The sequence below is a fragment of the Chitinophaga barathri genome (assembly GCF_003807585.1).
Classification (GTDB): Bacteria; Bacteroidota; Bacteroidia; order Chitinophagales; family Chitinophagaceae; genus Chitinophaga; species Chitinophaga barathri.
Genome location: NZ_RMBX01000010.1, coordinates 1 through 57,671 on the forward strand (window position 1 = coordinate 1; position 57,671 = coordinate 57,671).

General features: G+C 49.1%; 52 protein-coding genes and 1 tRNA gene (1 of these 53 running past the window's edge). 25 read left to right on the forward strand and 28 right to left on the reverse strand.

Annotated features, from left to right (window positions below):
• Window positions 1–418: 418 nt before the first annotated feature.
• Window positions 419–961: a YceI family protein gene (locus tag EG028_RS17760; protein WP_120515688.1), complete on the reverse strand. Its 543-nt coding sequence runs from the start codon at window positions 959–961 to the stop codon at window positions 419–421.
• A 233-nt stretch (window positions 962–1,194) separates the two neighbouring features.
• On the opposite strand from EG028_RS17760, the gene EG028_RS17765 reads away from it, so the two are divergent.
• Genes EG028_RS17765 through EG028_RS17775 form a run of 3 tightly spaced genes read left to right on the forward strand, consistent with a single transcriptional unit; the run spans window position 1,195 to window position 2,903 of the window.
• Window positions 1,195–2,325, forward strand: coding sequence for a fatty acid desaturase family protein (locus EG028_RS17765; protein ID WP_120515689.1), 1,131 nt, complete (start codon window positions 1,195–1,197; stop codon window positions 2,323–2,325).
• A gap of 30 nt (window positions 2,326–2,355) precedes the next feature.
• The gene (locus tag EG028_RS17770; protein ID WP_120515690.1) at window positions 2,356–2,610 is read left to right on the forward strand and encodes an RNA recognition motif domain-containing protein; all 255 of its coding nucleotides are present in this window, start codon (window positions 2,356–2,358) and stop codon (window positions 2,608–2,610) included.
• Window positions 2,611–2,630: 20 nt separating this feature from the next.
• Window positions 2,631–2,903: a hypothetical protein gene (locus EG028_RS17775; RefSeq protein ID WP_120515691.1), complete on the forward strand. Its 273-nt coding sequence runs from the start codon at window positions 2,631–2,633 to the stop codon at window positions 2,901–2,903.
• A gap of 98 nt (window positions 2,904–3,001) precedes the next feature.
• Here the strand turns inward: EG028_RS17775 and EG028_RS17780 are convergent, their stop codons facing one another.
• Window positions 3,002–3,505: an SRPBCC family protein gene (locus EG028_RS17780; RefSeq protein ID WP_120515692.1), complete on the reverse strand. Its 504-nt coding sequence runs from the start codon at window positions 3,503–3,505 to the stop codon at window positions 3,002–3,004.
• Window positions 3,502–3,837 (reverse strand): ArsR/SmtB family transcription factor, encoded by a 336-nt coding sequence (locus tag EG028_RS17785; RefSeq protein WP_120515693.1) that lies wholly within the window; start codon window positions 3,835–3,837, stop codon window positions 3,502–3,504. The genes EG028_RS17780 and EG028_RS17785 overlap by 4 nt, the downstream gene beginning before the upstream one ends.
• 309 nt (window positions 3,838–4,146) lie before the next feature.
• On the opposite strand from EG028_RS17785, the gene EG028_RS17790 reads away from it, so the two are divergent.
• From EG028_RS17790 to EG028_RS17805, 4 genes are all read left to right on the forward strand, one after another.
• A complete protein-coding gene (locus EG028_RS17790) occupies window positions 4,147–5,925 on the forward strand; it encodes an eCIS core domain-containing protein (protein WP_162946334.1) in 1,779 nt (592 codons plus the stop codon).
• Between the two features lie 15 nt (window positions 5,926–5,940).
• Entirely contained in the window at window positions 5,941–6,534 is a 594-nt protein-coding gene (locus EG028_RS17795; RefSeq protein WP_120515695.1) for a YkgJ family cysteine cluster protein, read from the forward strand.
• 40 nt (window positions 6,535–6,574) lie between these two features.
• A complete protein-coding gene (locus EG028_RS17800; RefSeq protein WP_120515696.1) occupies window positions 6,575–7,051 on the forward strand; it encodes a protein-tyrosine phosphatase family protein in 477 nt (158 codons plus the stop codon).
• 75 nt (window positions 7,052–7,126) lie between these two features.
• Complete coding sequence (locus tag EG028_RS17805; protein ID WP_206614414.1) at window positions 7,127–7,498, forward strand: glyoxalase superfamily protein; 372 nt, start codon at window positions 7,127–7,129, stop codon at window positions 7,496–7,498.
• A 6-nt stretch (window positions 7,499–7,504) separates the two neighbouring features.
• Here the strand turns inward: EG028_RS17805 and EG028_RS17810 are convergent, their stop codons facing one another.
• From EG028_RS17810 to EG028_RS17820, 3 genes are all read right to left on the reverse strand, one after another.
• Window positions 7,505–8,365, reverse strand: a complete 861-nt coding sequence (locus EG028_RS17810; protein WP_120515698.1) for a DMT family transporter — start codon at window positions 8,363–8,365, stop codon at window positions 7,505–7,507.
• Window positions 8,366–8,475: 110 nt separating this feature from the next.
• On the reverse strand, window positions 8,476–8,871 hold the full coding sequence (locus EG028_RS17815; RefSeq protein ID WP_120515699.1) for a hypothetical protein: 396 nt from the start codon (window positions 8,869–8,871) through the stop codon (window positions 8,476–8,478).
• A gap of 72 nt (window positions 8,872–8,943) precedes the next feature.
• Window positions 8,944–9,696: an SDR family NAD(P)-dependent oxidoreductase gene (locus EG028_RS17820; protein WP_120515700.1), complete on the reverse strand. Its 753-nt coding sequence runs from the start codon at window positions 9,694–9,696 to the stop codon at window positions 8,944–8,946.
• Between the two features lie 96 nt (window positions 9,697–9,792).
• Between EG028_RS17820 and EG028_RS28010 the strand changes: the two genes are divergently transcribed.
• Both EG028_RS28010 and EG028_RS17830 read left to right on the forward strand, forming a co-directional pair.
• Window positions 9,793–10,158: a winged helix-turn-helix transcriptional regulator gene (locus EG028_RS28010; protein ID WP_120515701.1), complete on the forward strand. Its 366-nt coding sequence runs from the start codon at window positions 9,793–9,795 to the stop codon at window positions 10,156–10,158.
• A gap of 73 nt (window positions 10,159–10,231) precedes the next feature.
• Window positions 10,232–10,304: transfer RNA gene (locus EG028_RS17830), tRNA-Lys, on the forward strand.
• Window positions 10,305–10,821: 517 nt separating this feature from the next.
• Here EG028_RS17830 and EG028_RS17835 read toward each other — a convergent pair.
• The 9 genes from EG028_RS17835 to EG028_RS17875 form a co-directional block, all read right to left on the reverse strand.
• Window positions 10,822–13,962, reverse strand: coding sequence for an RHS repeat domain-containing protein (locus tag EG028_RS17835; protein ID WP_120515702.1), 3,141 nt, complete (start codon window positions 13,960–13,962; stop codon window positions 10,822–10,824).
• Between the two features lie 92 nt (window positions 13,963–14,054).
• Window positions 14,055–14,633 (reverse strand): hypothetical protein, encoded by a 579-nt coding sequence (locus EG028_RS17840; RefSeq protein ID WP_120515703.1) that lies wholly within the window; start codon window positions 14,631–14,633, stop codon window positions 14,055–14,057.
• Between the two features lie 112 nt (window positions 14,634–14,745).
• A complete protein-coding gene (locus EG028_RS17845) occupies window positions 14,746–15,390 on the reverse strand; it encodes a hypothetical protein (RefSeq protein ID WP_120515704.1) in 645 nt (214 codons plus the stop codon).
• A complete protein-coding gene (locus EG028_RS17850) occupies window positions 15,368–16,357 on the reverse strand; it encodes an RHS repeat-associated core domain-containing protein (RefSeq protein WP_120515705.1) in 990 nt (329 codons plus the stop codon). The genes EG028_RS17845 and EG028_RS17850 overlap by 23 nt, the downstream gene beginning before the upstream one ends.
• A gap of 16 nt (window positions 16,358–16,373) precedes the next feature.
• Complete coding sequence (locus tag EG028_RS17855; RefSeq protein ID WP_120515706.1) at window positions 16,374–16,970, reverse strand: hypothetical protein; 597 nt, start codon at window positions 16,968–16,970, stop codon at window positions 16,374–16,376.
• The gene (locus EG028_RS17860) at window positions 16,936–21,384 is read right to left on the reverse strand and encodes a DUF6443 domain-containing protein (protein WP_206614398.1); all 4,449 of its coding nucleotides are present in this window, start codon (window positions 21,382–21,384) and stop codon (window positions 16,936–16,938) included. The genes EG028_RS17855 and EG028_RS17860 overlap by 35 nt, the downstream gene beginning before the upstream one ends.
• 433 nt (window positions 21,385–21,817) lie before the next feature.
• Window positions 21,818–22,213 (reverse strand): nuclear transport factor 2 family protein, encoded by a 396-nt coding sequence (locus tag EG028_RS17865; RefSeq protein WP_120515707.1) that lies wholly within the window; start codon window positions 22,211–22,213, stop codon window positions 21,818–21,820.
• Window positions 22,214–22,265: 52 nt separating this feature from the next.
• A complete protein-coding gene (locus EG028_RS17870; protein WP_120515708.1) occupies window positions 22,266–23,039 on the reverse strand; it encodes a DoxX family protein in 774 nt (257 codons plus the stop codon).
• Between the two features lie 120 nt (window positions 23,040–23,159).
• Complete coding sequence (locus EG028_RS17875; RefSeq protein WP_120515709.1) at window positions 23,160–24,254, reverse strand: alpha/beta hydrolase family protein; 1,095 nt, start codon at window positions 24,252–24,254, stop codon at window positions 23,160–23,162.
• Window positions 24,255–24,475: 221 nt separating this feature from the next.
• Between EG028_RS17875 and EG028_RS17880 the strand changes: the two genes are divergently transcribed.
• Complete coding sequence (locus tag EG028_RS17880) at window positions 24,476–25,729, forward strand: hypothetical protein (RefSeq protein WP_120515710.1); 1,254 nt, start codon at window positions 24,476–24,478, stop codon at window positions 25,727–25,729.
• A gap of 107 nt (window positions 25,730–25,836) precedes the next feature.
• On the opposite strand, the gene EG028_RS17885 is transcribed toward EG028_RS17880, so the two are convergent.
• The 7 genes from EG028_RS17885 to EG028_RS17915 form a co-directional block, all read right to left on the reverse strand.
• Entirely contained in the window at window positions 25,837–28,209 is a 2,373-nt protein-coding gene (locus EG028_RS17885; RefSeq protein ID WP_120516005.1) for an arylsulfatase, read from the reverse strand.
• Between the two features lie 338 nt (window positions 28,210–28,547).
• Window positions 28,548–29,477: a hypothetical protein gene (locus tag EG028_RS17890; RefSeq protein WP_123864708.1), complete on the reverse strand. Its 930-nt coding sequence runs from the start codon at window positions 29,475–29,477 to the stop codon at window positions 28,548–28,550.
• A gap of 27 nt (window positions 29,478–29,504) precedes the next feature.
• On the reverse strand, window positions 29,505–29,702 hold the full coding sequence (locus tag EG028_RS17895) for a hypothetical protein (protein ID WP_120515712.1): 198 nt from the start codon (window positions 29,700–29,702) through the stop codon (window positions 29,505–29,507).
• 170 nt (window positions 29,703–29,872) lie between these two features.
• Window positions 29,873–30,460 carry a Crp/Fnr family transcriptional regulator gene (locus EG028_RS17900; RefSeq protein ID WP_120515713.1) on the reverse strand — a complete coding sequence of 196 codons (588 nt, stop codon included), beginning with the start codon at window positions 30,458–30,460 and terminating at the stop codon, window positions 29,873–29,875.
• Window positions 30,461–30,607: 147 nt separating this feature from the next.
• The gene (locus EG028_RS17905) at window positions 30,608–30,817 is read right to left on the reverse strand and encodes a hypothetical protein (protein WP_120515714.1); all 210 of its coding nucleotides are present in this window, start codon (window positions 30,815–30,817) and stop codon (window positions 30,608–30,610) included.
• Window positions 30,818–30,861: 44 nt separating this feature from the next.
• A complete protein-coding gene (locus EG028_RS17910; RefSeq protein ID WP_123864709.1) occupies window positions 30,862–31,599 on the reverse strand; it encodes a hypothetical protein in 738 nt (245 codons plus the stop codon).
• A gap of 456 nt (window positions 31,600–32,055) precedes the next feature.
• Window positions 32,056–33,135, reverse strand: a complete 1,080-nt coding sequence (locus EG028_RS17915) for an acyltransferase family protein (protein WP_120516006.1) — start codon at window positions 33,133–33,135, stop codon at window positions 32,056–32,058.
• A 181-nt stretch (window positions 33,136–33,316) separates the two neighbouring features.
• Here EG028_RS17915 and EG028_RS17920 point away from each other — a divergent pair, with 181 nt between their 5' ends.
• Window positions 33,317–35,020, forward strand: a complete 1,704-nt coding sequence (locus tag EG028_RS17920) for an alpha-L-fucosidase (RefSeq protein ID WP_120515716.1) — start codon at window positions 33,317–33,319, stop codon at window positions 35,018–35,020.
• Window positions 35,021–35,060: 40 nt separating this feature from the next.
• Here the strand turns inward: EG028_RS17920 and EG028_RS17925 are convergent, their stop codons facing one another.
• The 3 genes from EG028_RS17925 to EG028_RS17935 are packed head-to-tail and all read right to left on the reverse strand — an operon-like array spanning window position 35,061 to window position 38,442.
• Window positions 35,061–35,702 (reverse strand): cytochrome c family protein, encoded by a 642-nt coding sequence (locus EG028_RS17925; protein WP_206614399.1) that lies wholly within the window; start codon window positions 35,700–35,702, stop codon window positions 35,061–35,063.
• Window positions 35,703–35,738: 36 nt separating this feature from the next.
• Entirely contained in the window at window positions 35,739–36,206 is a 468-nt protein-coding gene (locus tag EG028_RS17930) for a (2Fe-2S)-binding protein (RefSeq protein ID WP_120515717.1), read from the reverse strand.
• A gap of 22 nt (window positions 36,207–36,228) precedes the next feature.
• Window positions 36,229–38,442 carry a xanthine dehydrogenase family protein molybdopterin-binding subunit gene (locus EG028_RS17935; RefSeq protein ID WP_241559074.1) on the reverse strand — a complete coding sequence of 738 codons (2,214 nt, stop codon included), beginning with the start codon at window positions 38,440–38,442 and terminating at the stop codon, window positions 36,229–36,231.
• Between the two features lie 312 nt (window positions 38,443–38,754).
• Between EG028_RS17935 and EG028_RS17940 the strand changes: the two genes are divergently transcribed.
• The 4 genes from EG028_RS17940 to moaCB are packed head-to-tail and all read left to right on the forward strand — an operon-like array spanning window position 38,755 to window position 43,601.
• Window positions 38,755–39,879 carry an XdhC family protein gene (locus EG028_RS17940; RefSeq protein ID WP_120516008.1) on the forward strand — a complete coding sequence of 375 codons (1,125 nt, stop codon included), beginning with the start codon at window positions 38,755–38,757 and terminating at the stop codon, window positions 39,877–39,879.
• 8 nt (window positions 39,880–39,887) lie between these two features.
• On the forward strand, window positions 39,888–40,868 hold the full coding sequence (moaA, locus tag EG028_RS17945; protein ID WP_120515718.1) for a GTP 3',8-cyclase MoaA: 981 nt from the start codon (window positions 39,888–39,890) through the stop codon (window positions 40,866–40,868).
• The gene (locus EG028_RS17950; RefSeq protein WP_120515719.1) at window positions 40,868–42,643 is read left to right on the forward strand and encodes an NTP transferase domain-containing protein; all 1,776 of its coding nucleotides are present in this window, start codon (window positions 40,868–40,870) and stop codon (window positions 42,641–42,643) included. The genes moaA and EG028_RS17950 overlap by 1 nt, the downstream gene beginning before the upstream one ends.
• 49 nt (window positions 42,644–42,692) lie before the next feature.
• Complete coding sequence (moaCB, locus tag EG028_RS17955; RefSeq protein WP_120515720.1) at window positions 42,693–43,601, forward strand: bifunctional molybdenum cofactor biosynthesis protein MoaC/MoaB; 909 nt, start codon at window positions 42,693–42,695, stop codon at window positions 43,599–43,601.
• Window positions 43,602–43,606: 5 nt separating this feature from the next.
• On the opposite strand, the gene EG028_RS17960 is transcribed toward moaCB, so the two are convergent.
• A complete protein-coding gene (locus EG028_RS17960; RefSeq protein WP_120515721.1) occupies window positions 43,607–44,740 on the reverse strand; it encodes a cysteine desulfurase family protein in 1,134 nt (377 codons plus the stop codon).
• A gap of 449 nt (window positions 44,741–45,189) precedes the next feature.
• Between EG028_RS17960 and EG028_RS17965 the strand changes: the two genes are divergently transcribed.
• The 4 genes from EG028_RS17965 to EG028_RS17980 all read left to right on the forward strand — a co-directional run bounded on the left by EG028_RS17965 (window position 45,190) and on the right by EG028_RS17980 (window position 48,595).
• A complete protein-coding gene (locus EG028_RS17965; RefSeq protein WP_120516009.1) occupies window positions 45,190–45,846 on the forward strand; it encodes a carboxymuconolactone decarboxylase family protein in 657 nt (218 codons plus the stop codon).
• Between the two features lie 124 nt (window positions 45,847–45,970).
• Window positions 45,971–47,032: an alpha/beta hydrolase gene (locus EG028_RS17970; RefSeq protein WP_206614400.1), complete on the forward strand. Its 1,062-nt coding sequence runs from the start codon at window positions 45,971–45,973 to the stop codon at window positions 47,030–47,032.
• Between the two features lie 26 nt (window positions 47,033–47,058).
• Window positions 47,059–48,120: an alpha/beta hydrolase gene (locus tag EG028_RS17975; RefSeq protein WP_120515723.1), complete on the forward strand. Its 1,062-nt coding sequence runs from the start codon at window positions 47,059–47,061 to the stop codon at window positions 48,118–48,120.
• Window positions 48,121–48,127: 7 nt separating this feature from the next.
• Window positions 48,128–48,595: a cupin domain-containing protein gene (locus EG028_RS17980; protein ID WP_206614401.1), complete on the forward strand. Its 468-nt coding sequence runs from the start codon at window positions 48,128–48,130 to the stop codon at window positions 48,593–48,595.
• 153 nt (window positions 48,596–48,748) lie between these two features.
• Here the strand turns inward: EG028_RS17980 and EG028_RS17985 are convergent, their stop codons facing one another.
• Entirely contained in the window at window positions 48,749–50,410 is a 1,662-nt protein-coding gene (locus EG028_RS17985) for an RICIN domain-containing protein (protein ID WP_120515724.1), read from the reverse strand.
• A 363-nt stretch (window positions 50,411–50,773) separates the two neighbouring features.
• Between EG028_RS17985 and EG028_RS17990 the strand changes: the two genes are divergently transcribed.
• Window positions 50,774–51,271 carry a GNAT family N-acetyltransferase gene (locus tag EG028_RS17990; RefSeq protein ID WP_120515725.1) on the forward strand — a complete coding sequence of 166 codons (498 nt, stop codon included), beginning with the start codon at window positions 50,774–50,776 and terminating at the stop codon, window positions 51,269–51,271.
• A gap of 76 nt (window positions 51,272–51,347) precedes the next feature.
• Here the strand turns inward: EG028_RS17990 and EG028_RS17995 are convergent, their stop codons facing one another.
• Window positions 51,348–52,211 carry a DUF4886 domain-containing protein gene (locus EG028_RS17995; RefSeq protein WP_120515726.1) on the reverse strand — a complete coding sequence of 288 codons (864 nt, stop codon included), beginning with the start codon at window positions 52,209–52,211 and terminating at the stop codon, window positions 51,348–51,350.
• 343 nt (window positions 52,212–52,554) lie between these two features.
• Here EG028_RS17995 and EG028_RS18000 point away from each other — a divergent pair, with 343 nt between their 5' ends.
• The 5 genes from EG028_RS18000 to EG028_RS18020 form a co-directional block, all read left to right on the forward strand.
• Entirely contained in the window at window positions 52,555–53,331 is a 777-nt protein-coding gene (locus EG028_RS18000) for a hypothetical protein (protein ID WP_120515727.1), read from the forward strand.
• A gap of 23 nt (window positions 53,332–53,354) precedes the next feature.
• A complete protein-coding gene (locus tag EG028_RS18005) occupies window positions 53,355–53,987 on the forward strand; it encodes a hypothetical protein (protein WP_123864710.1) in 633 nt (210 codons plus the stop codon).
• Window positions 53,969–54,781: a sensor histidine kinase gene (locus EG028_RS18010; RefSeq protein ID WP_120515729.1), complete on the forward strand. Its 813-nt coding sequence runs from the start codon at window positions 53,969–53,971 to the stop codon at window positions 54,779–54,781. Before EG028_RS18005 ends, EG028_RS18010 begins: the two co-directional genes overlap by 19 nt.
• Window positions 54,771–55,403 (forward strand): response regulator transcription factor, encoded by a 633-nt coding sequence (locus EG028_RS18015; protein WP_120515730.1) that lies wholly within the window; start codon window positions 54,771–54,773, stop codon window positions 55,401–55,403. The genes EG028_RS18010 and EG028_RS18015 overlap by 11 nt, the downstream gene beginning before the upstream one ends.
• Window positions 55,404–55,494: 91 nt before the next feature.
• Window positions 55,495–57,671, forward strand: partial view of a C25 family cysteine peptidase gene (locus EG028_RS18020; protein ID WP_162946336.1) — the 5' portion only. The gene runs 955 nt beyond the window's last position; only the first 2,177 of its 3,132 coding nucleotides appear in the window; its start codon is at window positions 55,495–55,497; its stop codon lies beyond the right edge, outside the window.

Below are 57,671 nucleotides of genomic sequence, written 5' to 3' on the forward strand. Positions count from 1 at the left end.
TCCACAAAAATGCACATCTTTTTCACAGTATCCGCACTCCCCCGGGCCCCCCTCCTTAAATGCTTATAGTAGTAATAGTAGTAGCAATCTTTTTCAAAGAACTATTTTGAACTAAAGGAGGAGCAGCAGCGCTAAAGTGGTGGGGCAACGAAGCAATCTCCTGCATCGGATGGATGTACGCCAATATCTGGAGATTGCTTCGTCGCGGCTCCTGCACAAATCCCCGCTGCTCCTCGCAATGACGACATTTTCACAACGACACCCCAAACAAGGCTAGTTCTGTGGTAGATTTTCCCCCATTACTAAAGCCCTTGCACTAAAGTGCATAGTTTTAACTATGGCTGGGACCAATAAACACAAAAGCCTCCAAAAGGGAGGCTCTTATGTCTCTTTTTTATCCGTATTAATTATCAAACCTTCATTGTTGTTGCGCATTCTGCGCTTTTATCAGCTGTATTTCCATATTGAGCTTTACTTCGTCGCTGAGTACAATGCCGCCCGTTTCGGTGGTGGCGTTCCAGCGGAGGCCGTAATCTGTGCGGTGAAGGCGGCCTTTCAGGGCAAAACCTGCTTTTTCCTGTCCCCAGGGATCGGTGGAGGTGCCGTTGTGCGTCACTTCCAGCTCAATCGGGTGTGTCTGGCCCTTGATGGTCAGATCGCCCAGCAGTTTAAACTGTTCGCCGGCTATCTTTTTTATTTTGGTGGATACAAAGCTGATCTTCGGGAAATGAGTGGCGTCGAAAAAATCGCCGTTGCGGAGATGTTCGTCCCGCTGCGGGTTTTTGGTGTCAATGCTGTCCGCGGACGCTTCAAAAGTAATGGTGGCATCGTGAAAATCTTCGCTGGTGGTGAGGATGCTCCCGGAAAACCGGGTAAAATAGCCGCTCACGTTAGTGATCATCAGGTGTTTTACTTTAAAGCCGATCTCGCTGTGTGATTCATCAATTTTCCAGTTTGTCATAGCATGTCGTTTTTTGATGACATAAAATTAAGTAGCGGGAGAATTACAGGGGTTGGATAGAATGCCGGAAAAGGTGGACGTTTTTACTTTATCAGCCAAGGAAATGTTAAAATCCGGCTTACCCCAAACTTAAAGGCTATATTACACCGTACTACATGAATACCGCGTGGCCTGTTTATTGCGGTAAAAACACTGTTTACACATTTACACTGATTATTTTAACCGATAGATATATGAAAGCAAAGAAATTGGATATAGTCCGTTTTGCCTCCAAAGGGAAGGACGGTTTTTACGATACTGTCAAAGCCAGGGCCCGCGCCTACTTCGACCTTCACAATATCTCACCGTATGCCAACGGGCAGATGTGGGTGAAGACCGCCGTGATGCTGTCACTCTATTTTGTGCCTTATGCGTTCATCCTTGGTGACGTAGCGGGCGGCAACGTATGGATCTTTATGAGCTTCTGGTTCCTGATGGGCCTGGGCGTAAGCGGCATCGGTACTGCTGTAATGCACGATGCCAACCATGGCACCTATTCCCCGAACAAAACGACCAACAAACTTATCAGCCATAGCCTGGAAGTGATCGGCGGGTATACCGTGAACTGGAAGATCCAGCACAATATCCTCCACCACACATACACCAATGTGTCCGGCCTGGATGAGGATATAGACACCATGGGACTGATCAGGCTCTCGCCGAACCAGCCGATAAAGAAGTTTCACCGTTACCAGCACGTTTATGCCTGGTTCTTTTATATGATCATGACCCTGTACTGGATGACTGCCAAGGACTTTTTCCAGGTGGCGCGGTATAGAAAGTTCGACCTCCTGGTAAAACAGCAGTTGTCGCTCACCCGGGCCATGTGGCAGATCTCGCTGTTTAAGGCGGTGTATTACGGTTATATCCTGGTGCTGCCCCTCGTATTTGCGGACATTCCCTGGTATTTTGTGGTAGGCGGCTTCCTGGTGATGCATTTCACGGCGGGCCTGCTGCTGTCCTGCATTTTCCAGCCGGCGCATATCATGGAGACTTCCGATTTTAAACCGCCGGTAGAAGAAGAAAACAAAAGGCAGATGGAAAACTCCTGGGCGGTGCATGAAATCGGGAATACCACCAATTTTGCCCCGAAAAACCGCATCCTGTCATGGTTTGCGGGTGGGCTGAACTACCAGATAGAACATCACCTTTTCTCCAATATCTGCCATGTACATTATCGCAAACTGGCGCCTATCGTGAAAAAAACAGCGAGGGAATTCGGTTTGCCGTACAACGAGCAACGCACTTTCCTGAAAGCACTGTGGGCGCATGGCATCATGCTGAAGAAGCTGGGCAGAATGCAGCCTGTTCCGGTAAAGGCGTAAAGTATATTCATTCATTCAAATTTTAGTCAAATGAACATTTATGTATCAAACCTGAGCGTTATTGTTAATGCGCAGGATCTCACCAAACATTTTTCGCAATATGGCGCCGTGGCGTCCGCCAATGTTATTACCGACAAGTTCACCAACCAGAGCAGGGGTTTTGCGTTTGTAGACATGCCTGATGACAATGAAGCCCGCAAGGCGATCGCTGAGCTGAACGGCACGCAGCTGGACGGCAGGAGCATCGTGGTGAACGAAGCCAGGCCTAAAAAAGAGCGTTACTAACCTCCATTTAAAAAAGGTATATGACCGTCAGAGAAGTCTACGAATTGCTGTGCAGCAGGATCTATTATGAACTGGCAAGCTCCTCAACATTCCGCTTTTCAGGAAACACGATGTTTATAGACCGCAGGGCCGGTGTGCCTTTTTCGCTGCGGGAAGAACAGGGTGTTATTTACCTGGATACCGTTCCACAGCAGGGAGAAGACCAGCTCCGGATCGAAACCAATCACCCGGATGGCAGCCCTTTCCACTTCTTTGGGAAAAACAGCGGCCGGGAGATACTGGTGCTTGATTAATGCCAGGTACACATCAACATACATTTACGGTCAAAGCCATAAGAACGGGCGCTGGGTTATCCGGCGCCCGTTTCGTTTGAAGGATTTATACAGTGGCTTTACGGGGTTGTTTTTGCACGCGCCAGGTATACCGACAGTTTATCGAACGTTTTGCCGAAACCTTCTTCCATGCTGCCCGCGATAGACTGGAACCCGGCGGTTTCTTCCGGGCTGGCATCTACCGGCCGCCCGGTGAGGGTGATGGTGGTTTTGCCTTTGTTTTCGGCAAATACGAGCCTGTAAAATATCTCCAGCGGCAGCTGCACATCAAACGGCGCTTTGACCACCTGTGCGTTTTTGTCCGCAAAAGCATTCGTGAATTCCAGGAGGTCGTGCGGCCGGATCTTTTTGAACAGGAACCTGCCGTATGCCACAGACCCGCTGAAATCCATCTGGAAATGGAAAATACCGCCGGGCCTGAAATCGAGGCTGATCACCGTGTTCCGGCTTTCCGCCGGGCCCCACCATTCATTCAGGGCTTCGGCATTGCTGAATGCGTTAAACACCAGCTTCTGCGGCGCGTCGAACTCGTGCACAAGCGTGAATGTCGGCTGTTGGTTCATTTTTTAGGTTTTTTAGCGGCTTGTACTTTGGTGAGGTATTTGTCGAGCGAACTGAATTTCTCCGCCCAGAACTTCCGGCATTCCGCCGCCCAGTCCATTACTTCGCCCAGCTGGTCCAGCTTTGCCTCGCAGTATCTTTCCCTTCCCTGTTTTTTGATGATGACCAGGCCGCATTCCGTCAGGATCTTTACATGCAGGGACACTGCCTGCCGGGTAACGTCAAAATTGTCCGCTATTTCGTTGAGGTTCAACGATTTTTTCGCTAACATTTCTATGATCTGCCGCCGGGTGGGGTCGGCGATGGCCTGAAATACATCTCTTCTTGATTCCATGAGTAGGCAAGCATTTGATGGCAAATATATGTGCAAGTGGTTGCTTGCGCAAATATAATCCGGGAAACATGCTGTAAAATGATGGGTTGGCAGCGGATTCCGGCTCTTTCCGCCGATTGTTTATTCAGTATTTTACCCTATATTTGGATACGTCGGATTAGATAAGGACCTACTGACCGGAACGCAGCAAAGAAAGAAAAGACCCCATAACACGAACCCCATAAACTCCCTGAGTTTTTTCCCGAGACACTAAAAGCCGCAGTGCTTTCATTCATCTGTGTACCGCAATGTGCACCCATGATCGCCGATATGAGCCCATTAACACCCAAAACACCTGATCCCAATCAGAAATCACTTTCGCAGGCGCCGTTTTTTGGCAGCAAACCACCTGTACAGGCCAAGCTCACCGTCAATGAGCCGGGAGATTCGTTTGAACAGGAGGCGGACAGCATGGCGGATAAGGTGATGCGTAAAGCCGCGCCGGTGCCGGAGCAGCCCATACCCGACGAGATGAACCCGGAACAGGAGATGAGCCCCGAAGGCCCGGAACAGGCCATGGCCCCCGAACCTGAAGTGGAGCAGCTGGCCGATCCTTCCCTGCAAAGAAAATGCGACCATTGTGAACAGGAAGATAAAGTGCAGCGCAAAGCCAGCGGCGATGGCGGGCAGATATCCCCCCAACTGGCCGCCAAGCTGGACAGCAGCCGCGGCACCGGTTCGGCACTGCCGGCGGGCACCCGTAGTTTTATGGAAAACGCATTCGGCGCGGACTTCTCCCGTGTGAATATCCATACCGGCAGCAACGCCGCCGCCATGAGCCAGGAGATCCAGGCCAAAGCCTTTACCCACGGCAGTGACATTTATTTCAACGAAGGGCATTACAATCCCTCTTCCGACAGCGGCAAACACCTGCTGGCGCACGAGCTCACGCATGTGATACAACAGGGCAAAAGCAGCGTACGCCGCTCGCCCCAAAAGAGGACCACCAACGAAATGATCCCCGGCTTTGCACAACAGCATCGCCCGAACGTCAGCAATACCACCGCGCCCACCATCCAGCGGGCGAAAATAGACCACGGCACGCTCACCTGGGCGGACTTTACGGGCAAAGTGCCCAAGTCGCCTTCCTATGATGCCATGACCTATTCCGCTATCGCGGACTTCGATATGTCTTTATATCCTTTTAAAACACTCACAGAAACAGAAACCGGCACTACCATACAATCCGGTAAAAAGACGATAGACTGTGAAAAGGGTATGTCCAAAGACAAAAAAGCCGCCGACCACCCGGAAAGGTACAAGGCGTTTTCCGTGAACATAGAGCCGGACGTAACCAAGCTGGATGTAAAATCTTTCATGTGGCAGGAAAAGTCATGGGTAAAAAAATGGTTTCACGATCCCACCGCGCGCGCCGCGCATGCGGATACGTTTGTGCCGGGCTGCGAAAAGGCTTTCAAAAAGGCACAGAAGTCCGCGGAGGCCAAGTGCAAGAGCGCCGTCAAAGCCTGTGAAAAGGCATTCAAAAAAGGGAATATTGCCGATTACAGCCTGGGTTCCGGTACGGCGACCAATTCCGGGGAATGTAAAACCGTCCTTGGCCCGGCCTGCGTATCGGACAGGATGAGTTCTGTTACCTATTCTTATAAGAACCAGAACGAGGTGTCCGCGGACGCCAGCGCACTGGGCGATTGCGCCACTACCTTCCGGCAGCAGATGATAGATACAGTGCTGGAAGATTCGAGCACTTCGCTGCTGAACCACGAACAGCGGCATTTTGATATTACCGACGAGATCGCCAAAAAGATCACCACAGACCTGCAGGCGATGGCAACGGCCTTCCCGGTGAAAGAAGTGGAAGCCTGCGGAGCGGGGAACGCTATGAAGAAGGCTAATAAAGAACTGAAGTCCCAGCGCTCTAAACTGTCCAAAAAAATGGCGGCCATCAAAAAGACGCTCAATACTTACCAGAACACCTACGATGCGGAAACCAACCATAGCGTGAACGTAAAAGCGCAGGACTGGTGGAACGACAACATCGACCAGGGGCTGCCGAAGAAGTCCGGTAAAAAAGACAAGTTCAAAATCTGATCATAAACATTGAACATGGAAACAGAAAACAATGCGCTGAACAAGCTGGAAGACAAACTCGCCCGCGGGCTGAAGTTTGCGGACATGCTTGGTTTCAAAAACCAGCAGCAGGTGCAGGAAAACCAGGTGCTGCTGCATACTTTGCTGGAAGTCATGATCAGCAAAGGGCTCGTGCGGCTGGATGAAGTGGAGGAAAGGAAAAAGATAGTGAGCGAGTATTTCGCGGAAAAAGAAAACAAAGGGGCCACCGTGCAGCTGGTGGATACGCCGGACAAATATACCCAGCAGGAAACCGCCGCCATTGACTGTGAGAACAGGATACACCTTTGCAAGGCGGCGTGCTGCAAGTTATGGTTCCCGCTGTCTGTCCAGGACCTGGATGAAGGCATTGTAAAATGGGACTACTACCGGCCCTACAGCATCGCCCACGATGAAAGCGGCTACTGTACCCACATGGACAAAACGCATGGCTGCCAATGCACCATTTATGAGAACCGGCCGATGATCTGCCGCACCTACGACTGCCGGACGGACCAGCGTATCTGGCTGAACTTTGAAGAAAAGATCGTACATCCGGATTTGCAAAAAGAAGGGTGGCCGAATATATAAGTACCTCAACAATTCACTATACCTTAATTTTTTATATAGAATGGCTGTAAAGATATACTGGCTGCATAAGTTTGATAATTCTGCACAAGTAGGCATTATGGCAAGGCCCAGGGGCAATGAATGGCTGGAAGAAGAAATTCTCAGCTTAAAAAAACAACATGTCCACGTGGTATTGTCCTTGCTTGAAAAGGACGAGATCCATGAGCTTGGACTACGGCGCCAGCCTGAATTATGCCTTAAGCACAACATCAGGTATTTGAGTTTTCCAATACCAGACAGAGATGTGCCGTCGCGGGATAAACGTTTCTTTGATATTATCGCAGAGGCAGAGCGGGAAATAGCTGAGGGGCGGAGTATTGTCATACATTGCCGGATGGGAATAGGACGTTCGTCCATCGTGGCGGGAAGTCTTTTATTAAAGGCGGGGTTCGGGCCTGGTGATATTTTTGCACATATCAGCAAAATGCGCGGCCTCCGTGTGCCTGATACAGAGGAGCAGGTAAAATGGCTGATATAAACAGTTTTTTGGGGCTGATGCAGAGCTTATACAGAAACATCGTATTTTTATAAGCCGCACAAAACACCCGGGAGCATCCAGATGGAAACAAAAGTAATACCCGTACTGCGCATATTCGACCTGGCTAAAGCCATTGAGTTCTACATCGACTGGCTGGGATTTACCATTGAATGGGAACACCGTTTTGACGATAACGCACCCATCTACATGCAGGTGAGCAGGGGAGGCATTACGCTTCACCTGAGCGAACATCACGGGGACGCTTCGCCGGGTGCAAAGGTATATATTGAAACAGGCGGTGTGCGGGAGCTGCATAAGGAGCTGACGGATAAAAAGTATAAATACAACCGGCCCGGGCTGGAAGAAGCGTTTTATGGCGCCTGGGAAGTAATGGTGCACGACCCCTTTGGAAACCGGCTGTTGTTTTCGGAGAAAAAACCGTCCTGACTATCCTCAGTTCAAAGCCAGCAGTACAATGCCCGCCAGTATGATGATGGCGGCGGCCAGCCGTTTTACGCTGTCTTTTTCTTTTAAAAGGTTCACCCCAAAAAATACCCCGAACACGATACTCAGTTCTCTTACCGGCGCCACATAGGTGAGCGGTGTGGTTTTCATGGCAACCAGCACCAGCAGGTAGGACAGTGGCTGCAATATGGCAACGCCCAGCACCTGCTTCCAATGCAGCCGCACTTCCGAGCGGATGGCGTCCATTTTATCCATCACGACGGGAATGAGCAGGAGCAACGGCATTATCATGGAAGCAAAAGCGATCACGATCGCGGATACGGCGTATTCCGCTACAGCGGCTTTGTCCCACAAGGTATACGACGCTATAAAAAGCCCGGTGAGCAAGCCGTAATACACGCCCGTTCTCACCGATTTATTTTCTTCCCCCGCCTTGAACCCGGTGAGGAAACAAACCCCGGCTATGATCAGTACGAAGCCGGTAATGGCCCATAACCCCGGCCTTTCCCCGAAGAATAATACCGCACCTGTTACGGAAAACAATGGCCCCGCTCCACGTGCCACGGGATACACCACGGAAAGATCCCCTTTGCGGTAACCCGCCTGCAATGCCACGAAATAAAAGATATGCAGCAGGCCGCTGCCCAGTGCCAGGGTAAGCGTGGCCTGGTTCAGCTGCACCGGCGCGCGGAACAATTCACGGACGAGGAACGGCAGGAAAATAACAGCGGAAAACAATGAAACCAGCCAGAAAAAGACCAGCCCGCCTTTCACCTGTTTGGTGAGCAGGTTCCACAAAGCATGCAGCACGGCGGCGGCAACTACGAGTAATAACGAGGAAGTACTCATTCCTATGAAGATAAGTAATCCGCGATGAATTATGGTTCTCCAGGACGATCCTGTATCATGACCGGCGAAGCTTCATTTTCAGATACGTTGAACAGGCCCCGCCAGCCCTTCTATTCCCCGGCCGTGACAAAATGCCTCCCTTCCAGCCAGGCCAGCATTCCCACTACCAGTACCTGTAATACCAGGAAAGCCGCGCCGAATGGAGTGGCGCTTTTGAAGTAACAGATCAGCAGGCCTATGCTTACCAGCGTCCATGCCCAGTTTGCATACATGAGAATCCTGAGCGGAAGTACCGGGGGCTGCTTTTGAAGTGCGAGGCTGAGAGCCAGTAAGGCGTATGCCAGTGTAACAGCGGAGATGATGATAATTACGTTGGCGGGAAGGCCGAGGAAGCCGGTGAGTAGGGGATATAGAAATAATCCGATCAGCGCTGTGCCGCCGCCGAGGATGAAGTCCGCCCATAACAGCTTTTTCAATAAGGGGATATTCCTGAGCTGGTATTTCATCCAATGAATGTAGCTAAAGTTTGTTTATTGAAAAAGGACGCCGGTACGGGCGCCCTTTTTTATTATGATTGATCAGTATGGATGATACCGCATGCCGCCGTCTACGGTGGCCACGGTGCCGGTGATATACCTTGCGCGGGGCGATACGAGGAACACGGCCATGTCCGCCATATCCTGCGGTTCCCCGAAGTCGCCCAGGGGAATCTCGCGGGCGGCAAATTCCCTGCGTTCCGGGGCGGTGAAGAAGGGGCGTATATTTTCGGTGTCTATCAGTCCGGGCTGGAGGCAGTTCACCCGGATGCGGTATTGCCCGAGTTGCGCTGCAAGCTGCTTGGACCATACGACCACGGCTGATTTGGCGACGGCTGAGGCGTTGACGGTCCGTAATTCGTAAGAGCTGGCGAGGTTGAGGATAACGCCCTGCCTGCGTTCGATCATGTGCGGGAGCAGCAATTGCGTCAACTGGCGGGGGCGTTCAAAATCCAGCGTCATGGCCGCGGCCCAGCCGTCTTCCGCGCCGATGACATCCAGCGGGCGGCTGCGGCCGGCGTTGTTGATGAGGATATCGATATGCCCCAGGCTTTGCAGGGCGGCTGTAGCGATGTTTTGAGGGCCTTCAGGAGCTGTGAAGTCCTGGATGAAGGTGACCGGTTCGACGCCACCCGCGGCGGCGATCTCTGATTTGAGACTGTCCAGCAGTTGGGGGTTCCTTGCGGTGGCCAATACTTTCACGCCTTCCAATGCCAGTTCTTTTGTGATGGCCCGGCCGATGCCCTGGCTGGCGCCGGTGACCACCGCTGTTTTTCCTTTTAGATACAGATCCATAATTCCTGTTTGAAAATTTCTTTTCAAAAGTAGGGGAGAGCATCTAATTTTACGGGGCATACGATCAATTGTATGGTACGAACAAATTTGTAAGTAATGGCAGGCAGGAAAAAAAACTCGACATATACGCGCAATGAACAGTATATCATTGACTGTGATCTGACCTATGCTGTATCCAGGATCGGCGGGCGGTGGAAGATATTGATCCTGGACAAACTGGATGGTAAAAAACAACGCTTCAGCGGGCTGAAGCATGAACTGCCTCAGATTACGGAGCGTATGCTGACGCTGCAGTTAAAAGCGCTGGAGCAGGACGGCCTGGTGAAACGCACGGTGTACGCGGAAGTGCCGCCGAGAGTGGAATACGAACTGACAGAAATGGCGATGGAACTGGTGCCGATCTTTAAGCAGCTGAGCAGGTGGGGTGGGAAACAACGGAGTTTGGTGAATTTTATCCGCTAAAAATCCTGAAGAATATTTGGATCGGAAAAATTAATTCCTATCTTTGCAATCCCAAAACGAAAAAAACGGGAATGATTTCGTAGCTCAGTTGGTAGAGCAATACACTTTTAATGTATGGGCCCTGGGTTCGAGTCCCAGCGGAATCACTGGAAATTTTTAAGACCTGCGCGCAGCGCGGGTCTTGCGTTTTAGTCTAGTAGTTGGTCGAGTTCCTTTTATAATTCCTTACCCTTTTACAAAACTTTATACAGGTTAACAGTTACTAAGTAAATGAAGTATACTATTACTAACAGTATGGATATTGTAATTTAATTAGATAACGTTTTATATCTTCTTGTTTTATATATCCATGCTTATAATTGTGAAAATAGTGAAACTTTTCCTCACAATTCACTAAAACGCCCGTTACTAATGAGGTATCATCCAAGGGTTTATTCCGCTGGAACGACATTCAGCAACTCCTTCGCCTAAAGCGTCGGTTCCAGGTCGGGGTAAGGCTCAATGAGGAAGAAATGAAGCGGGTCCCCGGACATAAAAAAGGGGCTGTCTCAAAAGTAATTTAAATGGCTTGAGAATCGCGTAAACGAAATTTCTCCCCATCAGGTACCCGAATAAATTGGGTGAAAATTACCTTTGAGACAGTCCCTTCTATCATGTCTATTATCAGGGTTGCGAAACGTTATATTGATAATCTAATTGCTTGATGATTTTTTGATCTTTATCCAGGATACGGATCAACCGCCCCATTAGGTCATATTCATAATAGGTAGTTATACCCCTCGGATCCGTTTCGCTGGTGATGCCTATAAAAGGTGAATAAGTGTAAGTCGTTACCTGCGCGTGGGTGCTCTGTAACCCTGTCCGGATCTTTTGCAGCTCTTGCCGCATATTTTCATCGGACTCCTCAAAATTATTGTTGTCCAGGAGACTTTGCGAAACTAGGTTCTGAACAGTAACCAAATCACTGCCGATTACTTTGGCTACCGGGTACATGCCTCTGTATCCCCAAAGATATACTTCTTTTACATCGTCTTTCTTTTGCTGTTCCGCCAGATTCTTCGTCTGTGAGTAGAAATTAAATGAAATCCTTTCCTGAGTGGAGCCCGGCCAGATCACAGCCCCGGCATTTACGTGGGAACCTGTAAATCCTGCGGTGGGGGTTAAGCTTTGTTCAAGGAAAATTTTATCAGGTACACGCGCGAGTGGTTTGTAAGCCGTAAACATAGTTTGCAGCATTAATTCGGCCGAAGCAGGTGTGTTTTTTATCCTTTCTGAAGTCTCTACAGGGATATTGTGCATGTTGGACGACTGTAGCAGCTTTATCCCTGCTGTTGTCGGGTCCGTTGTAGTCAGGTTGGGATAGTCTGCCGGATATTTCATTCTAACAACCTTGATTTTGCCATTGCTTTGGGTAGAGGAAATCATAGTAGGTTGCAGGTGCTGCAGATTGCTGTAATCATAATCCGTAGTGGTTGTGAGCAGCGGTTCTCCGTCCTGGTAATGGCGGATGGTTTTTTTGGTAAGCTTACGGATACCGGTAGTAAGAATATTATTATCGTAATAATAAAATTTGCCTAAATGCTCCGGACTAGAAGTGAAGTTGTCCATTAAACATTCATCGTTACGCCCCACTGGGTACATAAATCTGCCCAGCAGCAGTTCCGGTATTTCCTGCTGGTCGTACACGCCTTCCAGGAAAGTTTCTTCATAAACAGGGATATAAGCTGTGCCGGATTTCTTATACATCTTCTTCCCGGTATTGTAATTCGTTTCAAATGGCCGGTAATTAATTTTCGTAGGATAAAATGTTTCCGTACCGCCATAATAACTGTAGGTATCGTAGTCTGAGAATAATGGACAATCCCCTATTGAATTGCCTATATACCAATTAGTTGGCGGCACATTTGTTATAGATTCATACATGCCGGGAGAATTGAAACTGAATGTATACTCTGTTTTTCCGGTGTTGTCAGTTTCCGTGCCTTCATATTCCGTTACAGATGGGTAGAGGATGGTTAAACCCACCAGTGACACAAGATTAGGGTCCAGTTCCGAAGAAATATATCGCTGACGGAAGACGCCGGGGTGCGCATTGTTGTTAAAATCCCATACCAGGAGTGGAACGTAGGTTTTGTGTCCAAAATAATCAAGCCAGGGAATAATCGGTATTCTGCCTTCGGAGTAAGTATAGGTTTTAGTTTTGGCAGGCTGGGCCGGCCCGGTATAGCTAACCTGCTGGCGTAACCGGAGGCCGGGTGCATAGTCACTTCCGGGAGTGCCAACGATAACGTTTTGCAGCGCTTTGTTACCTTCATAAAAAAACTCGGTCCATCCACCTGTCGGGAAGTTTATTTTCTTTAACATTCCCTGCATGGCATATAATGGATTCGCTGCCCGGTCGCCACCGGTCCAATTGGGGATCTCGTAGTTAGATGGGATAAGGGGGCCTGAGTTGCCATTAAAAAATCCACCCCAATCCTTGCTAAGCTGGCTGGCGCTGCCCACCCATCCCGAACTGGGAAACCCGTAACTGCTCTGGTAATATTCGAAGGTATACTTTTGGGTCAGGGGATTGGTACTGCCGTATTGGAATAACATTTCTGAAACCTTCACAGACGCTTTGTGGACGGTGCTGCCGGTGGTGAAATTTGAGATCGTAGGGATAAATCTGCATAGTATCACGCCATCTGTCCGGCTGACGGTTATCTGCGAAACCACCTGTACGTCTTCCGAAAATCTTGTTTCAAATTTTACTTTGCCTCCGCTAAAGAGTATCTCATCTAAAACCGGAACCGTATAAAGCTCGGAAGTCATGCGCTGCGCATAGTCCGGTGATGAAAACCGGTATTGCCCGTTTGTCTCCAGGTAGACTTCGCCGCCCATTTGCCCCATAAAGTTATCGTTAACCGTCAGGTATTCCGAATATCCCCATTTATTTTGAACGTTACTGGTATATTTAAAATTAATGGAATCCTGAAGATCGGCTGATACAATGCTGGCCAGCCACCAGCTGGTGTATACGGGGAACATCTGCAGGCTCTCATTGAACCCGTAGCTACCAGAACTGCCGAAAACGTAGATGGTGCCGTCTTCTGCCGTTACTCTGAAAGAGCTTATCCTCGGAATCGGGTTAGTGGTAATGACGGGATTGATTTTAGCGGGGGACGACAATAAATGCCGGGGGGTCAGTGTCGTACCATTGACACCGGAGTGCTGAAGTATAAATTTCCCGGTCAGACCGGTATTGACCTGATAATTGAAGATATCGTGATGTTTGTCAATATTTTCAATAATATTCTGGACCGTATTCATGGATGAACTGCTTCCCTGAATAATGCTTTCTATTCCGGCAGGTGTTTGCGAACTAAAAGATTGGTACGGATCGTCAGGCAAGTCGCGGGTGATCCTGGAAAGAACGCCCCCGGCCTCGATGGACCAGTCTTGTCCGAGAAGGCTGTAAGCTGGCTGTACCTTACATCCTGAAGCATGGAAACTGAAGCTAATGGGCAGCTTAAGTGAACCTGACGTGATCTCGTAAAATGGTACGCGAATGTCAGGCAGGCCAGAACCAAGATTCATTGGGTAATCGCCGAACCGGAGAATAGAAGATGCTTGTGGGGAAGGCAGCGTCACTTTTGGCATAGATCCATGCACTGTAGGCTGCGCCATAGCGCTTTCGGAAATGATACAAATTAAAGCGCATAAAAATGCGATAAGGGCGGCGGGAAATAACTTTTTGAAGGTACGGGAACTTGTAAAGCCGGATTCCCCGGGAAACCTAACACAAAGGATAGAATAGTTCATAGTGGTCGGGAATAAGTTGTGAAAGATAAATGATTTTTTGATAAATCTTCCCGCAACTTTTAAAGCAAGCGGAAGTCATAATCCTCATATACTCAATCACATTTGTACCATTTTGGTTTTTCTTCAATGCTTTTTTTTCCGGCGTACCAAACAACTCTGGTGTCATTAAATGGGAAGTACTTAAGTATTTGTTTTTTAGTTAAACATTGCTCATACCAACACTTGTATGTTTGGAATACTTCTGTAATCAATTTTGAATTATCATTTATTTCCCTTTTCATGCTCATGTCATACAAAACTGGATAACTTGCATACATATTGGTAAGGTATGGGAAACAAAGCCTGTTAATTATAACTAAGGCATCCATTTGAGTATTAAATCTTTTTGATTGGGGATTTCCGAACAATCCTTCAAAACCATCAAACCCATATCGTTCAACTGGCATACAACACAATGTAGTATCGTTAGCGTAATCAAGTAATTGGCCAACAAAAATCAGCTTCAGGCTATCACTTAATTCAATAAATGGTCTTAATGAATAATCTAACCCCCGGGTATATTTGCTGTCAGAAGTCAATACACTGTCATTCAAATTAGCTTTCAAGTACAGTTTATAACCCGTGTAGTTTGAAGCCGTACTCTTATGAAAATATTTTTTTTCTACAGACATGCTGCTATGTGACTGAGAAAATACATCGTTACAGTAAAAAAATAATATTAGAATAATGCTACATTTCATGACTAAATCACTTTTACCAGATCAGTATCTTCAGTTTGTTTTTTTAGTTCGCCACGGTTTCATCCAGCGCTCCATACCACGCGTACTTTTTAGTATTAAAGCGAAAGGAATCCCGAATGCAGCTAGTTTTTCGGGCGACCCTCAGGCATTTCTCATACACCTTGTAATAATCTATGATTAGATCTGTACGATTATTTATCTCTTGTTTACTTTCCCAGTCAATAATAACTGGGAAACAGGAATACATGCTTATGCCTTCTGGATGAACAATTTTATTTATCATATACAAGGCATCAATCTGGATATTATAGTATTGAGTCTTCGGTTTTCCTACACACGTCCGTTCGATCCCTTCATAGAAAAATTTACTAACTTTTCTGCAACACAATGACGTATCTCCTTTAAACTTCAACAGTTTTTCAATGATTGCGAATTTTACGTTATCTGAAAGCTTGACAATTTCATCAAGATCATAAAAATCAGCAGGCGTTTTTACTATAGTATCTCCCTGACTAACTGATACAACTAGCTTATATCCATCTATTTGATCTGCAAAATGTCGGCATTTCACCTTTTCGACGGAAATACATTTTACTTGCGCAAAGATATTTATAGACATCATGAGGCATCCGCATAGGATGCCAATTATTGTAAGAAAGATTCTTCTAATAGTCATAGTCAATTCCATCTAGTGCTTGTTTTTTAGGCAACTTCAATTTGTCTAATAATTCTTTGATTTGTTTTGGATCTACAATCTTTATTCCATTCGCTTTCCCTTTATCGGGGTCATTGTGCTTTAAATTTCTTGTTCTGACAAAAGAATTTTTCATCGCAGGACTAGCTACGCCTGACTTTGAGGTTCTTTCCTCTGTTTTATAAATCCCCGGATCAGCGGACCAGGATCCATCCCCATTAGCTACTGCACTATGAAAGATATTAGACATGCTTTCATTCGATTCAATAAATCCTGTCGCTTCCGCATCATTTACTGTTTGTCCATTTACGCCATCTACGATATATCCATCGTCAGCTAATATCGTATTAATTACCCTGCTGCCATCTGTAACATCTTCAATTACGACCTTCCCTCCGGCAAATGCATAACCGTGGCAATTGGAACAAGTGCTTATGGGATTGTCAGATCCAGTAACTTTAACCGATCCTCCTTTTCCATCATTCTTGTAAACTTCCGAGCTAAGTTCACGCAACGCATTAATCGGCGTACCCTTATCTGTGTATATAGTAACTACTTCAAATGTCGATTTATAGTTATATTCAGTATTTCCGACTTTGGTAAATGAATTTCTACTTATGACATTTCCTGTGGATGTTGCAATGATATTTCCGTCCTTATCTTTTAATAACTTTCCTGCTTCATCAATAATTTTCGCTGGATTATTTGCCGCATACTGGTAGGGGGTTAGTGCAATATATACTTCTGAAAATCTATCGGGACTATGCCATCTACCAATCTGCGGGTCTTGCATCCTCGCCCCATAATCATATAATTCCAATCCACTGCCGTTACTAAACTCCTTATGCTGCAATTCCTTCCCATTGTACCGGTACTTGTTCCTGAGTTTGTTATAGGTGGCATCCGTGCTGATCCCTGCCATCGTCAACCCAAACGGATAATAATGCGTCTCCTCCAGCATCTATTGCGTAAATACATCAGTGAAATTGAAGTGTTTGTATAGCATTCAACAACTCCTCATTCTGCATACTATCCAAGTCTTTTGCATATAGATTAAACTTTAAACGCCCACCTTCTGTTTTCTTTACACTATCTATATAAACACCAGTCAATCCACCTTTATTTATTTCCCTTGGAAATGTAATTTTTACTCGAAAACCGGAAACTTGAATAAACCTTACATTTTGCGTTCTCAGCTCATCGATATCATAATTCGGTTTATTTACAAAGACCACATCTTCTTTGTTGATCAATGTGGAATCAATAATGTTCCACATGTCGGATACATCGCCCGGATAAAAAATAATCTTTTTATCCATCTCTGAAAGATTATCCACATCATAACCGAAGTTATAATAAATTGTATCTGAACCGTTCATTAACAGGAAGCCATGATTTTTATTGACAAGTCTATTCTCCAATGGTTTGAAAGAATTGGTATCCGCTAAAATTGAAAAGAACCCCATATTCAATCGGCTGAATTTATTTGACTTCTTAACACAGCCAATACAACACAGGCAAAATATTATTACCAGAGACTTAGAACCCCGCCTTTTTTGCTTTATTTTCATCATATTCTATGTTACGATTTTCAACAAAAGATTTAGTTTCTGCTTTTGCATTTCTGCCACCCATATGGAATGTTCCATCTTTCATGCCAGCTAAAGCAGAAAAAATCTGTTTAAGTTGCTTAGTTGTTAAATTGGTAGTTTTAGGAGTGGAACTCATTAAATTGCCTTGTTGGTCTACATGTTCAAGTCCAAAATTGTGTCCCATTTCATGATGTACCAATGACTTATTACCAGCTTTATCTCCTTCTATTGCAGCCGTTTGACCGGGTAGTTCCGCAAGCCCGATGAGGTTATTCCCTTGATCACCTTCACCAACGACATCATTCACTAACAATAGTACATTTTCATTATTATTTACCTTGTTGATATCATTAACTAACTTGTATGTGATATTTACATTTACAGTAACGGAAAGCCCCTCTTTAAGCCCGGCTTCTCCTTTCGCAAATTGAAGCGTTCTGCTAAATGTCGAACTGTTATACTCTCCACCTGCGATCTGTCCAGTATTATAAATATCTTTTCGGGAGAGATTTATTACATTATAGACAACATTTACATTAGCGGTTCTAACTAACGCTCCTGATTTTGGATCTTTAGAAGTCTTGATAACGACGTCGTAATCTGTATTTCCATCTGGATCTATTTTGGAAATAGGGTTATTGCGTACATAAGAATAAGTACTCATCTCTGGCGATTTATCCACCATTGGGTCACCAACATGCCACCTTCCAATCTGTGGGTCCATCATCCTCGCTCCGTAGTCATACCACTCCAAGCCTCCACCATTGCTGAACTCTTTATTCTGTAACTCTTTTCCATTGTACCGGTACTTGTTCCTGAGTTTGTTATAGGTGGCGCTCGTGCTGATCCCCGCCATCGTCAACCCAAATGGATAATAATGCGTCTCCTCCAGCATCGGACCGGGAAGGGCCAGCACCATCACATTGTCAAAATACACATCCTGCGGGCTTTCATTGCTCGTGTACACATACAGGAAACCGCTCTTCTTCATCACCATCTTATCCTGCGCCAATGTTTGCAGTTCATCCGGTGTGGCCTGTACCTGTTTGACCCCGCTGTTGTCTTCCACCAAGTTAAACTGTTCATCGAACAGCACAAAATTCAGGTAGGCTTTCGGGCGCTGCGGGTCGGAAGCATCCTTGTTCTTTTCTTTCAGCCGCTGGTAAGTATCGTTAAAATCGTTGTTAAAAGGTGTGTTGTTCACAGCTGCGGCAGTTGCGCCGTGGCCGGGCTCTCCTGCATTACCGCCATTGCCAAAGACGCTGATCAGCGCGCCCAGCATATCCTGCGGTACCGCGTTTTTGTTCTTTAATACAGGGCCCGATTTGTAAAAGGCCCGGGCGCCAACCTGGATCGTATCCCCCGTCATCACTTTCAGCACCAGGCTCGGACCGATCTTTTTGTCAGGCTGCTGCCCGTTCAGTTTAGCCACGAAGCTGTTCTGTTCCGTGGTCGCATCTTCCGGGTAACCGGCTGGTTTGGAGGCCCGGGAGGCATCTATATTGCTGAACAAAGCGTTTTCCTTCGCCGCACTTTCCGTTTCCATGCTGGCCATGTACATGGAGAAGTCGTCCTGTTCCGTCAGCACCACCCGGACGTTGCCCAGGTGATCCTTTACGAAATAATCATATTCATATTGCAACGGCTGGCCGGACTCGAATACGGTCCGGATACGGCCTTCCTCGTGTCCCAGCAGTTGCAGGGTATCGTTTTCATATACCATGCCCCCGGCCATGTAGTCCGTGGTGGTCACTTTGGCCGGGTTGGCTGTGTTGTCCGTTACCGTCTTTTTCAGCTTGATTCCCGCCGCATCGTATTGGTAGGCAATGCTGCCTTTGCCCGTGATGGTAATCGTTTGCGGAAGGTTCAGGTGATTATAGACGATGCCGGTGATTTCTTTGTTTTTATCCGCTGTCAGATTGCCGTTCACATCGTAGCTGTAGTCGAAGTCCGTGGTGGGGTCGCCCTGGTTGGAACTATTGTTGGCTGTTGGTTCTTTAAAATCCCCCAAGGTACCGGTGATGTCATTGACGTTGTCCCGCACATACCGCAGCCGGTTGCTGTTGGCATAATAGGCATAACTCAGCTGGTCTATGGTGGCATTGGCACCCGCTTTGAGCCCTTTTTGCGTCATGGACAGGATATTGCCGTTGGCATCGTACGCCAGGTTGCTCACGCTGAAGTCCACCAGGTTCTTTTGCCAGGTGGTAGTGCTGCTGTTCTGCTGGTTGAAGTCCGCATACGTCAGGCGGTTGGCTTTATCGTATCCGAACCCGTGGGCCCGCTGGATGTAATCACCCCCGCTTTTCCATTTGATGCCTCCAATATTGCCATTGTACTGGTTGACGGCAAAACCGTAGTCATAGCTCATCTCCTGGCCGAACCAGTTGGTCGTGCTGGCGGGGGTGGTGACAAAGGCTTTATTGATTCCCTTCAGCCAGCCACGGATATTGTATTCAAAGGCCAGTTTTTCCAGCTGTTCGCTGGCGCCCGTTACGCCCAGCCGCTTTTCTTTCAGCTGCCCCAGTTCGTCATAGTCCATCGTGGCTACCGTTCTTTCCAGGGTGGCATTGTCGTTGAGTTTTTTCTTCACCGCCCGCAGCCGCCCGGCAGCGTCATACTGGTTCATCGTCAACATGGTGGTTTGCGGCGTGGCTCCGCTGCGCGGGTTGGTGTGGCGAAGATAGCTGCTCAGCACCTTGCCGTTAAAATCATACAGGCTGGTGGCGATATCTTTTCCCCCGCCGGTGTTGTCGCTGATGGTTTGTATCACCCGCCCTTTATTATCATAATGCAGGGTCGTTGTCAGCCATTGGTCCGCAGTGCCCAGCACCCGCACCCGCGTGCCCGTGATCAGCCCCTGGGTCATGGTGCTGGCCGCTGTGGCCGCCTCCGCATAGGGATTGGTACCCGCCTGGGGTTTGGAAAGATCCGCCGTTTGCAGGCTATGGCTGCCGGTATAGTCGTATTTATCGTAAAAAGTATAGGTCAGCGGCTGATACCCGGTAATATTGGGCAGCGGGTTGGTTACCGTTACCTGGGTGGTCAGCCCCTGCAAAGAAGGATCGATCTCAGCCACGAACTCGGCGGCTGTTTCGCTGTCAAAACCTGCCTGGAAAAGGATACTGTTGGTCGCCTTATAACTCGTAAGTCCCGCCTGCCGGTTGCCCACCACCAGGTCCGCCGTGCCGGGGGCGGTATAATTCAGGGGGCTGCTGGCTGTTGCGCCGTCCATCGCCGTCTGTAGCTGCGCGCGCGTGGAATTGGAGGGGTAAAGCGCCGTCATCACAGGGCGGTTTTGCCCATCATAAAACGTGACCAGCCATTCTTTCGTGGGAGATTTAGCCCGTTGCACAGAATCTTGTGTAAAAACAAGCCGGTCCCGGATATCGTAAACCATCTGCACAGGCCCGGCGCCGGGAATCCGTTTTTCAATCAGCCGCCGGCGCCCGTCGTATTGGTATTGGAAACACAAATCGGTAGCAATAACCGGGCTGATCACCCAACTGCTGTTGATCGCCTCCACTGCCCGCGGGGGGATCACAAAACGAAGGTTACCGAGATCGTCGTATACGTAATAGGTACACAGCCAGCCGACATGAGCTGTCCCCGGCGTGGTGGCCAATTGTACCTTTTTTAGCACCACCTGGCCTTCTTTATCCTTGTATTCCACTACCTGGTTGCCTGCTTCATCCTGTGCAATATTTTTGTATAGCTGTCCCGCCCCGTAAACGCGGCCCGCCGCACTGGTAGGGATCGTGCCCCCCGTGGCCATATCCCAGATCCGCACGGTGTCCGTGACAGCATTTACCAGGTATTGCTGGCTGACCGGCCGGTTGCCGCCTTCAAAAGCCCAACTGTTGCCGGGTGCATAACTGCGCAGTACGCGGTTAAGGGGAGAGGCTTCAAAATCGGTCCGGCTGTAATAGATGGATTCATTCTGTGCACCGGGGTTCAGCGTGGCGTTCTGGTAAAAACCGGCCTGATCGGCGAAAGGGGTGGTTTTAAAGGTCCCGTCGGTATAGTTACCGCTCTGCTTGACGTAAGGAAGGTATTGCAGTGTTTCCCGGCCAAAGGCGTCGTATACCTGCATACTCACCAGGTCTTTGCCCCCGGTGGCTTCCACCGTAGTGCCGCCGCTCATGCCTTTGGATACCTGCTGGATCGGGCGGCCCAGCCCGTCAAAGTATTGCGTCGTCTGTTTTATTTCTTTCACCGTCCGGGCCGTGGCTATTACCACTGCGGGGTCCGTGGTGGGCATACTAGGCTCCCAGGTCCGGATATAATTCAGTGTAGGATTGGTGTAAGATGTTGGCAAGGTGGCTGCCGTAGCACCGGGACGCGCGCTGGTATTGGGGGCGTTCTGCGCAATGGCATCCGCACTATGAAAGGTCATCCAAGCACTTACAATAAGCCAAGCAGCGTGGATATAGGGATTACGCATCTGAAATAATTTATTAGATCAAGGGAACCTGGTATTGATAGTCATATTGTTTATCACTAAGTATGGGTCACAAATCGGCTTCCCGGAATTACAATGTACAATTTAAGTGGTCATTCTTTATTTTCCAAACGCTTAAAAAGAAAAAAATAAGTTCTGTGGCCATGATCGCCTATTTTATTTGTATGGGTTTAATAATCTTACGCCCTGCTTCCTCCGGTGTAATGCGGATGTATCGGTAAAAGTCCCGCAAGCTTTTATGTCCGCTGATTTTCATAATTAACTCCACGGGTGTTTCTAATCACAATACTTTTATAGCGACTTAGTTTACAGAAGTACATCATTCAATCCGGATGCGTTGGATGAATTAAATTATAACGACCGCTCACTATAATTCCTCCTGATAAGAGATCTTATCCATGATCTGCCATTTCCCGTCTAACTTTACCAGGTTAAACCGATCAATGAATCGAAAGGTGGCAAAAGTCAATTGTACGTGGGCAGCCCCGGTGTTTCCATCCCAGGTATATGAAAGGAGTTCGGGTTGGCATTCCTGTATTGTTGCCTTGGCAACCAGGTCCAGATATTGCGAAAGCGTCCACTGAACTAACTTTCCTTCTATGATAGTCCTGATGTATGCATCAGGATGAAACGCTCCCCGGAGTCTTTCGATATCAATTACCGGACGCCCTTGAAGATAGTCATTAAGCGTAAGCAGGATCAGCCGTTTTTCTTCTTCTGCATTCACTTTGGTTGCCAGCGTTTTCATAATTTTTTTTGCCATAAATTTACTTCAATTGAAACAATGATAGCTGCTACATTAAAAGGTTCGGATTTTACTGCATTCTTTTTGATGCTGTTTGTGATATGATCAACGCAGTACCACAAAAACATAAACAGCTCAGAACACCAATAAAATTTTCACCTTCCTGCCAATCCGGAAAACGAATAGCGTAATAAAGATGTAACAATAATAACCAGATAAATAAATTTAACCCCAGTAACAGCAGGATCAATTTTACTTTATAGTTGCTAAAAATACTGATTGCCGACCCCATCAGCGCAACGCCGCCCAGGAAAGTCCAGAATTGCGGAAAAGGAATATACTTTGGCACTAAATTGCTCACCCCTTGCAAATTATTAAAATGACCAACTCCGAAATTGTATAACATGATCGCAAATAGATACTTGCCCAAAGAACCTGTTTTCACAACCAGCTCCATGAATCTATTCCCAGGTTTGGGCGGGTCAATCGTTGAGACTACCAGAAATCCTCCGGACAGTGCTAACATTTTATTAATATTCACCCAATAACTATTAAAAGATCCTGCTGATAAAAACGTGGGCAGATGACCGAACAGGAACAGTAAAAAAAACAGGATCCCCATCAACAATGAGAGGCTACTATATTTTTTACCAATGGCAATTAAAAAGCCGGCGCCAATAAGCAGCACACCGATGAAATAAGCGATAAAAGACAAATTGGAGAGAATGTTTTTTAATTCCGGTATGATGATCGGCCTGATTCCCGGGTAGAAAAAATGCAGCACGCCTATTCCTGCTATTCCAATTGCAAAAAATATGCGGCCCAGGTTCATATATGTATTCATATGATATTTTTTACTGTTTTGATTTGGTGATTTGAAAACGTTATGCAAGTAAACTACGGAGCATAAGAATTCCTTGTCAAAAACCCGGCAAAAGCCCCCAAAAACCAATAAATATCCCCTTCAGTGAAGGGTTGGACGCTGGCCGGGCATACTCAGCCATTTTGCCAAAAGACCGAAGTATGATGGGGAATCTGGTGCAAACGCGGTCGCATTGGAAGGGTTCAGTTCTTGCCCGGCGGCTACGTTGGTTGCCATCTCGTGATTTGCTCCGGCAATAACCGCATAGGTCAGATTTGCTTTTTTGTCAGCCATTTTGCCGAGAAGCGCTGTCGAAATTTTGACCGGCACCCAGGGATCGTTTGCTCCAAATAATATGAGCACGGGGCAACTGACCCTCTCAAGCGTTGCGATCGGATCGAGCGCAATCTCCTTCGCCCACTGAGAATGAACGGGATCGTCCAGCATTGGGGAAATATAGCAGTATTTAAACCATGGTTTTTTAACGGCATCGGCCAACATCCGTTCGACAGCGAGGCGATCCCCTTTCCCACGCATAAAATCGTCAACAGCTATTCGTGTTCTGATTGCCGCCCCGATATCTTCGTCGCGGAAACCTTTAACGCGCAGGATATTTCCTACAGCAAAATTCATTTGCACATCCGGCGCTGTCAGGGGAGCGGATATGGATATGGCGAAAGCCACCTGCCGTGAGCGGGATGCGGCGAGCACTGAAAGCCAGCCTCCCTGGCTCAATCCCCAGAAACCGATTTTTCGCGCGTTGATCCGCTTGTCGGCGGCAAGCATCCGTAATGCGGCCAGCCCGTCATCAGCCAGCGTATTAAAATCAGCACCGGCGCGTTTGCCGGCCGATTTGCCGCTGCCACGCCTGTCATAGATAAACACTGCATAACCAAGAGCGGGCAGCAGTTCTTTTAAATGTTGATAGAGTGGAAGATCCTGCGTCGCTGATGAGGCGGAATGAAATACAATAACGCAGGGAACGGGTTTCGGGCCGCCCGGCAGATAAAGCGTACCACAAAGATGAACGTTGCCGTTCTGAAACTCCTTTTCTTCGGATGTCACTATCGTCGATGCCGGCGAGCTCCAGGCGGGTGTCGCGACCTGCGCAACTGTCGGCAAACCGTTCCCATAAAGGCTCAAAACCGCTATCGTTAGCGCCCGCAAAAACCTCGAAATTGAAGCTTGTTTATTCATATTAAATTGTTAGTTTTAGACACCTCCGGAGTTATTTGCCCATTTTTCATCCTCAGCTTCACATTAAGCCATTGAAATTCTATGCAAGTAAATCACGTGACATAAAAATCCCTCACCAAAAACTCAGCAAAAGCCTCCAAAACTGAATAAATAAGCGCATTCGGAGATTTTGACCCGCTTGATAAGGTAGAGGGCAATTTTGACCGCGTTAAGATTTTTTTATGAACGAACAAGCATTAGTAAAAGTCAGCGTAATAGAGATATTTAATAAAAATGGATATAGTAATCTTTCCAGGATGACCCAACGTGACTTTGATCATATCGCCGAGCAGCTACAACAAAAATCCGGCATCCTGATAAGTGGGACTACCGTAAAACGGCTTGCTCAGGGTGAATTTGCCCGTTTGCCGCAAATAGCCACCTTAAATGCGATCGCCAATTACTATGATTATAAGACCTGGCAGGATTTTAAGGCCAGCAAAATCGAAGACGGGCCCGAAAAGAAGTCAGCAGAAAAACGAGGAAAGAGGTTTAGCATAAAATATTTATCCATACCGCTCGTCATCATCATTCTGGGAAGCTTTTATTTTTTCCATTCAACAAAAGGAAGTGTGAGCAATGGGGAAAAGGCATCTTTTTCATTCCGGAAGAACACCGCGAACGATATTCCGAATTCTGTGGTTTTTAACTATAATATTGATGAAGTGCAGGCCGATAGTTTTTTTATCCAGCAATCCTGGGATGAAAATCGCAGGATAAAAATTTACAAAAACAGCTACACGGTAACAGACATATACTACGAACCCGGTTATCATATTGCGAAACTCATCGCTAATGACTCTGCCATAAAGACATTAGATGTAAGTATTCCTACAGACCGCTGGTTTTTTTATGCAATTGACAATATCGCCCATTACACCACTCAGTATATTAAAGCGGATGCTTTCAATAATAATGGCAGCCTCGGCCTGAGCATACAACAATTACAGGAAAATAATATAGAAGCCGGCAAAGACAAACGGTATCATTACGTATACTTCCCTGGCCATATGGATATCCACGCCGATAACTTTCAATACAAAACCAGGGTACGAATGCAGCAGGTAAGAAATAGCTTATGCCCGTATATTGAAATAGAGCTCTATTGCCAACGGGGTTTTATGAATATGAGATGTACAACAAAAGGATGCGCGCATGAGGCATTCATCATATTCGGAGAACAATTAAAGAAAGGAAGCGATAATGATTTATCTCCCATAACTTTTGACGTGAGCCAGTGGACTGATATAGAAATAACAGTAAAAAATAAAGTAGCCGTTGTGAAGATAAATGATAAAGAAGTTTTTTCAACACGGTATGCTACGGATACCAAATACCTGTCCGGGCTTGGTTTTATTTCAAACGGGTTATGTGAAGTGGATAGAGTAGAGTTGTATGGCCTGGATGGAAAGGTCATGTACAAAAATGAATTTTGATTATGGACATGCGGCTGTGCTGGCACTTACAGGCTTTCTGCTGTATCTTCCGTTTTATACGGAGCTGTCCAATCAGGGTTATGCCAGTGCCGAAAGCTGATTTGGGGTTACTTCAGTTCAATTACAACCTTTTTCAACTCACCGGTAAACCTGAAAGGTACTTTATAATCACGGCTTACAGGCGTACCGGTATCTTCACCAACATCGAGCGTTTCGTCGAGTGAAAAACGGTTGGGTACTGTCTTTTCTATGCGGGCTTCGCCCACCGGCTGATCATCTGCCAGCAATACGCCTTTTCCGCCTTTGCCCCGGCCGCCACCGTCATATGCAAACTCAAAACGAAGTACGTGTTTGCCAGGCGCCAGCGTTGATTTTCCAATTATCGGCGTGAGTTGTTCCTGGAGCCAGTTATAAACAAATTGAGGTTTTCGGTCTTTTATCATCAATACCCAGCCCGCGAACAGGCCGCCCTGGGTGATTATGACACCATCGCCTCCCTTCGCAGGCATTTCAATCTCCGCTGTGATGGTAAAAGAGCGATTTTTTACATCCGGCGCGCTGCCTTCAGGAAGGCGTTTCATGCCTGGATAATAGGTAAGTTTGGTCAAACCTTCGATCGCACCGAGCGGGCGGCCGGAAAGCTGCGCACTGAAACGGGCCGCCCCGCGATCATCCAGTGGCAGGACGTTGTGTTTTTTTGCTTCTGACATAAACAACTCTTTCAGTTCTTTTACCTTTTCAGGATATTGTTTTGAAACATCCACATGCTCCGTGAAGTCTTTTGTCAGATCGTATAATTCCCAGGTGTCCTGATCAAATGGCCCGCTTAATTCTTTATCAGACCAGGGGTTACCGCCATGTGTAGTTGCGGCCATCCAGCCTTCGTGATAAATGGCACGGCTCGAACCTATTTCGAAGTACTGTGTCGTGCGTTTACTTTTTACATTCTTATCATCAAATGTATATATCATGCTTACCCCGGTCATGGGCTCCTGTTTTACGCCGTTAACCATTTCAGGTTGCGGTAGCCCCGCAGCTTCAAGGATTGTAGGAACAATATCAATGCAGTGATGGAACTGGCTGCGTAAAGTGCCGGTGTCCTTTATCCGTTTGGGCCAGGAAATAACCAACCCGTTACGGGTGCCGCCGAAATGCGATGCCAGGCGCTTGGCGTACTTCAGGGGAGCGTTCATCGCCATTGCCCAGCCTACGGGATAATGGTTGTACGTTGTTGGCCCTCCGATCTCATCAAACCGTTTCAGTGCGTCTTTTATCACGTCCGGCCTGTAACTGTTGAAGTCAGCCGCAATCTCGTTGAGCGTGCCGCTGAATCCGCCCTCAGCGCTAGCGCCGTTGTCGCCAACGCCATAGATGACCAGTGTATTTTCACGGATGCCAAGTTCATCAATGGCGTCGAGCAGGCGCCCTGTTTCGAAATCGGCGTACGCAAGAAAACCCGCATATACTTCCATCATCCGGGCGTATACTTTTTTCCGGTCGGGCTCCAGCTGATCCCATACGCCCACTTCTTCGGGAATGGGATTATACTGCGCTTCCACTGGTATGATCCCGGCCTTTTTCATGCGGTTGAATGTTTCTTCGCTTACTTTATTCCAGCCCTGATCGAACTGGCCTTTGAACTTATCAGCCCAGGCTTTGGGCGCATGGTGTGGCGCATGGGTGGCGCCGGGCGCGAAATATAAAAAGAACGGTTTCCCCGGTGCTATGGATTGCTGCATACGCATCCAGGCAATGGAGCGATCCGTCATATCGGTCATCAGGTGGTAGTTCGGATCGTCTACCGGCGGCTCAACGGGAAGCGTATTTTCAAAGAGCGCGGGCGCCCATTGGTGTGTATCACCGCCGTTAAATCCATAAAAGTATTCAAAACCCATATTGTTCGGCCACTGGACGAACGGGCCTGACTGGCTGGTTTCATAGTCCGGCGTGTTGTGATTTTTGCCGAACCATGCGGTGTTGTAACCATTGTCACGCAGGATGGTGCCGATGGTGGCGGAATTATCCGGAATGACCCCGGAATACCCGGGGTAGCCTGTTGCTATTTCGGAGATCACCCCAAAGCCTGCTTCATGGTGGTTACGCCCGGTAAGCAAAGCTGCGCGGGTAGGGGAGCAAAGCGCCGTTGTATGCCACTGATTAAACTTCAGTCCTGCCTTCGCCAGCTTTTCAAGGGCTGGCGTAGGGATGGGGCCGCCAAAAGTGGAAGTGGCCCCGAAGCCCACATCATCGAGTAAAATAATAACAACGTTTGGTGCATCCTTTGGGGCTTTACGGGTCTTGGGGAAATCCGGTTTCGAATCCTTGTAGGTTTCAGCGATTTTGCCTTTAAACTCACCGGGCCTCCGGTCGGGAAGTATGAGCCCGGCCCTTTCTTCAGTCTCCTTTACGGTCTTGGGCGCGCAGGCGGATTGAAAAAGCCATGCCGCCAGAACGAACAGCATACTCGCTTTAATCACCATATTTTCTTTGATTGTTTTTGAGAACATCATAGCAGCCTTTCCAAGGACCAGGGCTAAGAAAGCGATAATAATTAACGCGTTATTCATATTTTATAATTGTAATGACTTTTCCTGCACATTCTATCCGTATCGGAGAATATGCATTGCTTACATGACGAGGCGCTAAAAGGGACTACTTAGGAGGGGAGACAAGCAATAAATAAGAGAATAACACCTAATTCCCTGAAAAAGTTGAGGTCCCAATGATCCTGATAGAAGTATACTTTACTTTTTAGGGGCATTAATTTGATACAAGCTGCATAATACGCCGGCAAGTTGCCGGAGGGAAAGCCTGGTCTTTATTTTGAATTCAGCAAAGGGGCCACCGCAACAATGGCTTCGGCAACCATTAATGCCCTGGTGTACTCAAGTTCAGCATTCAGCCAGTTCCCGGATTCCTGGCTCAGTGAAGGATCGAGGAAATAAAGGTGAGCGCCCCTGAGTGGTTTATAAAGACGCAGTTCTTTCCTAAGTTCCAGGCATTTCTTTACGCGCTCTTTGCCGCGGCTTTTCCCCAGGCGGGCAGCATATGTTTTCCAGCGGAAGTCTATATGTGAGGGGTGATTAAAATTCGCCTTCCAGAGAAGTACCAGGATCTGCCGGGCCTGTTCCTCATCTTCTGCGTCCTGCTTCAGGATATCCGTTGTTTTTTTGATCAGCTGTTCGAAATAAAAGACGTGGAAATAACAAAAGCAACCTATTGGTTCTTCAAACGGCAACAACAGCATTCTATAAGCTTTGTCGCGCGCGGAACCTTCCGGAAGAAGCGCTAGCTCCCCACATATCTTTTTGCTGGTCTTTTTTACAAAAAGCGCTTCCATGATATCGGACATGGGCTGTTCAAGATCAAAGAGGTCCGGATGTCTTCTTAGCAGTCCGTTCATCATCTCCTCCAGGTAAAATATTGTCTCCATGATACATTCATGCCAGCTGCCCGGTATTACCCTGTTATTCAGGGTAAGGCCCAGTTCGTCAAGGATCATACCCATTGTAGCCATCAGGTTGTCTATCTTATCCTGGCAGGACTGGACCATCCATTCAGTTTCTTCCCGGTTAGAGCTTTCAATTCTGAGATTATTTAGCTTGTGAAAGATGTTTTTGGCTTCTTTCGTAAATAATTCCGATATAGCTGCCTGATAACCTTCCGGCGGAGAGGGGCAGGACCTGCACTTATCCGGCAATTCGGATTGAATGATCCGTTCGATGTTCGCAAAAGGATTTAAAAACATAAAGATGGATTTAAAGTAGGTGATCAACTAGTTTTTCATGAATTCTCTTACTATTTTTTCGGCTATTCCTGAATATTCGCAGAACTCATTGATAGTGATGCATTGATCCGGTTTCTTTCCCAGTGCTTTCCTGATTTTTTGCAAAAGCGCCCTGGCGCCGCTTTCGCTACGGCCGGTAATGTTGATCACATCACGCACATATATCACTACGCGGCCGGGTATCATTTCCGGGGACGTTTGTTTTTATTATACTGAAAGAAAGATTGATACTTCAGCTTCATTTTGCAGATAATTTTGATTTAGCAAAACTACGAAGCCCCTGAAATAAGCGGTTTGTCAATTGACAAGAAAAATAATCCAGCTGCCTTATTTGCGACTTTTTTGTCAATTGACAACTACAAGCGGTGGTTTTTTATTTTGCTATAGTGGAATTCGGAAATACCCAGGTAGGAAGCGATGTGAGCGCACTGTGCCAATTGAATGATATAAGGATATTCTTCCAGCAGCTTCCTGTATTTTTCTTTTGCCTTATAGGCTTTCCAGGCATCCCGCTGCGTGAGCTGAAAGTAATAGAGCTGGGTAAGGGTGGCGTAGGTATGAAAAAATAACGGGTACTTTTCGCAAAGCCACGTCTGATCGTCGATATGAAGTTTGATACAGGTGGTATCTTCAGATGCCTGAAGATACTCCGGGCTCTCCTGGTTAAAATAGTAGCCGTTCAGCTGGATCATAAAATCACCTTTGTGCAGGAACCAGGTGGTTACCTCTTTACGTTTGTGGTCATGATAGAGCCTCACAAAACCGTCGATGATAAAATAACAATGCCGGGATGTGTCACCGGGCTTAACCATCAGATCATTCTTCTTAAATTGTTCGATACAGCTTCTTTCGATAATCTCCTTTTTTAAATCTTCGGGGTGGGGCTGAATTTGGTCTATCCTGGCAAAAAGGCCAGCATACCCCGCATTGTCCGGGTTCTTCATCGGTTTTGGTTTTTGATTAAGAAATACTGCTGCTTAGAAGGTAGGATAGGGGCTGATCTTTTAAATTTAAGAGAAATAATACATTTCAGGAAAAGAAAATTTTCACTGAAACTGAAACGCCCCGGACCAGCCGGGGCGTTTTGCTCCTTATTCTTCATCTTTCACTACCGCCTGGCTAACCGCCACCATTACGCTTCCTGCCACGATCAGATAGCCGCTGATCTCTTTCAGCATACCGGGTAATGGTATATCTACGGTGCTTATCGCGCTGCCTGCCGCCACAAGTACCAGACCTGCGGCGCGAAGTTTACGGAAGAAAGGAGGTGTTCTTTTAAATAATCGCTCCCTGATTCCCATGATCAGATGGTTTTAAGTGATAACATGAGAAACCTGTCCGTCCGTTATGATCCGGAAACCGCTACAAAAGCCACTGCGTTGTAGAGGCCGTTACCAATGAGATAGAACTGTCCGTTCACCTCCTGGTAAAAGGAAACACCAAGGGCGAGGAGCAAAGGGGCTGTGCCGGCCGGAGGTAATTGTACTTCCAGCGATGGCGCGGTTACCCCTTCGTTGCTGATCGGCAAATGTTCTCCTGCATTTTGAGCCATCAAATGATCGCCTGTGGTGAAGTCGATCGATGCTCCCGCAATGGTAAGCCTGAAATGGCTGGCTCCTTCGGGTTTCGCGACCAACTGAGCAGTGATCAAAGAAGGGAAATCCACCTTCATTAAGCCTGATGCCCGGTCGATAGATACCGCAAACGGGGCTTTGAGTGCAGACAGGAGTGCCATATCCGTGTTTACCTCAAATCCTTGCAGCAGCCCGATGTCGCCATCTGCGATGTTCCTGAATCCACGCGGGTTCCCCATATCTGCTTTTACTACCCTGGCCATTTCACTGTTCAGCCTGCGGGTAAAGTAAAAGTCATTGATATCGCTCAGGATACCTGCAAATGTTGTCCGGATAAGTTTAGCTCCGCTGGCAGCGCGGGCAAACTCCGACATGTTTTCTTTGGTCCGGTCATTGTTGACTGCTTTGGATTCTGATTTTTGCCTGGCCAGGTAACCATCTTTGGTTTTGTAGCAGGTGATGTTGCCTATTGTGCCTTCCAGTTGCAAGACACCAGTTTGTTTTGCCATTGTATCAAGATTTTAAATTCATGTAATGAAGGGACTGTTTCGAAGGCCAGTTCCGTTTGCCTTTTTGCTACACGGAATGCCGGCGACGTCTTTCCCGCACTCCGTGTTTTCGGTACCGATAGTGCAAAGCTAGACAGGGAATTCGCTGCGTAAAAATCAGCGGGATGCTTTCAATGGATTTTGTGAGATTATGCTGGTTTCAATGGAAAAAAGGGATTTAACGGGGTTTGACGGGATTTGATGGAATCCGTGGGGAAGAAGGCTGACATTTTTTCTTAAAAGGAGGATCAGAATGGCAGCGGGTGGGGGTAACTATGCTTTTGATATGCTTTTGGTATGCTCTTGATATACTTTTGATACGCTTCGGCTATGCAGAATTTCTGTAATTCGCCTTCCGGTCTTGCCCTGATATAGGTGGCGGGGAGTTGCAACCTGGACAATGAAACGTTTGGTCGTTTACTCACGGGTTGACCATTTTTTCGCCAGCCATGCCCTGACAGGCTCATCATAGAACCGGAGTACAAGCCACGCCAGCAAACAACTTCCGATAAATACACCGGTTGCGGCCCAATATATCATTGCCTGGTCCGGTTTTATTTTATTCAGATAATTGCCAAAGATCCAGATTGCCCATATATGGGTCATATACAGCGGGTAGGAAAGCCGCCCGGTAAAGGTGCAAAACCGTTTTAACGGGCCCCGCACGGTTGCGCCGGCTCCTAATGAAACTATCAGCGGTAAAACAACTATTACCAGCAACATTTCGGTAAGCCAGTCTTTATCACGATGCGGAAATATGAATACACCCAACAGCAAGGCGGCTAAAAATAAAAAGTTGAGACGGTGTTGTATGATCAGTCTGAAACGGAAGATCACCAGCCCCGCCAAAAAAGAAAAACCAACCCGCGCGAAACCGTCAAAAAACGTCGGGGCATCCCATCCTGTAATGATCCATCCCCGTTCACGGGCTACAGCCATCAGGCAAACAACAGAAGTTGCAAGAAACACCAGCAGCCAGCGCTTAGGGAGGCGCAGCAACACCAGACCATAAAAGATGTTGATGATATACTCCATAAAAAGCGACCAGGCAGGCGTATTAAGCGGGAAGAGCCCGTTAAATCTTCCGGGGAGAAGCGGAAAGGGGATCAGGAACAACGAACTTACAAAGGCAAGAATGATCTTTCCCCAGCCCGCTTCCGCAACCATGGCTATGCCGGTAAACGGATCGAAAATATATCCGAGCAAACCAATGACACTGCCCCACACAACCATTGGATGTAACCGGATAAACCGGTTCCTGAAGAACTTCATTATACCCATTTGCGATGCCCGCTCATCATAGGCATAACCGATCACGAACCCCGACAGGCAAAAGAAAAAATCAACCGCGAGATAGCCGTGACCAATAGGGCTTAAAGTATAATCCGGTATGATGAACTCATACAAATGAAAGATCACGATAGAAAGAGCCGCAAGCCCCCTTAAACCATCTAACACCTCGAAGTGGGGCTTTGCCTGTGGAATATTGTTATGCATAACGTTACCTGGAAATTTTGCCGACGAATTTAAAAGCATGGTTTATTTGAAATGTGGCCGCTTAAAATAACCAGGCACGCCGGGAGAAGGAAAGTATGGATAATAATAGTGTATTTTTGGGTAAAATGCTATTAACCAGCCTTTTCTTAAAGGTTCATATTTGTAAATAAACCTATCCACCATGTGTTTGACCCGTTTCAGAAGCATTTACTGTTTAGTCCTCGTTCTCGCCGGCGCCACTTTTAATAGCAGCGCACAAAGCAGGGATAGTATAAAAGCATTTGACAACTGGCGGGACATGCGTGTCGGGTTGTTTATTCACTGGGGACCTTCTTCGGGCAAAGCGTTGCCTCAATCACATTCCCATGCCCGTAAAAGTGATTTTAACCCTCATGGAAGCGTGCCTGCCGAAGTGTATGATAAATTCTACACAACCTTTAACCCGGTCAAATATGATCCTGACCAATGGCTGAAACTGGCTTATGATGCCGGTATGCGTTACACGGTTTTTGTGGCTAAACACCATGACGGGTTCTGCATGTTTAAAACGGATGCTACTGATTACAATATCATGGCTACGCCCTATGGAAAAGATGTCGCTAAAATGTTTTCAGACGCATGTAAGCGGAACGGCATGGCATTGGGATGGCAAATTTCCCCGAAGGACTGGAAACATCCGGACTTCAGCGCGAACCAGGATAAATACAATAAATACTACGGGCACCTGGTCGGGGAGCTTACTGAAAACTACGGGCCTGTTTCCGTGCTTTGGTTTGATGGCATCGAACCTGTGCCGCAGGACAAATGGAAGGAGGTATCTGAAACCGTACCGGGGTTGGTATATGCCCGCAATCCCAATACTATGCTGGGAGTACACGGTGCGGTGAAAGAAGATTTCCTGAGCTTTGAATACATGGTAGGTCCGTTCGACAGGAATAAACCATGGGAGACGTGCGAAGCCATCAATCCAAGCGGCTGGGTGTATAATAAGCCGATGCCGGCCTATCCTTTCCGGAACCTGCTGCGAAACCTGGTATATACGGTTGCAAGAGATGGGAATTACCTGCTGGATGTAGGGCCCATGGAAACCGGCGAGCTTTTTCCGGCGGATGCCGAACGCCTGCGGCAATTTGCCGGTTGGATGAAAATAAACGCCGAAGCAATACATGGTACAAGAGGCGGCCCGTACCGGGACGGAGAGTGGGGAGGCGCTACCTGCAAGGAAAAATTCGTCTATTTATTTGTATCCGATAAGGTGGGTGATAAACTTGTACTCCCGCTGCCAGGCGCAAATATTACCGCGGCCGGCAGGCTGGATGGCGGCCTTCTCAAACACCAGGTTAAAGGCAGCAACCTGGTTTTGCAATTCCCGGACCGTGAAAAAGGAGAAAAACCCATCTTCACCGTGGTACGGTTAACGCTTGATAAACCAGCTTTATCCCTGCCTATAACGGATGGACAGCTCAATCTGGCAAACGCCGCCAATGTTAAGGCTTCCAGCATCCGGGACAATAACGGCAGTTTGTACGGGCCGGCGCTATTGTTTGACAATAAAGGAGAAACGGCATGGCAGGATAAAAAGGAAGATACATTATCCACCCTGCAATTTACACTGGAAGCACCTGCGGAGATCAGTGGGCTTGCCTTGTCTGAGCGCGGGCAAACAGAAGAATGGGGGCACTATTTTGCCATACAGCTTAAAGTGCGGAATAGTGAAAAAGAACCATGGAGGATAGTGTTAACCCAAAAAGGAATGTTAGGGGCTCCGCCTATCCTGAGCTTCGAAAAAACCACCGCCAGATTTGTAGCATTAGATATCCGGAAAAAAGCGGGTATCCAGTTGCAAATTTCCGAACTAAGATTGTTTGCGCCGTTGGCAGAATAGGGTACAGGCCGGGATGTTGATGACGGATTCCGGTCATTCATTATTTGCCGGGCGCAATACCGCCTTTATTGATCCACTCATCCCAGGCAGCCACAAATTCGTTATATGGCATTGGTGGTGGTTTACGGCCTTCGCCCATGTTCCAGCCTGCTTTTACCAGGGTATCCCTGGCGTGTTCTATCAGTTGTGTTTTGTTCTTATGGCCGTTCCTGTTATAGTCCATTATTTGCAAGGCAAGTTCCCGTGCTGATTTTCCTTCGAAAACCATTTTCATGTCGGCGGGGGGAAGCGCCCATTTGGGGTTACCGGGCGGCGTATTGACACCCGGCGTATTGGTGGGTTGATGGCAATTGGAACATTTCATAGCATACACGCCTTTACCATCCCGGCCCCTTACCGGCGACATGGTATGTAAATGGCTGTCATCTCCCTGGAGCGGAACATCCCCGGCAGGATGGCAATTCATGCACCGGGGGCTCATTAAAACCTTGTATACCTTCTCGAACGCAGCTACAGATGCGATTCTATCTGCCTGGCTAATGTTGTCATTCTTTGCATCAGCCACCTCATTTTCACGGCTAAGCCCGCTTGCCGACAATCCAAATACTGTCACAACAACCATCGTAATAATGGTGAGTTTGGGGTGTTGAATGAAGAATTTTTTCCCAGGTACTTTTTCCATCTGTTTTTGATTTTTACAATTCTGCGTAGCGGTTTATTACTTTGAACCTTTGTTTTGCATCTTAGCTGCAAGGTGTATTGCCTTATGAATTCTCATGTATGTGCCACAACGGCAAATATTGCCTTCCATAGCGTTGTCGATATCCTTGTCGGTCGGGTTCTTATTTTCTTTCAGCAAAACCGCGGCAGACATGATCTGGCCGGCCTGGCAATACCCGCATTGCGAAACATCCAATTCCAGCCATGCTTTTTGCAATGGATGATCATTGTCAGCTGACAGGCCTTCTATGGTGACCACCTGCTGTTCAGCCGCTCTGCTCACCTTTGTAACGCACGACCGGACGGCTTCACCGTTCAGGTGAACAACACAGGCCCCGCATTGCGCCACGCCACATCCGTATTTCGTACCCACAAGACCAATTACATCCCTGAGTGCCCAAAGCAATGGCATATTCGGGTCAATGTCCAGCTCGTATATTTTTTTGTTGATATTTAGTTTGATCATATTCGGTAATTGATAGTGTGCATTAACCTAAATTTTTCTTGTTATCCAGCGTACTGCCTGGTTGTGGGAGTTGTTCAATAAAAGGCTGGCTGTAATACCTTTTGTTGGTGGCTTTAAATAATGCATTGGCAACGGCACCGAATACAGGCGGGAAAGGTGGCTCACCCAGGCCGGTAGGATCAATATCGTTTTGTACGAAATGCACTTCAATTTTTTTCGGCGCTTCACTGTGCCGTATCATCCGGTAATTGCTAAAGTTGTTTTGTTCTGCAGCCCCTTCTCTATGACTTAGCCTGCCATACAATGAGTTACCAATACCATCCACAACGGCGCCTTCCACCATGTTCGCAGCGGCGTCCGGATTTATAACGATGCCGCAGTCAACGGCACTGACAACTCTTTCTACGTAAGGAATTCCATTTTTCATGACGATATCCACCACGTGTGCGGCATATGAATTATGGCAGAAATAGGCGGCGACGCCCCGGCTGTATTTTTTATTTTCCGGTTTGCCCCATCCCGACTTTTCTTTCACCAGGTTCAATATCCCGGCATACCGGTCCGGGTTATAATCGTTGTTTTTTCCCACGGGATTTTCTTTGGCTCTTTTCAGCAGTTCCAGCCTGAGTTCGATGGGATCTTTGCCCATGGCTACCGCCAGTTCATCTAAAAAAGACTGTTCCGCCGCAGCATTGAAGTTGGACCGCGGAGCCCTGAAAGCGCCGATCGTGATATTAGAAGGTATCTGCCATCCTTCCGCCAGGTAATTGTCAACCGCACCTGCGGGGAACCTGTTGGCATGAATAGCGTGTTCGGGAATCCCGCCGCCTTTCACATGAAACGCGATCAGATTTTTGTCTTTATCCAGCGCAGCCCGGTATGTTGCCGTATACATGGGACGGTAGATGCCATAGGTCATGTCATCTTCACGGGTGTATATCAGGTGGATGGGTGCTTTTACTTTTTTGGAGATCAGCGCTGCTTCTGACAGGTAATGCCCATAAGCTCTCCGGCCAAAGCCGCCACCCATGCGGGTCATCTGGATCTCGATCTTGTCGGGAGGTAAGTTTAATAATTTAGCCAATGTGGGCTCGGTCCAGCCAGGTGCCTGCAAGGGACCTACCAGCAAAGCTTTTTCATCGGTAACATGCGCGAAGAAATTCATGGGCTCCATGCAGTTGTGGGCCAGGAATGGTCCGTTATAGGTACGTTCGATCACCTGGGCTGCGTTTTTAAAAGCCGTTTCAGGGTCGCCGTCTTTTCTCAGCTGTTGCGCAGGTCTTTGGGCGTACTCCTTCATTTTTTCTAACTGGGTAGTGGTACTTTCAAGCGCTCCCGGTACAATCACTTCTCTTTTGGCGCCCCTTCCACCCATGGTATCTTTGGTATCGCCTGCCGCTTCCCATTGTACGATCAGTTTTTTGCGGGCATTCATTACTTCCCAGGTGGTATTGCCTACTATTACCAGCAAATCGTTGAAAGTACGGGTATCGAACCCGCCTTGTTCAAAACCGTCTTCATATAACTTAAGTGTGAAGACGTCCCTGATCCCTGGCATGTTCAAGGCCTGGGAAGCATCAAAGGATTGCAGTTTCATGCCGAATGCCGGTGGATGGTGTATCATCGCGATCAGCATTCCTTCCTGTTTATAATCCAACCCAAAGAGCGGTTTACCGGCAACGATCTTCAGGCCCTCAACATTCTTCTGCGAGCTGCGTACAACCTTAAAATCCTTTGCCGCCTTTAGCGTCATTCCTTTGGGGACAGGCAAAGCGGCGGCTTTTGACGCCAGGCTGCCATAGGTTGCCGACCTGCCGCTTTTTTCATGGGAGATCGTGCCGGCGTTGGCAGTCAGCTCTTCTATGGGGACGCCCCAGGTTTCAGCTGCCGCCTGCAGCAGCATTTGGCGGGCTGCGGCACCCGCTTCACGGAGCGGCTTCCAGTACATCCGCACTGAATTACTGCCGCCGGTAAATTGCGGTCCCAGTTTTACATTGTCGTGCGGCCCCATTTCCACCACTATTTTTTTCCAGTCGGCCTCCAGTTCTTCCGCTACAATCATGGGGAGTGAGGTCATTACATTCTGGCCAAATTCCGGGTTGGGATTGAGGATCTTTATGATATTGTCCGGTGTTATCTTTATATAGCCGGTCAATTCATTCCATTGCTCAGGCAGTGCCGCGCTCTCAGGCGTATTGGCCAGCCCGGCCCTGGAAAGCCAGGTGAAACTGATCATAAGGCCGCCCCCTGCTAATAAAGATGACTTTAAAAAAGAACGCCTGCTTTGGGTTGACTTTGATGGTTCCATCATGAAAAAATTATTGTTAAGGCAAAAGATTATTCTTCAGCATTGAGGCCGTTGTTCGCACAAGAGTAAGTTACCAAATAAATTCCCGGTTTTTTGTATATGTATTACTGGTTTTCCTACCAATATTACGGTTTGAAAAAGAACGGGAACTTCGCCAGTCAGGAATTCGTTAGATTTGGTAACGCCGCCCACAGGTATCGGGCGGTATATTTAAATTTACAAAACTGTCCTGATATAAGGATGAAAGAGATTCTGGAAATAATTCAGGCATATGAAACGGCCCGGCGCGATCAGATGCGGGCTGTGCTGGCTACTGTAGTTAAGGTCGAAGGATCTTCCTACCGTCAGCCGGGAGCGCGCATGCTCGTAACGGAAGACGGGAGCCTCACGGGAGCTATCAGCGGAGGCTGCCTGGAGGGGGATGCGCTTCGTAAAGCTTTGCTGGCCATACACCAACGGCAAAATAAACTGATTACCTACGATACCAGCAATCCTGACGATATCGAATTTGGCGTCCAGCTCGGCTGTAATGGTATCGTGCATATCCTTTTCGAATATATCGATACTGAAAAGCCGGACAATGCGCTGGCGTTACTGTCGCGGCTGATGGAAGACCGCAGGGAGGCGGCATTGGTCACCTGTTATTCGCCGGACCGCAAGGCACCGCAGCAAGGCACCGTTCTTTGCTGGAAGGCAGGAGCCGGGTACGGTGCAGGGATTTCGGGCGTGGATCTTTCCGCCGACCTTGCAAAGGTGATAGAAGAAAGGCGGACCATCATCAGGAAAATCTCCACGGAAGGCGATGGGGTTGAGGTATTGCTGGAATATGTGGCTCCACGGGTATCGCTCATCGTGGCCGGGGCCGGAAATGACGTGAAGCCGTTGGTAATAGCAGCTTCTTTGCTGGGTTGGGAAGTAACGGTGGCAGACGGCCGGGTGACGCATGCAAAGGCGGCCCGTTTTCCGGGAGCGAAAAATGTTTTGCCCGTGCGGCCTGAAGAATTGATCAGCCGGTTGGCCATTGATAAATCAACCGTATTCGTCCTGATGACGCACAATTATAAGTACGACCTGGCGCTGTTGAAAGCACTTCCCTCATCGCCAACGCCATACATCGGGGTGCTGGGCCCAAAAACCAAACTGAACCGGATGCTGCAGGATCTTGCTTCAGAAGGCATTAACCTCACCTCCGAACAGCTGGATCGCGTCTATGGCCCTGTAGGACTCGATATAGGGGCTGAAACCCCGGAAGAGATCGCTATTTCCATCATTGCGGAAATAAAGGCCGTATTAGGTGGGAAAACGGCGGGCTTCCTTAAATTCCGCAATGAGAAGATCCATAAGGATACAATTGTCTTACCATAAGTTTTATCATGATTGAAGACCGCTTTGGACGTGTACATGATTACCTGCGCCTTTCGCTGACCGATAATTGCAACCTGCGTTGTTTTTATTGCATGCCGGAGGAACGGTATGCCTTTGCGCCCCATGCGCGGCTCATGCAGGTGGGGGAAATCGATCATTTAGCGAGGGTGTTCGTTTCCCAGGGTGTTCGTAAGATCCGGCTGACGGGCGGGGAGCCCCTGGTCAGAAAAGATGCGCCCGCCATTATCAGGTCGCTGGCGGAACTTCCGGTGGAACTGGCCTGTACCACGAATGGCATCCGGTTGGATGAAATGATCGCGGATATCGAAGCCGCGGGTTTCGCCAGTATCAACGTCAGCCTCGACACGCTGCAGCCCGGTAAATTCCTGAAAATCACCCGGCGGGATCTCTTTCACCGCGTCCGGAATAATATCGGTCTTTTACTGGACCGGGGCATCCGCACCAAAATCAACGTCGTGGTCATGAAAGGGCTGAATGACGATGAGATCACGGATTTCATAGCGCTTACGCGGGAAAGCCCGGTGGAAGTACGATTTATTGAATTCATGCCCTTCAGCGGGAACCGGTGGACAAGCAACCAGGTATTCACCTACCGCGAGATACTGGAAGAAGTGAATACGAAATACGAAACGAGTCCCATGCCGGCCGGGCCCAATGAAACGGCCCGGCGATTTTCCATACCAGGCCACCAGGGGCATTTTTCAGTTATCAGCACGATGACCGCTCCATTCTGCGCGGGTTGCAACCGTATACGCCTCACAGCGGACGGGAAACTGAAGAATTGCCTGTTTTCCAAAACGGAGACAGACCTGCTCACGGCATTGCGCCGCGGTGAGGATGTACTACCGCTCATTCTGGAAAATGTCCGGTTGAAAGAACGTGCACTGGGTGGGCAGATGAACGGAGATTTTAAGAACCTCGATGCCCGGTCGATCGAAAACCGGAGCATGATAACCATAGGTGGATAATGCAGCAGCAAACAGGGATCATCATTTTGGCAGCTGGCGCTTCGTTGCGTATGGGGCAGCCTAAACAATTAATGACCTTTGAGGGGAAAAGCCTGGTACGACTGGCTGCAGATGCCGCGCTGGTGGATAAAAGGCATGTGGTGATGGTGGTTTTGGGCGCGCATGCGGATGCCGTTGCCCGGGAGCTGGCGGGTACCGGGGTACGACTGGTCACCAACAGCGGCTGGCAATCCGGGATGGCGTCGTCCATCAGGGTGGGAGTGGAGTCGCTGCTGGATGCGGCCCCTGATATTACTTCCTGCATTCTCGCTGTTTGCGATCAGCCGTTTCTCAGTGCTACCGTCCTCGAAGGATTAAAATCGGCCCAACTCACCTCCGGCAAGGGGATTGCAGCATCCGCATATGATAACACTTATGGCACGCCGGCGCTGTTCACCCGTCCATATTTCAAGTATTTGCTGCAGCTGGAAGGCCAGGAAGGCGCGAAGAAAGTGATCCGGCAGTACAGTGCGGATACTGTCATGTATCCATTTGAAAAAGGCCGTACCGATATAGACACAATGGAAGAATATAATCAGTTGACCCACCAGATGATCAGCGTTGAAGCCGCCAAAGAGATTATCAGCAGGAGTTTACCTGAATGGAACCGCAGCGTTCAGCTTCATCTTGCTGAAGCCGCCGGGCATGTAGCGGCGGCGGATGTGGTGGCCGGCGGGGATTTTCCCCGGTTCGCCCAGTCCTCCATGGATGGTTATGCCATCCGTTTCCAGGACAAGGACCGGGAGCTTGAAATCGCCGGCGAGATTCCCGCAGGTGCTTCGGAGCTATTCCGGCTGAAGGCAGGGAAGGCCTTGCGGATATTTACCGGTGCGCCCATGCCTGCCGGGGCGGATACTGTTGTGATGCAGGAAAAGGTGACGGTGACTGCGGAAGGTATGCTCCTGGTAAGGGACGAAGAACTGAGCGCGGGCCTGAACGTCCGTCCCAGGGGTAGCGAGGTGTCCGAAGGTGCGGTGGCAATGACGGCCGGTACGTTTCTTTCTGCGGCTGCGATCGGATTCCTGGCCGGTATCGGAAAAACCCAGGTGGAAGTTGTAGCCACGCCCGCAATCGTCATTATCGTCACCGGCAACGAGTTGCAGGAACCGGGCCTGCCATTGGGATATGGCCAGGTATATGAATCGAATTCAATTCAACTGCGAAGCGCACTGAAGCACATTGGCATCAACGATATAACAGTGCGTCATGTGAAGGACGATCCCGCTATGCTCACGCAGGCGCTGGCGGATGCGCTGGGCTCCTTCGATATGGTGCTGCTGGTAGGCGGCGTGAGCGTTGGCGACTATGATTTTGTTGCGAACGCCGCGGTGAAGGCCGGTGTCCGCCAGGGATTCCACCGGGTCAGGCAAAAGCCGGGGAAACCGCTCTTTTTCGGGACATTGGAAGACAAGCTGGTGTTTGGGCTTCCTGGAAATCCTTCTTCCGCGCTTACATGCTTTTACATGTATGTGGCGCCAGCACTGGAAGCCATGTTAGGGCGGCCGCACGGCTCCCGCAAACTGTTTGCGCGAACGACGCATGCATATCGCAAGAAGGCCGGGTTGACGCATTTTCTGAAAGCTTTTTTCGACGGCACGGCAGTTACTCCGCTGCATGCCCAGGAATCGTACCGCCTCCATTCCTTTGCACAGGCGAATTGTTTCCTGGTATTGGGAGAGGCGTCCACCGGGTGCGAGGCAGGAGATGAGGTTGAAATACAGTTGCTGAATTTATGATTGTGCACGGTCACTGATGAAACCCATCAGTGGAAAGTAAATCAATAGTATGGTAGACATCACATTTAAAAGTTTTACGCTGAGAAAAGCCATTGCTACCGCGACGGTGCGCGTTTCCCGCCCGGAAACAATAGAACTGGTGCAACAGCGGAAGGTGCCGAAAGGCGACGTATTCGAGTTTGCCCGCGCTTCCGCGTTGCTGGCCATCAAAAAAACCAGCGACATGATCCCGGACTGCCACCCGCTGCCGGTTGAGTTTGCCGCGGTAACTTATGAAGTGGAAGAGTTGTGTATTAATATTCGCGTAGAAGTACATACTATTTACAAAACCGGGGTGGAAGTGGAGGCCATGCATGGTGCTTCCCTCGCGGCGCTGGTGATCTACGATATGCTCAAGCCCGTTGATAAACAGGTGGAAATACAGAACATCAGGCTCCTGGAGAAACTGGGTGGTAAAAGCAACAGCCCTGTGGTGGAGGCAGAAGGTCTGAAAACAGCTGTGGTTGTATGCAGCGATTCCATTTCCAAAGGGCAAAAGGATGACAGATCAGGTAAATTAGTTGTGGAGGCCTTGCACGGCCATGGAATCCGGGATGTTGAATATTTTGTTGTTCCCGATGAGGTTAGCGCCATTCAGCGGCGGCTGGAAATATGCAGGGAAAGCAGCGTCGATCTGCTGATCTTTACGGGCGGCACCGGTTTGTCGGACCGGGATGTGACCCCGGACGCTGTTCTGCCGTACATTACGAAACCCATACCGGGCATCATGGAAACTGCCAGGCAATATGGACAGCTCCGTAGCCGTACGGCGATGCTTTCGCGTGGGATTGCCGGGTTTTCGGAAAATATGCTGGTGATTACGCTGCCGGGCTCGCCGAACGGTGTTAAAGAAAGTATGCAGGCCATATTTCCGCAGGTTTTGCATGTGTTCCATGTAAAACGGGACAAACCCCATTAACCAAACTAGCCCCTAAAGCGGCTGATCAATAACTTCAAACGCCCGATGGTTTGTTCAATTTCCGGTCCGGTAGTAAACCGCCCCAGGCTGAAACGGATGGAAGAAAGCGCATCCTGGTCGCTGAGGCCCATCGATTTGAGGACATGGGAAGGGTAAGTAGTTGCCGCAGTGCAGGCCGATCCGCTGGATACGGAAATATGTTGCAGCGCGAGGATCAGTTGATCCGCATTGACGCCGGGAAAACAGATGTTGGTGGTATTGTAAAGCCGTTGTTCCGGGTGTCCGTTCCTGGATGTATCCTGAATTGACAGCAGTTCCTGTTCCAGCTGATCGCGTAATGCCCCGATCCGGCGGCTATCCCCGGCCATGTCTGTGCCTGCGATTTCCGCTGCTTTCCCTATCCCGATAATTCCGGGTACATTGAGGGTTCCGCTCCGAAGCCCTTTTTGATGACCGCCTCCATGCATCTGGGCCGAAAACTTCCTCCTGATCCCCGGAGAAATAAAGAGGGCGCCGCTCCCTTTAGGGCCATAAAATTTATGTGCCGATAACGGCATGAGATCAACCCCTAGTTCGTGGACATTCACCGGAATCTTCCCGACGGCCTGCGTGGCATCGCAAAGCATCAGGGCGCCGCGGGCATGTGCAATATCGCTGAAGCGCGGGATGGGATGAATGACACCGGTTTCATTGTTCGCAAGCATCGTACATACGCATAGTGTCTCATCGGTCACGGCATGTAAAAGATCCTCTTCATTCACTGATCCGTCTTTGCCTGCTGAAATCACTGTAATCCGATACCCTTGTTGCTCCAGGTAAACGCAGGTATCCAGGACGGCTTTATGTTCGGTGGCAATCGTTACAATATGATTTCTTTCCGCGGAATGGATGCCTTTCAGCGCCAGGTTTACAGATTCCGTAGCGCCCGAAGTATGCAGTATATTATCCGGACTGGCCCCGATGAGCCCCGCCAGCTGTTCGCCTGCACTTTCCACAGCTTCCCGGACGGATAAACCGAATAAATGGGCGCTGCCGGCATTCGCAAAATGTGTTTTGAAAAATGGCAGCATCGCTTCGAGCACCCGCTCATCCAGGGGTGTTGTAGCGTTATAGTCTAAATATATGGGTGTTGCAGACATTGATATTTCCCGCTGTTACGGGCATTTCAAAGATAATTCTTTCAACTATACATCCGCCCGGTCCCACTATTCCCATATACGTGAATTTTCTACCCAATGGGATGGATAATGGCCCGTCGCTGGCCGGCTATAGCCACGAAACAGTGATAGTGGTAGGAAAACAGGGAAAATGTATACTTCCCTGCCCATAATTCGGCTGATATTTGTTTTTATGCATCCTCTGGGCGGCAGGATGCGGCTTTGGAAGTCAGAACAGCTGCCCCGGAAGGATTGTTATAGTATTGTAGTTTACACAAATAAGTTATTACCTGATGACATACAATTGTTCAGATAAAAATGAATGGAGGAAACCGGATACGCGGATAAAAACATTCATTAGAAACCTCACGCTGACCTTCCTGGTGATAGCAGGGATATTTTCCGGTGCGGCAGCGCAAACTGATAGTGCTATGCAAACAAAACTGTCACGAACACAACAGTACCTCATTCCGGTTGCCGCCATTACGGCCCAGGGTAACCTGTCAAAGCTTAAGCCGCAGCTGGCGGCCGCGCTGGACGCGGGGCTGACGGTAAACCAACTGAAGGAAACAATCGTTCATTTGTACGCATATTGTGGCTTCCCGCGCAGCATTCGCGGTTTGCAAACCCTGATGGCCGTGCTGGAGGAGCGAAAAGCCAAAGGCATCACAGACGTGCAGGGGAGGGAGGCTTCCCCGATCACGGATAGCCGTTCCAAATATGACCGCGGCAAGGAAGTGCTGGGGAAAATAAGCGGTGCATCGCAGGATGGCCCGAAAACGGGTTACGCTGCTTTCTCCCCGGAAATAGAGATCTTTCTGAAAGAGCACCTGTTCGCGGATCTGTTCGAACGCGACGTGCTGAGTTATGCTGAACGGGAGTTGGTCACTATTTCCGTGCTGAGCAGCATAGGCGGCGTTGAGCCCATGTTAAGGAGCCATCTGGACATCTGCCTGAACGTTGGAATTTCGCCGGCACAGCTACGGGAGTTTACCGCTATCATCACTTCAACGATCGGCGAAAAAGAGGCAAAAGCCGCCCAGGAGGTGGTAGACCAGGTGTTGAAAAGTAAAGAGCCTGCTAAATGACCGATGCTGATATGGTAGAGTTAGCTGGCCGGCTCCGCAACCGGAATGCCGGTCACAGCAAGGAAAAATAATCAGATCGTACTTAAAATATTTTTTAATGATTTCAAAGAGCGAATTAATAAAGATGTTGAGCTTATTGCCATTGGTATTGACTACCGTATCATTGCATGCACAGGACAAACAGCCACCATTAGTCATTATGCGGCAGGGCAGTTTTGCTGTAGGTGGAACAAAGACTACCGAACCCGGGAACTTCGATCTGAATAACGCGTTGCAGCCTAAGGGACAAACTTTTCATGGGGATCATGCCTATGTTTTTTACCAGGTCCCGGTAAAAGCCCGAAAGTATCCCCTGGTCTTCCTGCATGGCGCCGGACAGTCAAAAAAAACCTGGGAAACAACACCCGACGGTAGAGAAGGCTTCCAGAATATTTTCCTGCGCAGAAGGTATCCTGTTTACCTGCTCGACCAGCCCCGGCGGGGTGATGCCGGGAAGAGTGCCGTTGCAGCTACCATCCATCCAACGCCCGACGAGCAGTTCTGGTTTACGCAGTTCAGGATCGGGAATTATCCCGATTTTTTTCCCAATGTTCAGTTTCCGAAGGATACGGCTTCCCTGGAACAGTTTTTCAGGCAAATGACCCCAAATACGGGCGGCTTTGATGGCAACGTTATTTCGGATGCGATCTCGCAATTGTTCAATAAGATCGGGGAAGGCATTTTGGTTACCCATTCACAAGGCGGTGGCCCGGGTTGGTTTACCGCCATTAAAAATGATAAAGTTAAAGCTGTTGTGGCTTACGAACCATACAGCGGTTTCCTGTTTCCCGAAGGCGAACTTCCCCAACCGATAAAGTCAACAGGCCTTTTTGGCGAACTGAAAGGTGTGGCAATACCCTTATCCGACTTCAAAAAACTAACGCGCATGCCCATTGTCGTTTATTATGGGGATAATATCGCCATGGAGCCGACCACAGTATGGAATAAAGACCATTGGCGTTCGGGGCTTGAAATGGCGAGGATCTGGGCGGCAGCCATCAATAAACATGGAGGCGATGCAAAGGTGGTCCACCTGCCCGGGATCGGGATCAAAGGCAATACACATTTTCCTTTTTCTGACCTGAACAACGTCCAGGTAGCGGACGAGCTGGAAAAATGGTTAAAGGAAAAAGGGCTGGACAAGTAATATTGGTAGAAGGAAAATTTAAAAGTATGAAAAAGTTATCAGTGATCCTGACATCAGCATTGTCAATAGCAGCATTGGATGCTGTAAATGCTCAAACGAAGAACCCGGCAGTTCAGAAAAACCCTTATACGCTTGTATATGAAGGTGCCATCACCCAAAATGAAAAAGGGAAAGTAAACATCCACCCGGTGAAATATAAACTGAACGGGATTGACATCGCCGCGAATGTGTATACTCCGGCAAATTATGATGCTTCAAAGAAATACCCGGCAGTAGTGGTAGCACACCCCAATGGTGGAATAAAAGAGCAGACAGCCGGGCTGTATGCACAGCGTTTGGCGGAGGCCGGTTATATAACCATTGCCGCGGACGCAGCGTATCAGGGAGCAAGCGGTGGAGAGCCCCGTCATACGGATAAGCCTGCCTACCGGACTGAGGATATTCATGGTATGGCTGACTTTATTACGCAGTATGTGGGGGTGGATGCGAACCGTTTAGGTGTTTTAGGCATTTGCGGTGGCGGCGGTTATACTTTAAAAGCAGCGCAATCGGATAAACGGTTTAAAGCCGTCGCAACCCTGAGTATGTTTAATTCAGGGGAAGTAAGACGTAATGGTTTTCAGAATTCCCAGTTGGCTACCGTGGAACAGCGATTGAAGCAGGCTTCGGATGCCCGCGCACAGGAGGCCGCCGGCGGTAAAGTTATATACTCAGGTGTAGCAGGCGTCACCGATGAAGAGATCGCTAAAACCCCAACAGATCTGTACCGCGAGGGATTCGAGTATTATTACAGAACGCATGCACACCCGAATTCCACCTTTCTGTATACCATGAGCAGCCTGCTAGACCTCATGACCTGGGATGCCGCCACGAACATGGATTTAATTGATCAGCCCCTGCTGATGATGGCCGGAAGCAAAGCGGATACAAAATATATGACAGATGAAGCTTTTAGCAAGGCAACCCGGGCAAAAAATAAGGAATTGTTCCTGATCGATGGCGCTACTCACATACAGACGTATTGGAAGCCGGAGTATGTGTCGCAGGCCGTTAATAAACTGAAGGATTTTTATCAAAAAAACCTGTAAAACCAAGATGATGAACTGTAAAAGCATAGTAATAGTGTCCCTGGTTGGGATGGTTTCATTTTCCTGTAGCCAGCAACATGCATCCGTAAATGAGACCGCCATTTTTGAAAAAGGCGAAAAGATCACGAACAATAACTTCACAGGATCAGCATGGTTGAAAAATTTGCTGGAAGCAGATAGCGTGAATCAAACAAGCGTCGGTAGCGTCACCTTTGAGCCGGGTGCAAGGACCAACTGGCATTCCCATCCCGCCGGCCAGATCATCCTGGCGCTGGACGGCATCGGTTACTACCAGGAGAAAGGTAGCCCGAAGATCACTGTAAAGAAAGGCGATGCCATAAAATGCCCGCCGGATGTTCCGCATTGGCATGGAGCGAGCGCGGATACGAAATTTGTGCAGGTGGCCATCACCGGAAGGGAAAAGGGCGAGACCGTATGGCTGGAGCCGGTGACGGACGAGGAGTACAACCAATAGTTTAAATTTAGTTTATTAATAAAAGTATCGGCGTTAGGCATAGCTTGTCGTATATGCCCATCGCGCGAAGAACTTTTTTTTGTACTGTGAATCCGGCTGCCGATGCCCCGCGATGACATCTGCAGCCGGATCTTGTCCTGCAATTAAAAGGAATTACAACCCGATCTTCCCATAGGGCACCCTGATCCCTTTCACCCTGTACCAATACGGGTCCAGCCAGGCGCCTTCGCAACTTTCCTGGTCGCAGCCGGAGAAGTTGAGGCAATAGGTCAGCAGCAGCTCCTGCCGCCCATTGTCGAACTCCGGATGTACCACCGGCGTATAATACCGTGCATATTGTCCCTTAAAGTATTCCTGGATCGTGTACACCTTCACCGGAGTGGTGAACGGGCCGGTCGGCGAACTGGACGTAGAGATGTAAATATTCCTTGTCGTTTCGCAATTGAAGCCCTGGTCCATTGTCATGTGGATATACTTGCCGTTCAGATAGGCAACACTGTTGGATCCCTTGCCGGTGGTTATCCTGGCGGCAGTGCCGGTGGTCGGGCTGCTGGTCCAGGCGGAGCCGTTGTAATACTGCCATTGGAACGGAGTATTGACAGCAAAGCGGGCTACGTGTATATTGCTTTCATAATTGAAACTGATGCCCTGGCTGCCGAATACGTATACGTAACCATCTCCGGGTTTTACCATGCCGGTGGAATAGTTGATCGAGGGCGTGCCGCTGAGCCCGTTCGGCATAAAGCGCTCTGACACCCATTGCGTACCGGTGCTTTGCGTGAGGCGGTACAACGACTGGCCCGTTGCATTCAATCCATTTCCTTCCCCGCATTGTACATACACTTTATCCCCGATCTCAATGCCGGGGCCGGACCAGGTCCAGGCTGTGCCCGGTTGGATATTAAAGATCTGTTTGGGTTTGCCGGATGTGCTGGTGGTGATCGTCATATTCGGCGCATTGTTGGGGTTCCAGTTTGTTTTCGACGGCTGGATGAACACGGAGTTGCTGTAACTATGGAACGCACCGCAGTTGAACAGGCCATTTGGCTGCACCTGCGAGCCGTCCCAGGCATCCTGCGTTACCCACAATACCTTGCCGTTGTTGCTGCTCCAGGTAAGGGGGATAGTATTCCCCTGGTCGAATGCGGAGGAGCCCAGGCTGGCGCTGTTCCGGTGAAAAAAACGCACCACTTCGTCATCGCGCCAGGTGTCTGCCGCAATCGAACTCACCGTCCATTGTTGTTTTGTATCAGTCACGGCGGTTTCCTGGATCGCCTTCGCACCGTTGGCGGTGGAGCCGCCCTGTACAGACAGGGCCAGTCCGTTGCCTTTGTTGAAGATCTTGTACTGCCCGTTGCCAAGGTCCTGCATACGCCAGAGCTGTTGATCGGCCAGCAGCGGGAATGCTGCATATTGCTGCAGGATGGTGCCGCTTGAGCCGGTACCCGAAGGTACGTCCAGCAGCTTGCCGCTGTAGAGGTTGCGGATGTGATAGTACTTTACACCGCCGGCAGTGGTCTGATAGATGACATGCCATTTCTGCCAGTTATCCATCTGACCGGCGGGCCCGGAGAACTGCCACTGCTGCAGTTGGGCATTGTCTTTAAATTTCTCATTGAGGGTAGGGCTACCGCTTGTCTCCAGGTATTTCCCGCTCTTGACGTTGGTGATGGTGACCGTGGCATAATCCGGCACGGCCAGCAGGGCTACGGATAGTTTTGCTTCGTCCAGCGTAACGGGTTCATCCGTCAGGGGTTGCCGGCAGGCGGCAATGGCGAGCAGGCAGCACAACATGGAAAGGGTTTGTTTTTTCATAACATGTATTTATTGGTGAAATATGAACAAAATAATGGCCCTCCGGCCAGGTGACTGACAGGTTGTTCTAAGGGTTCGATATGACAGACGTTTATACCAGGCTGATCCTGCAGATGTTGTATCAGTTCGCGCAATCGGGGCAGTGGAATAGGCAGGATCCCCCGCAATTAAGACACTTCAAAACACACACACCGCCATCACGGTAAGAAAAAGGAAAGGCTGCGAAAATCAGGCGGGGAAATAGCAGGTGTCCGCAACGGGCAATACAATGGATACGGATTATCCGTAAATTAGATGTATGAAAGTAGGCGGCAGGGAAACGATGTGACGTGAGGGTTGAACAGTAACGGTTATCAGTAACGTATGATTGTACAAAGTAAAACAAACGATTTCAGGGACATATTCGACATCATCAACGATGCGGCTTCCGCGTATAAGGGGATTATACCTGCCGACAGATGGCACGAACCTTATATGACGGAAGAGGAGCTGCAAGGCCAGATGGACGATGGCGTCAGCTTCTGGTGTTATGTAGACAACGGCGATATCACAGGGGTAATGGGTATCCAGGATAAGCCAGATGTCACCCTGATCAGGCATGCTTATGTACGGACATCTGCAAGGAATAACGGTATCGGCGGCAAACTGCTGAATCATCTTTCCCAACTCACGGCTAAACCTATTTTAATCGGTACATGGGCCGACGCGACCTGGGCAATCAATTTCTATAAAAAACATGGTTTCAGGATGGTGTCGTTTGAGGAAAAAGAAAGGCTCCTGCGAAAATACTGGTCCATTCCGCTAAGGCAGATTGATACTTCCATCGTGTTGGCAAGCGCCAATTTCACCGGTGCGATGTAGCCGCCCGGGGTACCAGCGGCTTGTTATCAGCCTGAAACCTGTGCCGCCGTCATGTATGTTACTGCAAATTCTTTCCTTACAATGCTGCCACTACCTGCTTAAATTCCTTTGCCATCGGCGCTGAAACAGTGCCGGGCTTAAACTTTACCTTTTTTACCTTTCCTCCCAGCAACGTACGGTACCATACCAGCGAACCAAGATAACAGCCCGCGGTATTGGCGTGATTGGCGTCAAAGGCGAGTTTGCCATCGCGCCAGATGTACCCTACATGCAGGGAATTGGCCTGATTGGGCAATTGGCCGGCCTGCGGGGTATTAAAATTATAGGCGGTGTCTTTGCTGTAGTGCCACTTCAGGCTGGAATCCATTGCCCTGAATGCATCGCCCGTGGGAATGACGGTGAGGCCCAGCTCGGCAGCGGCCTTGTGGTAAGCTGCCCTTACATGCCGGTGCATTTCTTCCGCGTTCTTTGCGCGCTCGTTTCCGTTTATTTTCCCGAAGGCCTCCGCATCGTTGCGGTAAGCCCATACCTGGTGAATGAAGATCTTCGCCCCGGGCTGCAGCGACCTGATCAGTTCAACCAGCTTGCGTGCATAAGGCTCATAGGTATCGGGGTCACCGGAGAGGAGGGAGTATTGCTGAATGGTGACTATATCCCAGCGGCCATTGGACAGCATCTCCCGAAGGGATTTGCCCTTATAGGCTTTCTCGCCGGACTCCGCCAGTTTCCAGTGCCTTTCGAGCGAGCAACCGCCCAGTTCGGCGCGGCCCAATTCCAGTTCCATACCGCCTTCCTTTGCCAGTTGGGGCAAGAATGAGGCGGCATTCTGTGAAAAGCTGTTGCCGATAATGAAGAGGCGTATTTTTTTACCACCCTGAGCCTGTACCGTGATGCATATACTCAGCAGTATAAAAAGGCTTGTTCTGAATTTTGATAACATGCTGTTTTGTTTAAGCGTACGGTTAAATTATTACTTAGCGGCTGATAATCCAAATCCCCCGGGGGAACAGCTAACCCTGGCCGGGAGAGAAAAGAGGTCTTCTACCCGGATTTTCCCCGGGCATCTACGTGGAGCCGGTACCGTATTTTTACGGGATTTTGTTTCCATGAACAATGGCCGTATATAGGTAAACCCTTTGCTGTAAATAGTTGTATGCCTGCTTCACTTCCACTTGCCTCCGCCGGCCGCATTTTTCCGGGAAAAGTGATTTACCTTCAATTTACAGCGATGAACTATATGCAGTAAAGAATATACTTATTCAATAACCTCAAACATTTTTGTTATGAAAATCTTACTTTTTTCCCTTTTGGGAATTGCATTGTTAACCCTGTCTGCCGCCTATTATCTTGAACACGAAAAGCCGCCGGTAGAAAGGCCGCAACCCATAACAGCCGCGCAGGATGCCTGCCCCGACCCGTGCACGGGAGAAATGAAATGGGTGACCATGAACGAAGCCGTGGAAATGATCGCGGAGTACGGTAAGAACCAATATAAAGGCATAAAAAAAGGGATAACTGATAAGTTAAGACCTACCAGGGGTGATCAGGCAGACCAGTTTGCGGATGCCCGGTACATCACGTTCCCGGTGGATACTATTAAGAAATTTATCTGCCAGGTAGAATCCATTCTCGGCAAAGGAGAGCATCTGAATGCGGCGGACCGCCGCATCAAACCCTGCGACCTGGGGATCAAGTTCTATTATGCCGCATACCGCGGAATCGCGGCGGAGGCGGACATCAAACGCAGTAAAAAGGGGAGGCATACACTGCTGATGATACCTACTTACTGGGACGATTCCCTGAAAGAATACATTGAGTTCTTCCCGGGCTATGTGCTGCCGGACAAACATACGATGCCCCTTGGGCAGGTGTTTGACGACTACTACGTATCAGATTCGAAACTGGCGTATAAAAAGAAGCCGCTTCCTTCCGGAAATCCGCCGATGATGCTGCTTTCCCTCAGCATCGACCGGGATGCGGGCAAAAATCAGGGTAATCTTTGTCCTCCGCCGGACGGTTGCCGGAGCGCGCTTTTGCAGAAGGCCAGGGTATTGGAATAGCATAAGAAGGATAACTTACGGATATGGAATATTTACTGATGGCCCTGGAGCTGGCCGCGTTCCTGGTGGCCTGGTTACATTACAGCAGCCTGAAACGCAGGGGCATGGTGTTTATCCCGGTATTGCTCGCCGTAGTGCTGGTCAGCGAGGCAGTAGGCTTTTTGCTGCTGAAGAAGTATGTAAGCTGGGTGCCGAACGGCGTATGGTATAATTACATGACCCCGCTGCAGTTTCTCTGCATCTTCCTGCTTTTCCGGCGGAACACCCGTTCGCGCCCCTGGAGAACGGCCATCCTCTGTTTTGCCGGGCTTACGGTGCTGCTCACCCTGCTCTATGCCATCCTGCCGCATTCCAGGCAGTTCAATACTTTCAATTTCACGGTGGAGGCGGGCTGTGTGGCCGTATGCTGCCTGCATTACCTGTACGAGTGCATGAACAGCAACAATATCACGGCTATCGAAAAGAACCCCTTGTTCTATTTCGCGATGGGCACCCTGCTGTTCTACCTGGGCACGCTGCCGCTCCGCTCTATGTACAACTACCTGTACCAGCATCACCGGGCGCTTTTTTTCGGGTATTACGAGCTTTCAAGGATTTTGAATTATATTATGTATGGATTGATCATATTCGGGATATTATGGGCGAAAAAGAAATAGGCGTTTTTTTTCTGTCGCTGGCATTGACCGTGATCATCGTGGTAATGGCCGTGGGGTTCATTATTGCGAGTATCCGCCGCCGTACGCGGGCTTTTGAAAAAGAAAGAGAACATGCCACGCTGCAGCACCGGCAGGAGCTGCTGGAGGCCCGCGAGGAAATACAACACAGTCTCATGCAGAGCCTCGGCTCCGAGCTGCACGATACGGTGGGGCAGAAGCTCACACTGGCTTACCTGCAAATGGAAAATGCGTTGCTGCTGGAGGATATGCAGGCGCTGAAAGATCATATCGTTATACACAACAATCTCGTGCAGGAATCGCTGCAGGAGCTGCGCAGCCTCAGTAAGATACTCATCTCCCATACCCTGGTCGATTTCAGCCTGATCCATTTCCTGGATAAAGAGCTGGGCCGCCTCCGGCAAAGCCGGTTGTGCCATGCGGAGCTGCAATACCCGCAAGGGGCGGACCGGATCGCGGATGACCGCACGGAACTGCACCTGGCGCGCATCTGCCAGGAATTTATACAGAATAGCCTGAAGCACAGCGGCTGCACGCTCATCACGATCAGCATTTCGGAAAAGGCCGGCGCGCTGGAGATCAGGTGTGCAGACGATGGCGCGGGCTTTGACCCGGGCAGGGCAAAACCTTATGATTCCCGCTCGGGCAGTGGTCTTGCCATGATCAAAAGCCGCGCGGCCTCCATTCATGCACAATGTGCCTGGGAAACAGGCAAAGGCGCCACGCTGGTGCTTACGCTTCCTCCCGGTCAAATAAACATGGCATATGAAAAGTAACATCGTGATCGTAGACGATCACATTCTCATTGCGGAAGCCCTCGCAAGCATGATCGGGACCATCCCGGGTTTTGACGTGCTCTATGTATGCAGCAACGGCCGTGAGATGATCACGCGGTTTACGCAGCCGCGCAACATCCCGGATGTCGTGATCCTGGACGTGCAGATGCCGGTGATGAGCGGTTATGAAGTAGCGGAATGGCTCACCGCCCACCATCCCGGCATCCTCATTCTCGCGCTGAGCATGCAGGATGACGAGGATAAGGTGATTCGCATGATACGCGCCGGCGCGAAAGGTTACCTGCTGAAAAGCATCAAACAGGCCGACCTTGCCAATGCGCTGGCTACCGTGGTGAAAGAAGGCATCTATTACACTCCGCAGGTAAGCAGAACGCTGGCCAATGACTATGTGAAAAAAGAAGTAGTGAAAGCGGAGCTGAGCGATAAGGAAAAAGAAATGCTGCCGCATATCTGCTCGGAAGCAACCTACCGCGAGATCGCCGCACAGTTGTTTCTTTCGCCCCGCACGGTGGAAGGGCATGCCAACGCCATCATGGAAAAGCTGAATGTGCGCAACCGCATTGCGCTGGTGTTGCTGGCGCAAAAGAAAGGTTGGATATAAAACCCGTAAAATTACCTGCCACATTCCCGCATATATACCCGGCGCCGGGGTTATAGCAGATCGTAGTTTTAACCAACAAAAAACGTTTGGTATGAAAACAGATCTGCACTGCCTCCCGGGCGGCAACAACCCCGTAGAGACAATTTCCTTCACCATTGTTATTTCCCCTCAGCAGGTGAAGACTGAAGAAACCCCTTTTGGCGTCAGGTACAGCCTGGGTAAAGATTACAAAGTAACCTCCGCACCTGGTACGCCCTCTTTCCCTTCGCGTATAGTGCAGGTAGCGCTGCCGCTGGATGCCACAGATATCACGGTAACCGCGGAGTCGCTCTGTTCACGCAGGCTCTCGGAAAAGCCGGTGTTTATCATGCCGGTACCGGAATACCGCATTGCCGCCAAAGGCAGCGGCGGCCACCGGCCGGACGGGGACAGGCTGGAAACAATCCGTTCCAGGGCCCTGCAACAAACGGAAGATGACCGGCAGTCTGCCCCGCTGATGCAGGGCCCGCTGATCAGGCCCGATGCTGAAGCGTATGCAAAGACCTTCGAACAGCCGCCGGCATTGGCCTCGCTTATCAGCATAGTGGAAGTGGGCGGCAACAGGATAACAAACATCAGCATCAGCCCGATTTCCCTGGAAGGCTATATTCCCGTACTGCATGAGCAGATATCCGTGCGGGTGGTCTTCCGGAAAGGCGAAGAAAAGACGCCGCTGCGCCATACCACTTACCGCGTACTGCCGCAGGACCGAAAGGCCCAGGCTTCGCTTTTTAAATCCCTTAAAGACAGCGTACTGAACCCATATGGCGTGATAGACCTTACCAGCAAAGTGGGCCTGTATCTGGGCAATTACGACTATATCGTGATTACGGACAATCATCGCTGGGACAGCACCAGGATCTCCCCGGCGGAGCCCGTGGGCAATATGGTGGAAGCTTTTACCAGGCTGACGCAATGGAAGCGCGAAAAAGGCCTTCGCGCGGCGGTGATCACCATTACAGACATTGTGAATGGCGTATACGGTGATTTTAAGACCGGCGCCAACGATCTGCAGGAAGTAATCCGCAACTTCCTCAAATTCGCGCGCGGCACATGGGGTACCACCTGGGTGCTGCTTGGCGGAGACATCGAGATTGTGCCTGTGCGGAAAACCGCAGGCGAAATACTGGGGGAAGTGAGTGAGCAGACAAAAAACAACCCGCCCGCCAACAGGGAGTCGTTCTGGACAGGCTCGTTTATGAAGCTGAGGGTCACCGCGCTGGGAGACTGGTGGAATATCCACGATACCTACCTGGAACTGACCAGCAGAACAAACGGCAGGCGCATCCCCCGGAAAACGCCGTTCGGCATTTTTACGAAACCTGTATATCCTTTCAGGATCTCCACGGCGAAAATATCCAGCCTCGCATTCTCATTCTTCGAAACACCCGAGGCTTTCCGGAAACGGCTGGGCTGGCATTTCTGCACAGATGAAACCTATGAGACCTTTTCGGCGGACCCCACTGACTTTGTACGGGTAGACGGGCCGGAATCCGTGATCCGTGTGCCCCTGCGCTTTCACTACACCTGGAATACGATCCCCACGGACTTCTATTACAGCAGTCTTTTTGGCCCCGGTTACGGGCTGGCGGGCCGGCACGACTGGGACCTGAACAACAACGGCATCTACGGCCAGTACGAAGGCGCCAACAGTTTCGATCCCATTAACTGGAATGCGGACGTAGTAGTTGGAAGGGCGCCGGTCTCCACGCCGGCGGAAGCAGAAACCTTTGTGAACAAGGTGTTGGATTACGAAAAGATCATTGGTCCCATCGGTATCCGTTTCTATTCCGCCTACCTCGGCAAAATGCTGCTGGCGGCTGATAACTGGGATGGCTCGCCGGTATTTTCTCCCACCGTTTCGAATCCTCCGGAAGTAGGGCGGTTTTTCAGCGATGCCGCAAACGGAAGGGCTATACTCCAGCTGGCTACTGACGCCCCCAAAAGTTTTTCATGGCAGCTGGTCACCTGGATCAGCAATGCAGACGTGCGTGTGCTCCCTTACAATCTCAATGCGGGCCGGGGCAATAAAGGATGGTATTATGCAAGGAGCGCGGCAGACCTCAGTCCTTCGGTATTTACCCTGCATATGCCCTGGGGCGATGTGCATAACATCCCCAATGTGTCAGACACCATAGTGGTCTATGGCGATGCGGCGGAGATCAGCCCGCTTTGGTACATGCTGGATGCGCTCGCCGCGGACGGGTCCATGACGGACCAGGAACTGCT

What these genes read in the sequence shown, in the direction of transcription:
- EG028_RS17760 (WP_120515688.1), bottom strand. Translation starts at nt 961, where the DNA reads ATGACAAACTGGAAAATTGATGAATCACACAGCGAGATCGGCTTTAAA.
- EG028_RS17765 (WP_120515689.1), top strand. Translation starts at nt 1,195, where the DNA reads ATGAAAGCAAAGAAATTGGATATAGTCCGTTTTGCCTCCAAAGGGAAG.
- EG028_RS17770 (WP_120515690.1), top strand. Translation starts at nt 2,356, where the DNA reads ATGAACATTTATGTATCAAACCTGAGCGTTATTGTTAATGCGCAGGAT.
- EG028_RS17775 (WP_120515691.1), top strand. Translation starts at nt 2,631, where the DNA reads ATGACCGTCAGAGAAGTCTACGAATTGCTGTGCAGCAGGATCTATTAT.
- EG028_RS17780 (WP_120515692.1), bottom strand. Translation starts at nt 3,505, where the DNA reads ATGAACCAACAGCCGACATTCACGCTTGTGCACGAGTTCGACGCGCCG.
- EG028_RS17785 (WP_120515693.1), bottom strand. Translation starts at nt 3,837, where the DNA reads ATGGAATCAAGAAGAGATGTATTTCAGGCCATCGCCGACCCCACCCGG.
- EG028_RS17790 (WP_162946334.1), top strand. Translation starts at nt 4,147, where the DNA reads ATGAGCCCATTAACACCCAAAACACCTGATCCCAATCAGAAATCACTT.
- EG028_RS17795 (WP_120515695.1), top strand. Translation starts at nt 5,941, where the DNA reads ATGGAAACAGAAAACAATGCGCTGAACAAGCTGGAAGACAAACTCGCC.
- EG028_RS17800 (WP_120515696.1), top strand. Translation starts at nt 6,575, where the DNA reads ATGGCTGTAAAGATATACTGGCTGCATAAGTTTGATAATTCTGCACAA.
- EG028_RS17810 (WP_120515698.1), bottom strand. Translation starts at nt 8,365, where the DNA reads ATGAGTACTTCCTCGTTATTACTCGTAGTTGCCGCCGCCGTGCTGCAT.
- EG028_RS17815 (WP_120515699.1), bottom strand. Translation starts at nt 8,871, where the DNA reads ATGAAATACCAGCTCAGGAATATCCCCTTATTGAAAAAGCTGTTATGG.
- EG028_RS17820 (WP_120515700.1), bottom strand. Translation starts at nt 9,696, where the DNA reads ATGGATCTGTATCTAAAAGGAAAAACAGCGGTGGTCACCGGCGCCAGC.
- EG028_RS28010 (WP_120515701.1), top strand. Translation starts at nt 9,793, where the DNA reads ATGGCAGGCAGGAAAAAAAACTCGACATATACGCGCAATGAACAGTAT.
- EG028_RS17835 (WP_120515702.1), bottom strand. Translation starts at nt 13,962, where the DNA reads ATGAACTATTCTATCCTTTGTGTTAGGTTTCCCGGGGAATCCGGCTTT.
- EG028_RS17840 (WP_120515703.1), bottom strand. Translation starts at nt 14,633, where the DNA reads ATGTCTGTAGAAAAAAAATATTTTCATAAGAGTACGGCTTCAAACTAC.
- EG028_RS17845 (WP_120515704.1), bottom strand. Translation starts at nt 15,390, where the DNA reads ATGGAATTGACTATGACTATTAGAAGAATCTTTCTTACAATAATTGGC.
- EG028_RS17850 (WP_120515705.1), bottom strand. Translation starts at nt 16,357, where the DNA reads ATGCTGGAGGAGACGCATTATTATCCGTTTGGGTTGACGATGGCAGGG.
- EG028_RS17855 (WP_120515706.1), bottom strand. Translation starts at nt 16,970, where the DNA reads ATGATGAAAATAAAGCAAAAAAGGCGGGGTTCTAAGTCTCTGGTAATA.
- EG028_RS17860 (WP_206614398.1), bottom strand. Translation starts at nt 21,384, where the DNA reads ATGACCTTTCATAGTGCGGATGCCATTGCGCAGAACGCCCCCAATACC.
- EG028_RS17865 (WP_120515707.1), bottom strand. Translation starts at nt 22,213, where the DNA reads ATGGCAAAAAAAATTATGAAAACGCTGGCAACCAAAGTGAATGCAGAA.
- EG028_RS17870 (WP_120515708.1), bottom strand. Translation starts at nt 23,039, where the DNA reads ATGAATACATATATGAACCTGGGCCGCATATTTTTTGCAATTGGAATA.
- EG028_RS17875 (WP_120515709.1), bottom strand. Translation starts at nt 24,254, where the DNA reads ATGAATAAACAAGCTTCAATTTCGAGGTTTTTGCGGGCGCTAACGATA.
- EG028_RS17880 (WP_120515710.1), top strand. Translation starts at nt 24,476, where the DNA reads ATGAACGAACAAGCATTAGTAAAAGTCAGCGTAATAGAGATATTTAAT.
- EG028_RS17885 (WP_120516005.1), bottom strand. Translation starts at nt 28,209, where the DNA reads ATGGTGATTAAAGCGAGTATGCTGTTCGTTCTGGCGGCATGGCTTTTT.
- EG028_RS17890 (WP_123864708.1), bottom strand. Translation starts at nt 29,477, where the DNA reads ATGTTTTTAAATCCTTTTGCGAACATCGAACGGATCATTCAATCCGAA.
- EG028_RS17895 (WP_120515712.1), bottom strand. Translation starts at nt 29,702, where the DNA reads ATGATACCCGGCCGCGTAGTGATATATGTGCGTGATGTGATCAACATT.
- EG028_RS17900 (WP_120515713.1), bottom strand. Translation starts at nt 30,460, where the DNA reads ATGAAGAACCCGGACAATGCGGGGTATGCTGGCCTTTTTGCCAGGATA.
- EG028_RS17905 (WP_120515714.1), bottom strand. Translation starts at nt 30,817, where the DNA reads ATGGGAATCAGGGAGCGATTATTTAAAAGAACACCTCCTTTCTTCCGT.
- EG028_RS17910 (WP_123864709.1), bottom strand. Translation starts at nt 31,599, where the DNA reads ATGGCAAAACAAACTGGTGTCTTGCAACTGGAAGGCACAATAGGCAAC.
- EG028_RS17915 (WP_120516006.1), bottom strand. Translation starts at nt 33,135, where the DNA reads ATGCATAACAATATTCCACAGGCAAAGCCCCACTTCGAGGTGTTAGAT.
- EG028_RS17920 (WP_120515716.1), top strand. Translation starts at nt 33,317, where the DNA reads ATGTGTTTGACCCGTTTCAGAAGCATTTACTGTTTAGTCCTCGTTCTC.
- EG028_RS17925 (WP_206614399.1), bottom strand. Translation starts at nt 35,702, where the DNA reads ATGGAAAAAGTACCTGGGAAAAAATTCTTCATTCAACACCCCAAACTC.
- EG028_RS17930 (WP_120515717.1), bottom strand. Translation starts at nt 36,206, where the DNA reads ATGATCAAACTAAATATCAACAAAAAAATATACGAGCTGGACATTGAC.
- EG028_RS17935 (WP_241559074.1), bottom strand. Translation starts at nt 38,442, where the DNA reads ATGATCAGTTTCACCTGGCTTTCCAGGGCCGGGCTGGCCAATACGCCT.
- EG028_RS17940 (WP_120516008.1), top strand. Translation starts at nt 38,755, where the DNA reads ATGAAAGAGATTCTGGAAATAATTCAGGCATATGAAACGGCCCGGCGC.
- moaA (WP_120515718.1), top strand. Translation starts at nt 39,888, where the DNA reads ATGATTGAAGACCGCTTTGGACGTGTACATGATTACCTGCGCCTTTCG.
- EG028_RS17950 (WP_120515719.1), top strand. Translation starts at nt 40,868, where the DNA reads ATGCAGCAGCAAACAGGGATCATCATTTTGGCAGCTGGCGCTTCGTTG.
- moaCB (WP_120515720.1), top strand. Translation starts at nt 42,693, where the DNA reads ATGGTAGACATCACATTTAAAAGTTTTACGCTGAGAAAAGCCATTGCT.
- EG028_RS17960 (WP_120515721.1), bottom strand. Translation starts at nt 44,740, where the DNA reads ATGTCTGCAACACCCATATATTTAGACTATAACGCTACAACACCCCTG.
- EG028_RS17965 (WP_120516009.1), top strand. Translation starts at nt 45,190, where the DNA reads ATGCAAACAAAACTGTCACGAACACAACAGTACCTCATTCCGGTTGCC.
- EG028_RS17970 (WP_206614400.1), top strand. Translation starts at nt 45,971, where the DNA reads ATGTTGAGCTTATTGCCATTGGTATTGACTACCGTATCATTGCATGCA.
- EG028_RS17975 (WP_120515723.1), top strand. Translation starts at nt 47,059, where the DNA reads ATGAAAAAGTTATCAGTGATCCTGACATCAGCATTGTCAATAGCAGCA.
- EG028_RS17980 (WP_206614401.1), top strand. Translation starts at nt 48,128, where the DNA reads ATGATGAACTGTAAAAGCATAGTAATAGTGTCCCTGGTTGGGATGGTT.
- EG028_RS17985 (WP_120515724.1), bottom strand. Translation starts at nt 50,410, where the DNA reads ATGAAAAAACAAACCCTTTCCATGTTGTGCTGCCTGCTCGCCATTGCC.
- EG028_RS17990 (WP_120515725.1), top strand. Translation starts at nt 50,774, where the DNA reads ATGATTGTACAAAGTAAAACAAACGATTTCAGGGACATATTCGACATC.
- EG028_RS17995 (WP_120515726.1), bottom strand. Translation starts at nt 52,211, where the DNA reads ATGTTATCAAAATTCAGAACAAGCCTTTTTATACTGCTGAGTATATGC.
- EG028_RS18000 (WP_120515727.1), top strand. Translation starts at nt 52,555, where the DNA reads ATGAAAATCTTACTTTTTTCCCTTTTGGGAATTGCATTGTTAACCCTG.
- EG028_RS18005 (WP_123864710.1), top strand. Translation starts at nt 53,355, where the DNA reads ATGGAATATTTACTGATGGCCCTGGAGCTGGCCGCGTTCCTGGTGGCC.
- EG028_RS18010 (WP_120515729.1), top strand. Translation starts at nt 53,969, where the DNA reads ATGGGCGAAAAAGAAATAGGCGTTTTTTTTCTGTCGCTGGCATTGACC.
- EG028_RS18015 (WP_120515730.1), top strand. Translation starts at nt 54,771, where the DNA reads ATGAAAAGTAACATCGTGATCGTAGACGATCACATTCTCATTGCGGAA.